This is a genomic window from Adhaeretor mobilis (genome assembly GCF_007741515.1).
GTDB lineage: Bacteria > Planctomycetota > Planctomycetia > Pirellulales > Lacipirellulaceae > Adhaeretor > Adhaeretor mobilis.
Genome location: NZ_CP036263.1, coordinates 2393529 through 2451199 on the forward strand (window position 1 = coordinate 2393529; position 57671 = coordinate 2451199).

General features: G+C 55.4%; 47 protein-coding genes, 1 tRNA gene and 1 other RNA gene (2 of these 49 cut by a window edge). 17 read left to right on the plus strand and 32 right to left on the minus strand.

The genetic code is table 11. The features are described from left to right. Positions 1-891: the 3' portion of a matrixin family metalloprotease gene (locus HG15A2_RS09420; RefSeq protein ID WP_145059918.1), read on the plus strand. The gene continues 324 nt to the left of window position 1, outside the view; only the last 891 of its 1215 coding nucleotides appear in the window; the start codon falls outside the window, past its left edge; the stop codon is at positions 889-891. 50 nt (positions 892-941) lie between these two features. Here HG15A2_RS09420 and HG15A2_RS09425 read toward each other — a convergent pair whose 3' ends face one another. The 6 genes from HG15A2_RS09425 to rnpB form a co-directional block, all read right to left on the minus strand. Continuing rightward, complete coding sequence (locus HG15A2_RS09425) at positions 942-4268, minus strand: DUF4332 domain-containing protein (protein ID WP_218932438.1); 3327 nt, start codon at positions 4266-4268, stop codon at positions 942-944. A gap of 436 nt (positions 4269-4704) precedes the next feature. After that, positions 4705-9234: a M56 family metallopeptidase gene (locus HG15A2_RS09430; RefSeq protein ID WP_145059920.1), complete on the minus strand. Its 4530-nt coding sequence runs from the start codon at positions 9232-9234 to the stop codon at positions 4705-4707. After that, complete coding sequence (locus HG15A2_RS09435) at positions 9231-9692, minus strand: BlaI/MecI/CopY family transcriptional regulator (RefSeq protein ID WP_145059921.1); 462 nt, start codon at positions 9690-9692, stop codon at positions 9231-9233. Before HG15A2_RS09435 ends, HG15A2_RS09430 begins: the two co-directional genes overlap by 4 nt. Positions 9693-10537: 845 nt before the next feature. Beyond that, positions 10538-11551, minus strand: coding sequence for a carbohydrate kinase family protein (locus tag HG15A2_RS09445; RefSeq protein ID WP_145059924.1), 1014 nt, complete (start codon positions 11549-11551; stop codon positions 10538-10540). After that, positions 11548-11937, minus strand: coding sequence for a hypothetical protein (locus HG15A2_RS09450; protein ID WP_145059926.1), 390 nt, complete (start codon positions 11935-11937; stop codon positions 11548-11550). The genes HG15A2_RS09445 and HG15A2_RS09450 overlap by 4 nt, the downstream gene beginning before the upstream one ends. Before the next feature lie 186 nt (positions 11938-12123). After that, an RNA gene (gene rnpB / locus HG15A2_RS09455) (RNase P RNA component class A) lies at positions 12124-12590 on the minus strand. 174 nt (positions 12591-12764) lie between these two features. Here rnpB and HG15A2_RS09460 point away from each other — a divergent pair. Together HG15A2_RS09460 and HG15A2_RS09465 are read left to right on the plus strand one after the other, a co-directional pair. Further along, positions 12765-13265, plus strand: a complete 501-nt coding sequence (locus HG15A2_RS09460) for a hypothetical protein (RefSeq protein WP_145059927.1) — start codon at positions 12765-12767, stop codon at positions 13263-13265. Between the two features lie 180 nt (positions 13266-13445). Then, entirely contained in the window at positions 13446-13733 is a 288-nt protein-coding gene (locus tag HG15A2_RS09465; RefSeq protein WP_145059928.1) for a hypothetical protein, read from the plus strand. Between the two features lie 304 nt (positions 13734-14037). Here HG15A2_RS09465 and HG15A2_RS09470 read toward each other — a convergent pair whose 3' ends face one another. Further along, the gene (locus HG15A2_RS09470) at positions 14038-15024 is read right to left on the minus strand and encodes a TIGR01212 family radical SAM protein (protein ID WP_145059930.1); all 987 of its coding nucleotides are present in this window, start codon (positions 15022-15024) and stop codon (positions 14038-14040) included. 201 nt (positions 15025-15225) lie between these two features. Here HG15A2_RS09470 and HG15A2_RS09475 point away from each other — a divergent pair, with 201 nt between their 5' ends. After that, complete coding sequence (locus HG15A2_RS09475; protein WP_145059931.1) at positions 15226-15714, plus strand: FHA domain-containing protein; 489 nt, start codon at positions 15226-15228, stop codon at positions 15712-15714. Positions 15715-15801: 87 nt separating this feature from the next. Beyond that, positions 15802-16923 (plus strand): ribosome small subunit-dependent GTPase A, encoded by a 1122-nt coding sequence (gene rsgA / locus HG15A2_RS09480; RefSeq protein ID WP_145059932.1) that lies wholly within the window; start codon positions 15802-15804, stop codon positions 16921-16923. A 35-nt stretch (positions 16924-16958) separates the two neighbouring features. Here the strand turns inward: rsgA and HG15A2_RS09485 are convergent, their stop codons facing one another. The 3 genes from HG15A2_RS09485 to HG15A2_RS09495 all read right to left on the minus strand — a co-directional run bounded on the left by HG15A2_RS09485 (position 16959) and on the right by HG15A2_RS09495 (position 21241). Continuing rightward, positions 16959-19454: a mechanosensitive ion channel domain-containing protein gene (locus HG15A2_RS09485; protein WP_145059934.1), complete on the minus strand. Its 2496-nt coding sequence runs from the start codon at positions 19452-19454 to the stop codon at positions 16959-16961. A 185-nt stretch (positions 19455-19639) separates the two neighbouring features. Beyond that, positions 19640-20704 (minus strand): M42 family metallopeptidase, encoded by a 1065-nt coding sequence (locus HG15A2_RS09490; RefSeq protein WP_145059935.1) that lies wholly within the window; start codon positions 20702-20704, stop codon positions 19640-19642. Positions 20705-20821: 117 nt separating this feature from the next. Further along, entirely contained in the window at positions 20822-21241 is a 420-nt protein-coding gene (locus HG15A2_RS09495; protein WP_145059936.1) for a VOC family protein, read from the minus strand. 599 nt (positions 21242-21840) lie between these two features. Between HG15A2_RS09495 and HG15A2_RS23905 the strand changes: the two genes are divergently transcribed. Continuing rightward, positions 21841-22005 (plus strand): hypothetical protein, encoded by a 165-nt coding sequence (locus HG15A2_RS23905; RefSeq protein ID WP_218932439.1) that lies wholly within the window; start codon positions 21841-21843, stop codon positions 22003-22005. Positions 22006-22065: 60 nt separating this feature from the next. Here HG15A2_RS23905 and HG15A2_RS09500 read toward each other — a convergent pair whose 3' ends face one another. The 12 genes from HG15A2_RS09500 to HG15A2_RS09555 form a co-directional block, all read right to left on the minus strand. Further along, positions 22066-22839: a TatD family hydrolase gene (locus HG15A2_RS09500; protein ID WP_145059937.1), complete on the minus strand. Its 774-nt coding sequence runs from the start codon at positions 22837-22839 to the stop codon at positions 22066-22068. 61 nt (positions 22840-22900) lie between these two features. Next, on the minus strand, positions 22901-23332 hold the full coding sequence (locus HG15A2_RS09505; protein ID WP_145059939.1) for a hypothetical protein: 432 nt from the start codon (positions 23330-23332) through the stop codon (positions 22901-22903). 51 nt (positions 23333-23383) lie between these two features. Beyond that, entirely contained in the window at positions 23384-25111 is a 1728-nt protein-coding gene (locus HG15A2_RS09510; protein ID WP_145059940.1) for an NADH-quinone oxidoreductase subunit N, read from the minus strand. After that, complete coding sequence (locus HG15A2_RS09515; RefSeq protein WP_145059941.1) at positions 25108-27012, minus strand: complex I subunit 4 family protein; 1905 nt, start codon at positions 27010-27012, stop codon at positions 25108-25110. Before HG15A2_RS09515 ends, HG15A2_RS09510 begins: the two co-directional genes overlap by 4 nt. Positions 27013-27086: 74 nt before the next feature. Beyond that, positions 27087-29585 (minus strand): NADH-quinone oxidoreductase subunit L, encoded by a 2499-nt coding sequence (gene nuoL, locus HG15A2_RS09520; protein ID WP_145059942.1) that lies wholly within the window; start codon positions 29583-29585, stop codon positions 27087-27089. A 48-nt stretch (positions 29586-29633) separates the two neighbouring features. Further along, positions 29634-29993 carry an NADH-quinone oxidoreductase subunit NuoK gene (gene nuoK / locus HG15A2_RS09525; RefSeq protein WP_218932440.1) on the minus strand — a complete coding sequence of 120 codons (360 nt, stop codon included), beginning with the start codon at positions 29991-29993 and terminating at the stop codon, positions 29634-29636. Between the two features lie 90 nt (positions 29994-30083). Beyond that, positions 30084-30692: an NADH-quinone oxidoreductase subunit J family protein gene (locus HG15A2_RS09530; RefSeq protein WP_218932441.1), complete on the minus strand. Its 609-nt coding sequence runs from the start codon at positions 30690-30692 to the stop codon at positions 30084-30086. A 2-nt stretch (positions 30693-30694) separates the two neighbouring features. Further along, the gene (nuoH, locus tag HG15A2_RS09535) at positions 30695-31984 is read right to left on the minus strand and encodes an NADH-quinone oxidoreductase subunit NuoH (protein WP_145059944.1); all 1290 of its coding nucleotides are present in this window, start codon (positions 31982-31984) and stop codon (positions 30695-30697) included. A 341-nt stretch (positions 31985-32325) separates the two neighbouring features. Beyond that, positions 32326-33531, minus strand: coding sequence for an NADH-quinone oxidoreductase subunit D (locus tag HG15A2_RS09540; RefSeq protein WP_145059945.1), 1206 nt, complete (start codon positions 33529-33531; stop codon positions 32326-32328). Between the two features lie 120 nt (positions 33532-33651). Continuing rightward, positions 33652-34182: an NADH-quinone oxidoreductase subunit C gene (locus tag HG15A2_RS09545; protein ID WP_145059947.1), complete on the minus strand. Its 531-nt coding sequence runs from the start codon at positions 34180-34182 to the stop codon at positions 33652-33654. Between the two features lie 61 nt (positions 34183-34243). Next, positions 34244-34930 (minus strand): NADH-quinone oxidoreductase subunit A, encoded by a 687-nt coding sequence (locus HG15A2_RS09550; RefSeq protein WP_145059948.1) that lies wholly within the window; start codon positions 34928-34930, stop codon positions 34244-34246. Beyond that, on the minus strand, positions 34930-35478 hold the full coding sequence (locus tag HG15A2_RS09555; RefSeq protein WP_145059949.1) for a 4Fe-4S binding protein: 549 nt from the start codon (positions 35476-35478) through the stop codon (positions 34930-34932). The genes HG15A2_RS09550 and HG15A2_RS09555 overlap by 1 nt, the downstream gene beginning before the upstream one ends. A gap of 881 nt (positions 35479-36359) precedes the next feature. Between HG15A2_RS09555 and csrA the strand changes: the two genes are divergently transcribed. From csrA to HG15A2_RS09595, 8 genes are all read left to right on the plus strand, one after another. Beyond that, positions 36360-36563 (plus strand): carbon storage regulator CsrA, encoded by a 204-nt coding sequence (gene csrA / locus HG15A2_RS09560; protein WP_145059950.1) that lies wholly within the window; start codon positions 36360-36362, stop codon positions 36561-36563. 300 nt (positions 36564-36863) lie between these two features. Further along, positions 36864-36936: transfer RNA gene (locus HG15A2_RS09565), tRNA-Glu, on the plus strand. Positions 36937-37039: 103 nt separating this feature from the next. Continuing rightward, positions 37040-38122, plus strand: a complete 1083-nt coding sequence (locus HG15A2_RS09570; protein ID WP_145059951.1) for a ferrochelatase — start codon at positions 37040-37042, stop codon at positions 38120-38122. Positions 38123-38307: 185 nt separating this feature from the next. Beyond that, positions 38308-38616: a hypothetical protein gene (locus HG15A2_RS09575; protein ID WP_145059953.1), complete on the plus strand. Its 309-nt coding sequence runs from the start codon at positions 38308-38310 to the stop codon at positions 38614-38616. Between the two features lie 95 nt (positions 38617-38711). Continuing rightward, positions 38712-39743 (plus strand): aldo/keto reductase, encoded by a 1032-nt coding sequence (locus tag HG15A2_RS09580; protein ID WP_246117925.1) that lies wholly within the window; start codon positions 38712-38714, stop codon positions 39741-39743. Positions 39744-39858: 115 nt separating this feature from the next. Further along, positions 39859-40794, plus strand: a complete 936-nt coding sequence (locus HG15A2_RS09585; protein ID WP_145059954.1) for an ABC transporter ATP-binding protein — start codon at positions 39859-39861, stop codon at positions 40792-40794. Between the two features lie 90 nt (positions 40795-40884). Further along, positions 40885-42495 carry a hypothetical protein gene (locus tag HG15A2_RS09590; RefSeq protein WP_145059955.1) on the plus strand — a complete coding sequence of 537 codons (1611 nt, stop codon included), beginning with the start codon at positions 40885-40887 and terminating at the stop codon, positions 42493-42495. Between the two features lie 39 nt (positions 42496-42534). After that, positions 42535-43143 (plus strand): pyroglutamyl-peptidase I, encoded by a 609-nt coding sequence (locus tag HG15A2_RS09595; protein WP_145059956.1) that lies wholly within the window; start codon positions 42535-42537, stop codon positions 43141-43143. Between the two features lie 6 nt (positions 43144-43149). Here HG15A2_RS09595 and HG15A2_RS25085 read toward each other — a convergent pair whose 3' ends face one another. From HG15A2_RS25085 to HG15A2_RS09630, 7 genes are all read right to left on the minus strand, one after another. After that, on the minus strand, positions 43150-43731 hold the full coding sequence (locus HG15A2_RS25085; RefSeq protein WP_145059957.1) for a thioredoxin family protein: 582 nt from the start codon (positions 43729-43731) through the stop codon (positions 43150-43152). Positions 43732-43866: 135 nt separating this feature from the next. Continuing rightward, on the minus strand, positions 43867-44466 hold the full coding sequence (locus HG15A2_RS09605) for a thioredoxin family protein (RefSeq protein ID WP_218932442.1): 600 nt from the start codon (positions 44464-44466) through the stop codon (positions 43867-43869). Positions 44467-44831: 365 nt separating this feature from the next. After that, positions 44832-45353 carry a PH domain-containing protein gene (locus tag HG15A2_RS09610; RefSeq protein WP_145059960.1) on the minus strand — a complete coding sequence of 174 codons (522 nt, stop codon included), beginning with the start codon at positions 45351-45353 and terminating at the stop codon, positions 44832-44834. A 76-nt stretch (positions 45354-45429) separates the two neighbouring features. Continuing rightward, positions 45430-46440, minus strand: coding sequence for a hypothetical protein (locus tag HG15A2_RS09615; protein ID WP_145059962.1), 1011 nt, complete (start codon positions 46438-46440; stop codon positions 45430-45432). 101 nt (positions 46441-46541) lie between these two features. Next, entirely contained in the window at positions 46542-47405 is an 864-nt protein-coding gene (locus tag HG15A2_RS09620) for a PEP-CTERM sorting domain-containing protein (protein ID WP_145059963.1), read from the minus strand. Positions 47406-47461: 56 nt separating this feature from the next. Beyond that, positions 47462-48244, minus strand: a complete 783-nt coding sequence (locus HG15A2_RS25260; RefSeq protein ID WP_145063995.1) for a DUF1559 family PulG-like putative transporter — start codon at positions 48242-48244, stop codon at positions 47462-47464. 741 nt (positions 48245-48985) lie between these two features. Then, on the minus strand, positions 48986-49459 hold the full coding sequence (locus HG15A2_RS09630) for a CBS domain-containing protein (protein ID WP_145059965.1): 474 nt from the start codon (positions 49457-49459) through the stop codon (positions 48986-48988). Between the two features lie 399 nt (positions 49460-49858). Between HG15A2_RS09630 and HG15A2_RS09635 the strand changes: the two genes are divergently transcribed. After that, entirely contained in the window at positions 49859-51598 is a 1740-nt protein-coding gene (locus tag HG15A2_RS09635; RefSeq protein ID WP_145059967.1) for a hypothetical protein, read from the plus strand. Positions 51599-51665: 67 nt separating this feature from the next. Here HG15A2_RS09635 and HG15A2_RS09640 read toward each other — a convergent pair whose 3' ends face one another. Then, positions 51666-52778, minus strand: a complete 1113-nt coding sequence (locus tag HG15A2_RS09640) for an aminopeptidase (protein ID WP_145059968.1) — start codon at positions 52776-52778, stop codon at positions 51666-51668. A 458-nt stretch (positions 52779-53236) separates the two neighbouring features. On the opposite strand from HG15A2_RS09640, the gene HG15A2_RS09645 reads away from it, so the two are divergent. Continuing rightward, on the plus strand, positions 53237-55210 hold the full coding sequence (locus HG15A2_RS09645; protein ID WP_145059969.1) for an acyl-CoA dehydrogenase family protein: 1974 nt from the start codon (positions 53237-53239) through the stop codon (positions 55208-55210). 44 nt (positions 55211-55254) lie between these two features. On the opposite strand, the gene mgrA is transcribed toward HG15A2_RS09645, so the two are convergent. Both mgrA and HG15A2_RS09655 read right to left on the minus strand, forming a co-directional pair. After that, positions 55255-56238 carry an L-glyceraldehyde 3-phosphate reductase gene (gene mgrA / locus HG15A2_RS09650; protein WP_145059971.1) on the minus strand — a complete coding sequence of 328 codons (984 nt, stop codon included), beginning with the start codon at positions 56236-56238 and terminating at the stop codon, positions 55255-55257. A gap of 112 nt (positions 56239-56350) precedes the next feature. Continuing rightward, positions 56351-56776 (minus strand): hypothetical protein, encoded by a 426-nt coding sequence (locus HG15A2_RS09655; RefSeq protein ID WP_145059973.1) that lies wholly within the window; start codon positions 56774-56776, stop codon positions 56351-56353. Positions 56777-56920: 144 nt separating this feature from the next. Between HG15A2_RS09655 and hemB the strand changes: the two genes are divergently transcribed. Further along, positions 56921-57671: the 5' portion of a porphobilinogen synthase gene (hemB, locus tag HG15A2_RS09660; protein ID WP_145059974.1), read on the plus strand. It continues 269 nt past the right edge of the window; 751 of the gene's 1020 nt are visible here — the first part of the coding sequence; it begins with the start codon at positions 56921-56923; its stop codon lies off the right edge, out of view.

Consider the following 57671-nt stretch of genomic DNA (forward strand, 5'->3'; position numbering starts at 1 on the left):
ACAGGGTCGGGAGTTGTCCTAACCGAGGGTGGTGTCGTCTCGGATGAGTATCGCATTTATGCTGGAGCGAGAAACATAGGTACACTTGGTATTGGAGGACCGGGCAGTTGGGCAAGATCTCTCGAAGGATCGGGTACTTTGTACGGCAATGAAATTGCTGAGTACAACGCAAAGAAAGATTCTTTTGAGCCAGTGGTATACACAAGAGGCGATCCGGAGAGCGAATTTGCAAGTTGGGGAGGACAGGCAACATTCGATACCAGTGCGAACTGGCACTACGACCACACCGTACCGCCTACTTCCAATTCTCAGAACGACTTCTTCTCCGTTGCCCTGCACGAACTTGGTCATGCACTCGGCATGGGAGCTTCCCCAGAGTGGAACGCTCTTGTAAGCAACGGATTCTTTACGGGAGCGGCCTCATATGTGGCTAACGATGGAGCAAGCCCGGCGGTTTCCGACGGTCATTGGACACCGAATACGCAGAGCACCGTCTACGGTACAAGCACACTGCAAGAAGCAGCCATGGACCCTAATATCACTACGGGGACGCGAAAACTCTGGACCGATCTAGACGCGGCCGGACTGACAGACATCGGTTGGAGCGTTGCGGCACCACCCACGCCTGGCGACTTCACCGGCAATGGCACTGTCAACGGTGCCGACCTCACCCAATGGCAAGGAGACTTCGGCCTCAACGCTTACAGCGATGCCAACAGCGATGGAAGCTCCAACGGCCTGGACTTCCTTATCTGGCAGCAGAACTTTGGAGCCGGCGAAGGTGCGACTCCCAATTTCACTGCCGTTCCAGAACCGACGACGCTTTCAATTTGCGTGCTCGCAGTGGTCGCCATTGTCTGCATGGCCCTGCCACGCAAGCGACAATCTTGAGAAGGCGAGTTTCTGTTGGGTGGGTCCTCGAACGCTCGACGCTAGCCTCTTCACGCGGCTTCTAACGGTCGCATGTGGCCGGCATAGTCGATCCACTCGGCGATCTTGTCCCGATTGGGTACCTTGCCATCACGCAAGATACGCTGGCCCGCTGTCGTGCGGCTGAAACTACGGATCTTGCGGAACAGCTCTTCCTCAGTCGCACCAGCAATCTGCTTTGGTTCGGTCAACCCACAACCTACAAGCAACTGGGCGCCGTAACCGCGCAGCTCGGGAATACAACACACCAAGCGTGCTTGATGCTGCCAAGTGGCGATGGTTTCCGCCTTGATGTGGCTCACGTCGAGCTCCTCAGCCGTTGAGGCAGCGTCCGCATGGAGCAAGTCGGCCACGCTGCGGATACCAACCGATGCTAAGCGTTCGGCTGTCTTGGGACCGATCGACGGCGCGTCGGCCACTTGGCTCGATCTTTCCAAGAGGAATCGCAACTCTTTGGCCGGGCGAGTGGTCCGCTTCCGGCTAGAGCTTGAACGCGTTGATTGACGCTCTCTACGCTCCCCTTTCTGGCTACTTTGTTCAGTACTTCGTTTGGAACGACGCTTGCCTTCTCGCTCACTTCGCGAACGTCGTGATTCCGAACGTTGGTTGTTCCAGCGCGACGTGTAACGCTCCCAATTGCTGCGACTGCTCCGTGAATTGCTTTGCCAATTGGATAAGCTTTCGCGCGAGTAGCGCCGCCGCAGCGCGGCATAGCGCCGCCCACGTTCGCTGGTGAGGAACCTTTCGATGAGCGTCGCAACCGCATCGATATCCATGCCACTCAACTCGGCCGGGCTGTCGATGTCGCAGGCGGAAAGGACCTGGGCATCGTCGAGCGCCACGCCAGCCACAAAGCACATGAGGCTCATATGCGATTGCCAAAGCCGTACTGTCTTCGCGGATACGTGCGGAAGATCGAGCTTGGCGGCAACCCAGTCACAATCGGCTTCTAGCAGTTGGGCAACCGTCTCGATTCCCAAGGCAGAGAATTTAGCTTGCGTATCTACGCCCAGGACGGGGAATTCCGTCAAGGAGGCATCCGTTTGCAAGTAGTAGATCTGCTGAGAATCGTCCGTCTGTGTCCACTCACTTCTGACTCGCAGCCGAGGGCCCGACTCAGCACTTAGGGTAGCCGGGTCGACTGACTCGCGAACGATGTGTCGCTCCAACTTGGTTTCAGTTTGCTCAGGTGTTTCAGTTCGCACGGGTCTAGCGACAACAGGCTCAGGTCGTGCGGATTCGCGTTTCTCAGAGAGCGAACGTACTGATACTCGTAGCGATTCGAAATGACGAACCGCGTCGCGATCGCCAGTAAACACCACGATTTGATTCCCTCCGCGAGCAAACTCGTCGAGCACGCTTGCCATTGCGATGGTGTCGGTGGACGATTGTCGCAAGAACGGCTCGTCCAATAGCAAAGGTAGGTGAGTGCCGTCTGCGCTATGCGAGGAGATCATGGCCAACACTATCGAAAGTGCCACCTGGTCGTGCTCCCCGGCGCTCAGTTCGCTCAACTGGCGAGTTTGGCCGGTGCGGCTAACTATGGTCGGCTGGCTACCATCGCGTGGCAAGCGGATCTGGTTAAGTCGTCCGTTGGTGAGTTGAGCCAAAACGTCCGAAGCACGCCAAACACCCGTACGATGGGTGGCAAAGTCAGCAGGGCGGCTCAACGTGTTTTTCAATTCTTCCTCACAGCGACGCAATTCTTCGCGGAGGGCATCGACGGACGTTCGGCCGAGGAGCGCTGCTCGTTCTTGTTGCAGAGCATCCCAGCGCTGTTGCAAGTCGGCTCGTTCGCGAGTGATGCGCTGCAGGCTACTCTCGACATCATCGCAACGTCGGCGCAATTCGTGACGCTCCGTCTCGGCAGTCTCCTCAAAGCGTCCCCGCTGGGAACTCCCCAGGAGCATGGCTTCGCTCTCGCTCAGGAACTCACGATGGTGCTCACACTGGCAGTGCTGCTCCACCGGCGACTGCGGCAGCAGCATCACTGGTTGACCAGCCAATTGCGCCTCGTGAGTTAGCTCTTGCCGTCGCTCTAAGAGATGTTCTAGCTGCTCGCTCAAATCGCTTTGCGAACGCGATAAGTGACGAGACTCAGCATGCAATTGACGACGTCTTGCGGCACGTTCTTGCTCGGTTAGTTGTCCGCACAGGGTATACATTTGCTGACGTAGTAACTCCGCTACCGGTGTGATCCGTGCGTGAGCTTCGGGAGCAATGCAGCGTCCCGGCTCATGTGCCCGTGCCAGCAGGGCCGTCTCCGCATCAAGGTCGTCCATCAGTCGTTCGAGCACGCTCAAGGTCACGCGTTGATCCGCAAGACTCGCCGCGTTGTCCGCGGTGCCGTCGGCATGCACGGTTGCCAGATCGCGTCGCACGACCGCTTCGCGCGATTGCAAGTCACTAAGCGTTGTCCGGCAGCGAGCGATTTCTGCATCGAGCTCCGCCAATTGTGCCTGATGCTCAGCCGAGTCGATTTGCGGCCCACGGCGCAGGGTCGCTTCCATAGAGAAGTAGCGCAGACGCGACTCAACAGTCGCCAGGTGACCGGCCAATCGCTGCAATTCGCCGCGTAGTTGATCTTCTTGGGTTTTCTTCTCACCCAGCACGCGATCCAACTCCGTCAGCTCGCGTTCAATTTCTGAGCTATCCCGACGTCCCTCACTAATTTGTTTTTCGATCTGCAGAGCCAACTCGTCGCGACGCACAACCAATTGGTCCACGAGGCGGCGGTCGATCTCTGTCGTGCGAGTGCCTGCCTGAGAGGTGGGCGTGTGGTCACGGCAAACGGTGTTTGCCGTCCTTGGGCCCGTTTCTCTGCGGTTGGTTTCAGTCCGATGTGCCTGGCTAAAGTCGCTTGCAAATTGACTACTCAGCAGCGGTTGAATGTGTGCACCATCGGCGAAGTCAATCGCATAGAGTTGCGAAAGTAACTGCGGAGAAAGCCCTGCGAGCAGATCGCTCATCGTACCCTGATCTACCGCGCCGCCTGTCTCAGCTGAGAGACTTAAACGCCCTTCTCGGGTTCCATCGTGTTCCCGGCGAAGTGTGAAGTTGCCCCGCTGGCTGGAAATGCTGAGCGAACCTTCGACCAATCCACTATTGAGCCCTGTAGAGTGGGTTTCATAAGCATCGCCGCGCACCTCTCGCCGGCCGGAGTAACGCGACCGAGCATCAGGGTCTTTCCCAAACAGCAGCGTGGCCGCCAAGTCGAACAACGCGCTCTTTCCCGAGCGCTGCGGCCCATGAATGGCCGTGAGCTGCGGCGAGAAATCGCCCAGTCGGTGGCTTTGCGTTTGAGACGAACCGAGGGCTTCGAGAGCGTTAATCTTCATCACATGCGTCCTTGCACAATTTGCGGGTGGCGCTGTCGCCAACATACCGAGTCCGCAGAGTACCCCAAACCGCCAGAACTACGCAAGATTGATTGCGGTGCTAGCTGCGGTGAGTCGAGAGACTAGCAGGAAACGTGAACGCACGAATCAAGCCAAATAGCCGTCGAGCTACGCCTCGACCGGAGCCCTTGAGGGGAATACCTTTGCTCGCTCTCTGCATTTTTCCCTTGCACACCGGCAGCTCGTTGAGCCGCGGCTATTGGGGTGAATCATCGGGTAGGCGCTGCTCGAGGGGTTTGCCGGAACGCTGGTGCGAGCAATTCCGATCCAAGATGGATCGGCTATAGCCGACCCATCTTGGGTCGGAACGGTGGAGCTTGGGTCGGAACGGTAGAATCCTGAGCAAACGCGGCCTGCGATTCCAGGAGAAGACACGCTACTTGAATGCCGGCTGCTCGCGCCAAAAAGGCTTGCCCGCCTTGTAGGCTTCCAACTGCTTCTCATAGTACGGATTCTTTCGTCCAAAAAGTTTGATCAATTTCTCCTGTGTTTTCACAGCCGCCTCGAAATTGCCCACTTCTACGAACGCCTTCGCCAGTCCACGCAAGGCATTCATATCGTTTTGGTCGATTGCCAAAGCCTTATTAAACGCCTCAACAGCAGCTTCTCCGTAGCTCTCGTAGCCCCGTTTGATGTGCTGCTGCATTGCTTGCATCGTTGCCTCGGAAAACACGTTGATCTTGGCATCCAAAGTTTCTCCTGGAGGCACTTCTAGCATACGATCCGTGCGATACGAATCGGAGGTGCTTCGGTACAAGTAAGTACGAGTGCTTGCTAAGCCCGCATCTATTGATCGCACAAAAACCATGACACTGAACTTTCCTGGCGGTGCGGGAACTTCAAACCGCCCGTCATTACTCAGGGATACGTTGCTTGCCGAGAAGCCTTGATAATTATCTTCCAATTGCAGAATGATGGTCACATCAACTACGTTGGGATCGAGCTTCGGTGGCTTACCCGTCTGGACATCGATCAACTGCCCGCGAACGGTTCCACCTAGGCCGATTTTGAGCGGCTCGACCTCCGTCGTCTTGCCTGCCTCGACTGCAATAGCGCCTCGCTTGTGGCCGATCCACTTGGCTTTGGCAATTTCGAGGGACTCGACTGCTGGTACGACGCTATATTCCCCAACGGGGACGTTTGCAAAGCGGTATCGCCCCTGATCGTCAGTCTTTGCGGTCGTAAGATAGGGAGAAAGGCGATTTTGAACTCGCGCTCTGCGATCTTCCCTTTTCGCCGGTGCCCCGTGCCACTCGCCTTGGATTCTGACAGGAATATTCTGCGCAGCCTCTCCATCGGCCAGTTGCACGACTTTACCAGTGACAACGCCGCCGCGCTTTAGTGTTGCGTCGTAGCTACCTGGAATGTCGCCCGCGATTTCATGCGTTAACGCATAGTCGGGATGCGTGACGATGATTTGCGAGCCGAACAGATCCACCTTCTTCTTGCGCGATTGCAAAGAACGTGGTGGTGCATCGTCAGCTAGAAAGTCTAGGTTCCCTCCAGTATCTTCATTTGCTTTCAACGCCGCCGCCATGTCGAAGCTCGGCAAGTTCTCGAAAGCGTATCGTCCTTGCTCGTCGGTCGTCGTCTTGTTGAATCCTGGTAGCTGGAAAGCCCTTGCCCAACTTCCGACAGAAACGGTTGCTCCGGGCACCGGCTTACGCTGTTCGTTGAGCACTCGCCCGCTGAGTTTCGCGGCTGGACCTATTGTCAGCTCTTGGCTCACGCCTTGTCGCGACAAATGAAATTCTCCGCTGCCCGTCACCTGGATCGCTAATCCCTTGCTCTCGACAACAATGACGTACATTCCACCCATCCTGGCGGGGAAATCCTGTTCCTGGAATCGTCGTTTCCATTCTTTCATTGCTTCGTCGGAGATGAAGTCAGAGAACGCAACAGCGCCGTCAGCATCGGTTTGCTTCGTAGAGAGTTTCTCTTGCGTCCCGTCCACTGAATCGTAGCGGTAGAGCGTTGCCTCAGCACCAACGACCGGCTCGCCTCTCTCGTCCTGGCAGGTCACGACGAAGCGGTTGGCGGTTTCTGAAGATTGCTCATAGGTTATTGTCTTCGCATTCGCATGAGGAACGAAGTCAAGGTTGCCGGGTCTGGTAGCGGCATTGTCTGGCTTTACTTTGTTGGACCTGTATTCGCTAGGCTCCTTTTCCAGTCGTGCCTTGTCAGCTCTTGCACCAGGCTGCCCATCGACATTAACTCGAAGCACAAGCGGGTTTTCACTAATGACTTTAGGTTCGTACTCGATGTCCTCGAAATCGTACTCGTCCGACCAATCACGGAAGCTGGCTTGCCAAACGGTCGGCGGAACGGTTTCAGGTACCAGTCCGCTAAACTTGCCGTCCTGGTTGGTGTGAACGCCTGCAAAGCTGTTCATCACCGCATCCCGTCCTGGAAACCCGGAAACGGACCAGCCAACGAGCGGCTTGCCAGTGCGATCAACTAGCTTTCCGGCAACCTTTACGGTGGGAACTAACTCTATCGGGGGTAATTCAAATTCTTCCACATTGCTTGGTACCTCGTGCCTATTTCCTTGAATCCCTCCAATGCGTTCCTCGTTAGGTTTCCACCACTCGACATGCTGATAGTCCCTGGGCGAACTGTGCAAAACCGTCTCGACATACCCTGGTAAAACATAAGCTTCGTAGCGCCCGTCTTTCTCGGTCTTCAAGTCAATCGATTGAGCAGTGCTTGATCGGCCACGCTTTGAGAGCCCAGACACGATGGCCAATCGAAAGCTCGGATAGCCCTCGCCAGTGTCGCCTTTACGAATTGTGCCGAAGACCCGCGTGCCACGAATGATTGGTAGGTTGATCGAATTCGTTTGATTTGCTTGAAGGTCATATTTTTCGAGAGACGCAGTAGCTTCCATTCTCCAAGGTTGCGCCAGGTCCAGTTCGGGAGTTACGCCTAGTCGCCCAGCGGCGATTGCAGGAACCTTGAAGTGCCCCTCGACATTAGGTATGACGGTAGCTAGCCCATAGGCACCTCCGAAGAACTCCCTTCCCTCGATTTCGGTTACTAATTCAAGAGTAGGCTGGTTGGGAGCTGCTTCTTCACTAGCGGTAATTCTTCCTTCTAATGTTCCTGCCTCGGGCACAGGGATTACGTGATGAGGTCCCTCCCTAGCCGTTTTCGCATTGAGGAAATAATTATTGTTGAACTTGACTGTCCCTATCTGAGGCGAGATAAGCTCAATTTCCTTGACGGACTCAGGTATCGTCGAATTGATCGTGGCGAGACCGTCGCTGTCAGTCGTTGCTGCGAACTCCTCGGACCAACTACTTGGAATCAGCCAAGCGACGCTTTCCGGTGGTTGGACTCGCTTAACTTTCACGCGAACTCCGTGCACTGGTTGCTTTTGTTCGTTGATTAATTGGAAGGTCGTTTGCTTTGCAGGGATGAGCGCTATTACCGTTTTGCTTTTTTCGAGACCAACTATCAGCCCCACACTATTTGGCCGCATAGGCGAGTAGCCCTCTGCATAGGCCCAAACGGTTCCCAACTCCCTGCGAATGGCCGGATCATAGGAGATCGAATACTCCCCCTTACCATTGGTGGTTGATCTACCCCGAAAATCGGGAGCAACATTCCAATTGTCATCCTCGTCAATGACAAGCCCGACTTTTGCTCCTTCAACAGGCTCGCCATGCTGGTCCACGATCCTGCCGTGTATCGTTGGTTCTGCTTTTTTGGTGGTAGCTTCGGCTGAGTTCGATTGAGCTGTCTCTGGTGGACTTGGCTTAGCATCGCTCGCCTCAACCGCCTTCTCAGCCACCGCTTCCTCAGCCACCACCTGCCCCGGTTCCACCGTCACCAGCGACAGCCCCACTGCCGCCAGACCAACCAGCCCCGCACACACCATGCGCCACCTGCGCGAGCACTCTCGCAGCACGGTCAGCTTTTCGTCGAGCAGCACCGCGATCCGTCGCGTGAGTTGCGATCGCGTTTCCCACAGGCCGACCGCTCCGGCGAGCCGGGGCGTCTTCGCCCCCGCTCGGGCTTTCTTCTCGCGGGCCAGCACGACTAACTGTTCTGCATACTCATGCCGATCAGTCGCCTCAGCGGCTGCCGCGTCTGCGAGGGTTTCTTGGTCGAGACGCATTTGCCGACGCAACACCCAGTACAACGGTTGCGGCCACAGAATGACCAATAGCCAACGACTAACAGCCAACAGCCACAAATCGCCACCGGTGACGTGGGCTAGTTCGTGGGCAAGAATCGCTATCTTGTGCTCGATGGGTTTTGCTTCCACTGAGCGGGGTAGCAGAATCGTCGGTTGGGCAAGTCCCAGAGCTACCGCGGTATCGATGTTGTCAGTCACACGCAGTATCGGAGCGTCTGATGCGCCGCCGATGTGCTGCAAAGTTTTCTGCAAGGTAGCTGAAGCCGCCTCGGATTCGCTACGCAACCGATGAGCGACAATCATCCCCCCGCCAAGCCACAGCACCACGAGCACCGAACCGGTGAGGTAAGCAATTCCAATCCACGTGGTCCAGTGAGTCGAATCGGCAGCAGCTTCAAGCTCTGGAAGTGACTGTGCAAGGTTTGGTTGGTGATTACCGGTCGAATTCAAGGTCGTCGGCATTTCCGACAAGCGAGAGTTGCGACCTAGAAAATCGGAATTCTCTGCGCTTAGCGGTTCAACAAGTTCCGCCAAGGGAGTTACAGCCGCTTGCGGCTTAGCCGGAGCTTCAAGCAGATTTACCACCGACCATCCTGGCAATGTACACAGCACTGCCAATAAGCCCAACGCCGCCAGCGTGGGTCGCACGATTGCCAAGCGTTGCGATGATTGCTTCAATATTCGAATTGTTACGAGTGCAGCGCACAGCATACCCAGAGCCAACAGGTGATAGTCCGCCAACCAAATCATGAAAGAATCGTTCATCGGGAACCTCCCTTGCGCTGGCTATTCGTGGTCTTGGTGGTCGCTTTCTTACTTCCTATTGCTGGCTTAGCAGTTCGCCTTGCCTCGGCGATCATTGCATCGAGTTCATCGAGCTCGTCGGCACTCAATTTGCGAGACTCCAACGCGTGGACGAGATACTCATCGACGGCACCATCGAAAACGCGCTCCAGAAAACCGCCGGCGAGTTGCCGGAAGGTGCGTTCCCGCTTGATCTTTGCACGATAGACGTGGGCTTTCCCCTCTTTGCGAAAAGCGACGAGTCCCTTTTGCTGCATCACCTGCAACAGAGAAAGCACCGTGGTGTAAGCGAGCCCGTCGGCGCCCGTGTTTCCTCCAGCATTCATCGCTTCAAAAATTTCGCGGACGGTCGCTTCTTCCCGCTCCCATAGGACTTTGAGCGCTTCGAGCTCACGCTCGGTCGGTTCAGTGGGGGGCATCGCAGTTCTCCTCAGCAGGAATTCGTTTCGACAGGCTAACTACGGGTCAACCCGTAGGTGCTCCGCTCATCCTACTGGTTGACCAGTAGATGTCAAGAAGAATGTTTGAGGCTTAGGACGATTCACAGGTGCTGTAGGGAATGTCGAGCGGAACTGCTGGAAACCCTGGCCAGCCTGGGCCGCGCCCGCCAACTCGAAGATGGCCGTTACCTAGCCGTGTAACGCACCGAGGTGTCGTAGGGTACTGCCGAGCTCCGCGAGGCATACCGAGAATTGCCAATTTGGTATGCCTCGCTCCACTCGTCAGTACCCTACGAAAGCACCCTACGGGAGGACACCAGCAGAAGTGGCCAAAAATCGTTGCTGAACCGCACTTTCGAATTCGCTAGAATGGCTCTCGTTCGACGGCGGCTTGGCGGCAGGCAGCGGCGGGCTGCGAAACGTTGAGGAACTCAATTTGAACAAGGCAGTTGGCGATCGATCGCTGCTTGTTTCCCGGGAATTGAGTACCCCATCGGAGTAGCAGTGATCGCGGAACGCAGCTTGCCCAGGCCGACGAAAGAGCGGAAGCGACGGATCGTGCCGCTACCCTCGAATGATGGACGTCCATCTTTGTTTTGATTCAGTAGCGTCGGCTGTGCGTACCAGTTCTTAAGGTGCCATCGGATTACGTACCGCCACCCAATCGTGTCGTGTAGAACCCAGGTGCGTACGTACCAGAGAATAGGGGTTCGGTGCGCCTCAGGGTACGCCTCGTGGAGCTCTACATACCCTACAAGCGGGGACGAACTCGCGGTGGGGTGACCCAAAAAGGGCAGGCCAACTAGTAGTAGGGATCGAGCCCCTCACTCCGGCAGCCCTGACTCGGGCAGCCCTGACTCGGGCAAGCCGCATAACTGGCACGCTGCGGCGTAGTCGCCGATGGCAGTGCTGGCTCCAAGTCCGGTAACGCACATGGCTCCCACGGCCGCTGCCAGCCGACCTGAACCCTCAAAAGAAAGGCCCCTTAGCAATCCAGTTAACAAACCGGCGAGAAAACTATCGCCGGCACCAGTCGTATCCACAACTTCACCCGGAGGAGCGATCGCAGCGATGTCCAGGAATTCATCGGAAGTAGGACTGAGTAGCGCGCCTTGCTCGCCGAGTTTCACGCCGAGCAGTCCCGTGGCGCCTGCGTCGCGGAATGCTTGGAGGATTTCACTCGGGTCGGTCAGTCCCGTTTGATGTCGCGCTTCACCAAGACTCGGAACGAATAGGTCGAGATGCGGAAGTACGGGCGCCAAGTCACTCAGACTTCCCCCATCACCGGCAGTGTCGAGTGCCGTTACGCAACCTGTTTCTCGTATCGCCTGCAGTACTTCGGGGAGGTCGTTCAGCAAATTAGGGAGGAGAGGAAAGTACCCCAACAGCATCGCACGGCTTCGCCCGAACAGGTCGATGTGATCGAGAAACGCGTGCTTGTTGAGCTTCTTCGGTGCGCCAACAGCGTGCAAAAAAGTTCGTTCGCCACCCTCATCGATCAGAACAACGGTTGTGCTGGTTGGTGCCGTTTCGTGAGTGAGCAAGTGCTGTGCATCGAGGCCTTCGCTCTCATACCGCTGGCGAATGATATCTGCCCAGTCATCGTTGCCGACATAAGTGAACGCGGCGGGTTTCATGCCCAAGCGTGCGAGTGCAACGCCAGAATTCGAAACAATACCGCCAGTGGCCAGTTGCATCGGATCGCTGCGCACCAAGCGTCCACCGCCAATAGGCTTGGAGAGATCCACCGGTCGAACCAATACATCCACCACGCAGGAGCCGCACACAATGCAGTCGAAATCACGCGCGCGGGTTTGCAGTAAGCGGTCATCGATCATGGTGCAATCTCGTAAGCTTCGCGTTCAAAAGGGTTGTCACGATAAGCGTCGCCGCCCCGCAAGCCAATGACCAACGAGCAAAGCAAGTAAGCCGGCACGAATAATGGGCCCCAGCGTTCGTACTGGCGAACGTGTACCAGTTCGTGTTCACGCACTGAGTCGAGATCGGCTCCGGTTTGTCCCACCACGACGTGCCCGAGGGTCATTGCACTGAACGAGGACCCGCCCGGCAAGTGAGTGAGAAACCAACGTAGAAAACGCCCATGAAACTCAATGATGCCCCGACGAGTTTGCACCCGGCCGCCACTCGCCAAAGCAATCACTCCCAGCGACAGGCCGAAAGCCGTCCAGGGAGAAGCCCAGATCCAACCGAGGGGACGCGGCATTGACTATGGGGAGGGTTGAGAGTTGCGAGGAGGAAAGCAGTCGGAGAGGGAGCACTTTAGGGGGGCTTGGGCGTCGGACCTCCGGCTTCAGACTTCAGAGCTCGTAGGTTGTCGGCAAAATACCTGAAGCCCGGAGTCTAAGTCCTGAAGCCGTCCACCAACACGTTTCGGTTTCTAACTCAAAAAAACCGCAGAGGGCCTGTAAGCCGGGTTCTGTACTCACACGCGAGGTGCAAGCGACGATCATTCCTCTACGACGACGATTGCTCGCACGCCTCTAGCAGCCCACCCGAGAGTCGTAACGAGCCGGACCGACTCTGCTCTCTGTTTGGCCTTGCGCCGGACGGGGTTTACCTAGCCAAGCGAGTCACCCCGCCTGCTGGTGCGCTCTTACCGCACCATTTCACCCTTACCTGTGAGGCTGTTGGCCGCTGGCTCTTGGCATCTGGCTCCTGTGTGAAGGGAACATTCCCCCCAACAACAAGCTAAAAGCCAAGAGCCAGCGGCCAACAGCCCCCATCGGCGGTATCTTTTCTGTGGCACTATCCCTGGTCTCACGATCGGTGGACGTTATCCACCGTCCTGTCCTATGGCGCCCGGACTTTCCTCCCGCCTGCAGTTGCCTGCAAACCGGCGATCGCCCAGCCCTCTGCGGTAAGAATATCGTACTCGCTAGAGCAGCACCGGGCGAGGCGTAGCTAGCCGGCGAGCTACGCCTCGCTCGGTGCCCAGGGAAAGATCAAATCCAAATCATTGACAGATACTGAACGTACGTATACCATTGGTGAAGTCGAGGAAAAGTATCTCTCAATAGGAGTATTACGGCCATGCCTTGTTACTTGTTCACCTATCACGCACATGGAAGCTGGCTCTCCGATACCTACCAGGCGTCAAGAGATGGCGTCTATCAGCGAGCGCTATTTGCTGATCAAGGTCGCGCTGAGCGGGGTCGAATCGCTCGAAGTCAGTCGCGGAGACCCATTCGGAGCACCGGGCTATTAGCTGCAGAGCAAAAGCTTGCGATCGAGGGACTCACGCGTGCGGCTCAGTTTCAGAATTGCGAAATTCATTATGTGGCGACTGATCGCACGCACGTTCATGTGTTGGTGAGCTGGCAAGGCGCATGCCATTGGAAGGATCAGCGAGCGAATATGAGAAAAGCTATCGTGGCAAACCTTCAGAAGATGCGCGGCCGAGAGACTTGGCTCTCTGAAGGCTCGTCGCGCAAGCGGATCAAAGACAAGCACCATTTCCAGCAACTCATGACGGAAACCCTGCCTAAACATCGTGGGCTGAAGTGGAGTACGCAGCGCGAGGTGCATGCATGATCGGTGCTTGAACAGTAGGACGATACTTTCCGCGCGAGGCGTAGCTCGCGGGCTACTGGTGTTAAAGACTTCGTTTGGCGTTTGATCTTAGCTAGCCCGCGAGCTACGCCTCGCGCGGCGCGCCTCGCTAAAAAGTTGCGTTTGGCAGTGATCGCCACAATCATTAGTGGAGTCTAAATCATGCCTTGCTACTTGTTCACCTATCACGCTCATGGAAGCTGGTTACCCGATCACCCTCGTGGTTTCGTCAAGCGTGGCAAGGGATATCTGCCAAGTGATCCGCAACTTGCAGAAAAGTATCGAGGAAATATGAAGGAATCAACGGTGGTTCTTAAGTCGCCAGAGCAGCGGCTCGTGATCAGCGCTGTACTGGAAGCAGTCAAGCACATCAATTGCCAACTGCACTACGTAGCCACAGATCAAACACACATTCACGCACTTGTCAGTTGGTCTGACAACACCGCTTAGCAGAAGCGACGCAACAGTCTTAAAAAACAATCACGATTAACTTGAAAGAACAGCAGGAGAGAAAGACCTGGCTCTCCGAAGGGGCGTCAAGGAAGCAGGTTAGTGAGCAAGAGCATTTCGATTACCTGATGACGATGTATTTGCCAAGACATCGTGGATTGAAGTGGAATGCGGATAGAGGGATTCACTCTTGAGAGGATTGTTGCGTTTTTCCGCGCGAGGCGTAGCTCGCGGGCTACTGACTCTTAGAGAATCGCAAGGTTTGAACCAACTAGCCCGCGAGCTACGCCTCGCGCGGATTATCTCAGTTCACATCGCCACTTGCAGAGTACGACCGCCCCTGCCACGTATTCCGGCGCTCAAACTCCGCCTCAATTGCGCACTTGACTGCTGGTTTATCGAGGCACCACTCGGGGCCAACGAAGTAGTCCGGCGGTGCGTCGCCGCTAGTCCGTTCGACAACCATCGTCGGAGGTAGCAACTCAAGAAAGTCGACGACTGTCTTCACGTAATCATCCTGTTCCATAAGCGTTACTTCGCCAGCGGCGACTTGTTCGGCGAGGCGAGTGTTTTTTACGCAGTAGAGGTTGTGGATTTTCACGGCGTCGAGGTTCACTCGGGCAAGCTCTTTGGCCGTGGCGAGCATGTCCTCGTGAGATTCACCGGGTAAGCCAAGCATGACATGGGCACACATCTCGAAGCCGCGCCCGCGACTTCGCTCCACAGCATCAAGAAACGAGGCATGATTCTCACCTCGGTTCATCCACTCCAGAGAGCGATCGTGCATGGTTTGCATGCCGTACTCGATAGAAAGATTTGTCCGTCCGGCGAACTCCTCTAGCAAGTCGAGCACGTCATCAGGGACACAGTCACTGCGGGTGCCAATCGCCATGCCGACGACTTGAGGGTGGGTTAAGGCATCTTCGTAAAGCCCGCGCAGGCGTTCAACTGGAGCGTAAGTATTTGTGGCGGGCTGGAAGTAGGCGATAAAAGACTTGCAGTTCTTGTATCGGTTTTTCATGCGATCAATGCTTTGCTCGATTTGTCCGTAGATACCCGCTCTTGGCAACCGGCGGCTGGGGCTGAAGCTGCGATTGTCGCAAAAGGTGCAACCTCCTTTGGCGACCGTGCCATCAACATTTGGGCAGGTAAATCCGGCGTCGAGGCTAACCTTTTGAACCCGCTCGCCGAACTGCCCCCGAAGGTAGTGATTGAGGGAATAATAACGCAGCCCGGCAGCCCGCCACGTCGGTTGGTCATGATTCGTCGTAAGCTGCTTTGTTGACGACACTTGTGCGAATGCTTAGAGTAGAGGTTGGCCAGACTGGAATTTATCTGCGGGTGCTCACAGTAGCGGTTGTGGGAGCATTTGTAATCATAGTTTCAGATCATACTTTTTGGGCGATAAATTTCCTAGCGAGTCGCTTCAAGCTTGTTATTGCTTGGATCTATTTTTCAGGGGCAAGGCTCAACCGCATGAGCGATCAGTATTATGAATAACATTTACGGTGAACTAGTTCCTAAGGGGGGCGGAGACCCTGTGCCCCTTCAAAAGAAACAACTTCTTATTGGCCGGCGAGAAAGCTGCGATATCGTGCTGCGCTTTGCCAACGTTTCGGCACATCATTGTCGCCTGATGATCAATGGGGGCTACTGGTACGTTCGAGATCAGAACAGCCGTAATGGTGTGAAGGTGAACGGCATTCGGGTCCAAGAAAAACGCGTTGATCCGGGCGATACGCTTTCCGTGGCGAAACACCACTACGAAATGAGCTACTCGCCTTCGGATCTTGGCGCTGTTGGCCCACCACCAGCTGATGACTTGCCGAACGAGATCCTGCAAGAGTCGCTCCTGTCTCGGGCCGGGTTGCAGTCGGATAAAACGGGCTCAGGCGACAAACGCAGCCAGCCGAGTTCCTCCCGTTACAATGTACTTGACGACGGTGCCGGACAGATCAAGACACCCGACGATCCGGTCTAGCATGTACAATCTTGATCGACCTGACCGCTGGAGTTCTCCTTGCCTGGGGGCAGCGTCGTTTAGAGCAGCGACTGTGAGTTCACTCTGATGGCGGGCAAGAAGAAAAAGGTCCGTGCTAACTTCCGCAAGAATCGAAATGTTCGCGTTCGCAAGAACGATTGGACGAGCGAGAAGGGCAAGACCGACGCGGAAGATGCCGCTAGTTCTCAAAGTGTCACCGGTAAGGGCGAGTTCACGCGCAAGCGGACCGTTGCCGGTGCGGAACTCGTTGAAGATGCCTCTGGCGAGGAAGTGCTGTTGCTGGATGTGGATCAAGAGGCGTGCAGCTTAGGCCGTGTGCTCCGAGTCCAAGGGTTGGTGAGTGTCGTCCAATTGGCCGACGGAACGCTGAGAAATTGTGCGACGCGACGCCTTCTGAAGACGCTCAGCACCGACCAACGGCATGTCGTCGCAGCCGGTGATCGAGTCTGGGTGCGGCCAGAGGGCGAGGATGAAGGCTTTATCGAGCGCGTCGAACCTCGCCGCGGTGTCATTAGTCGCACGAGCCGCGGTCGCCGGCATGTCATTGTGACTAATGTCGATCAGGTGCTCATCGTCGCGAGCGCTGCTGAACCTCGCGTGAAGCCGAACCTCATCGACCGCTATTTGATTGCCGCGGAGAAGTATGGCATCGAGCCGGTCATCTGCATCAATAAGATCGACCTGATAGATCCGGCTGAGTTGCAACCCTTAGTGGGAGTTTACGCGCAACTTGGGTATCGCGTGCTATTGATTTCAGCGACCACCGGCCAGGGAATGGAACGATTACGAGCAATACTCGCAGGCAGACAGTCGGCCGTCGCCGGACAATCGGGCGTGGGAAAGTCCAGTTTGCTCAACTCTCTTGAGCCGTCGCTAGGGCTGCGAGTGCAAACCGTAAGTACCGATAATGACAAAGGCCGGCACACCACGACAACGGCAGAAATGATTCCGCTGGCCAGCGGTGGTTACGTAGTCGATACGCCAGGCATTCGCCAATTTCAGCTTTGGGACGTTATCGAAGAAGAACTCGACGGCTTCTTCCGTGAGCTACGCCCTTACGTGAGCCAATGCCGCTACCCTGATTGCACTCACGACCACGAAGAACCGTGCGCCGTAAAAGACGCTGTGGCTGATGGCTACATCAACCTTCGCCGCTACGAAAGCTATCTGCAGATGCTCCAGAGCTAAGGTTGCAACCTGGCCTGAGGATCACGAGTCGTCCTCTAGCCTGTCTCCTTTGAATCCTTTGCCTCTTTGGCTTCCTTCGCATCCTTTTTCTCTTTAGCAATCTTCGCCTGGCTCGCTTTCACTTGGGCCGGTGTGATGCCCGTGGGTATAGTCGCCTTACTATCGGGTGAACCAATTGAGGGCTTCTCAGGCTCTGGTTCGGGATCCACAACTTCTGGCATCATGCGAACTTCTAGAGGTCGCCGCGTATCAAGGTGCATATCGCGTTGCGGGAAGGCGATCGTGATTCCCGCTTCGCGGAAGAACTGATCGATCATGAAACGCACGTCGCTTTCGATACGCATTCGCTCGGAGAGTGTGCGGACAACGATAAAGAAATGCAGTTCAAAGAGTAAAGCGCTATCACCAAAACCTGTGAACCAAACGAAGGGCTCAGGTTTCTTACGAATGATGCCGTGCTTCTCGGCTGCTTGCTTGAGCCATCGAGCAACTTCACGCGTAGGCGAACCGTAAGCCACGCCGATCTCGACTTTGCAGCGAATCGTCGAATCTGAGAGCGTCCAGTTTTGAACATTGTTCTCTAGGAACGAACTATTGGGTACGATCATTTCTTGATTCATCTGGGTGCGAATCCGTGTACTCCGCATCCCGATGCTTTCCACAACACCTGTCAGCCCAAGCAATTCCACCAAGTCGCCCACGCGCACCGGTTGCTCGACGAGCAAGATGACACCGCTAATGAAGTTGTTGAGAATATTTTGGCTACCAAAACCGAGGCCAATCGCTGCTGCACCAGCCAGGAAAGTAAATACGGTGAGTGGAATCTGCACAAAATTTAATGCCATCAATGCAGATGTGAGTACAAAGGCATAAAAGGCAAGCGATTGCAGAGCTGCTGCTGCCCCCTCGTGGACGCCAAATCTGGGTAGCAAGCTTCCACAGAGCCAATTGCTCAGACGTTTAGAGACCCAAATGCCAATGACCAGTAGGAAAATGCCCTTGATGAGTGTGCTTATTCGAATCGCCTTGGCGCCTTCCCCGGGGGACTCAAGCAGGATGTAGTTCCATACGCTAAGCAGGCCATCCCAAGCGCTGGACAGCCACTCGTCGAGATGGAAGTTTAGTCGTTGATCATCGATTTCATCAGTAAACTGCGTTGCCAGTCGCTGGATGGAGTCCACGCTCGCGTTGTGGTCGCTGATTGCGTCGATGTGCGAACGCAGGGTTTTTTGACTGGCTTGAAGCCAAGGTAGTGTTCCTGCGGTCTGGGCCTCTTCCGACTGAGTTGCACGTTGAACCTCGACGAGCTGCTTGCGAAGTGCTTGAAGTCGTGGTTCAAGTGATTGCTTCTCCGCGTCTAGATCTTGTTGCAGGGCCTCCGAGGTTTCTTCCCAATCCTTAAGGTCTTTGCGTGTATAGGCGTGAGTGGCGATATTGTATCGACCTGTCCACATCTCTTTCGACATTCGAGCCCAAGTGAGCTGCTTGCTGAGCAGAGCCACTCGGTTGATGATGGATTGGGATTCGCGATGGTGAGCTTCGACCTCTGCTTCGAGAGCCTTGTCTTTCCCGCCTGTACGTTTGAACTCTCGATCTGCATCTGCAGCTTGATCGGCCAACCGCTGGGCTAGTTGCTCAAGGTTTTGCATTTCAAGCGTGTTGCGTTCAATCTGCTTGTCAAACTCATCAAGGCGAGTTTGCAAATCTTCCTCTGAAAAAACGGTATTCGGCTCTACTATCGACAACTTCTCTTCTAGCTGTGCAAGCTTCACCCGAGCAATGGAGTTAGAAAGCTTGTCATTCCTGAGCTCTTTCAGCCGAAGTTCAATACGTGCTTGGGCAATTTGAACTTCTAGTTCGGCGAGCTTCAACGCCAAGTTCAGGTCGGACTTTGCCGTAACCTCCTTGTTACTATCGATGGCTTCTTTGGCATTGATACGAGCGGTCTCTTTTTCCTTTGCGACTTCCTTAGCGCGTGATAGATTCTCTCTTGCTGCTTCGGTGAGGTTCTCAGAAGCCTCAACTTGTTCGGTTTGCGTTTGCACCGACTCCGACAGGCTCTCAAGGACTAGAAACGAGTAGGGGGGCGTTTCCTCCAGGCCCTCGGTCTTCACCTTCTCAAGCTCTGCAGAGACGCTGGCTTCTTCTGCTTTGAGCTGCTCGGTCCGTTCAGTAACAGCACTTTGTTGCGCGATTAAGTCGTTGAGTTGCTTGAGGAGTTCTAGCTCTCGACTCGATTTGCTGCTCTTGGGTTTCTCGTTGTCAGGTAATTTTGCATCCGCGGCTTGCTCCGTCTGCTTGTCATCGAGCTCTTTTTGAGCGACACGGATCCGCTCGTCTACCTGAGTCCGCTTCTCATCCCAAGAAGCCTCGCCCGCTGGCAATGCCGTTGTCGGAGGTTCGGCTTGATTTCCTAATTGCCAAGGAGCGCGCAGAGTTGGGCCACTAGACGTTTCCTGTGCGCATGAATCACTCCCCAGCAGGAGAGCCGTTGCAAAAAAACAGAAAAGAGAGAAGCGTGAGCAGCTCATAATTCGTTGGGGCGATCAGATAGAATCGCGTTCCAAGAGTCAGGGTGGGCGCGCGCGAATCGTGATTTTCGCGCATCGCCACTAAAGGCACGCGGAAAATAGGAAGACGACGCAAGAGCGTCAAGGCTCGTGCGCCGTCTCAGAAAGTGCTTGCAGCGGAGTTCGATTTACCGCCGATGCCAGGCCTAGCCAGGTATGAAAGCGCTGGCGTCAGCTGGCAGATTTGCTGCGAAGCGTGCTAGCAATTCCGCGGATTGATCGAGATCTTCTAGCGAAATCATCTCAACCGCGCTGTGCATGTAGCGATTTGGAATGCTCACCAGCCCGGCAGCTACGCCCGCGCGGCTGCGTTGAATTGCATTTGCGTCGGTCCCCGTGCCGCGACCGATGGCTCCCCACTGGCACTGGATTTCACCTTCTTCGGCAACGGTTCGCAGGCGGTCAACCACTTTGTGATTCATATTCGGGCCTCGATAGATAACCGGTCCGCCCCCCAGGCGAACATCGCCTTCCTGCGTCTTGTCAATCGAAGGGCAGTCCGTTGCGTGAGTCACATCGACGGCGATTCCCACCTGAGGGTCGATTCCAAAGGCACTGGTCGTCGCACCACGTAGTCCGATTTCCTCTTGTACGGTGGCAACGGCATAGAGCGAGACTTCTAGGCCCATCTTCTTCGCCCGCCGCAATGCTTCGAAACAAACCCACAAGCCGGTCTTGTCGTCCATGCCTGGGGAGTTGGCTAAACCGTTGCGCATTTCCTGGTAGCCAAGTTCCAGCGTCACTGGGTCACCAATGTTGACCAATTCGGCTGCCTCATCACGATCCTTGGCGCCGATATCCAGCCAAAGTTCCTTGGTCTTCACAACTTGCTTGCGCTCTTCGGGTTCAAGCAGATGAATGGCTTTGCGTGCAATGACCGCAGGAATCGGCCCGCTAGGCGCATGGATGGTCATGCGCTGACCAATCAACTGCTGCGGGTCCCAACCGCCTATCGTGTTCGTATAGATGAAGCCCTCCTCACTGATGTAGGTCACGAGTAGGCCGATTTGATCGGCATGGCCGGCATACATGACCCGCATCGGAGCACCAGGATTACAGCAGGCGATCACATTGCCATGTAAGTCGGTGGTGACTTCGTCGGCAAACTCTCCCGCGTACTCGCGGACCAATGCCTGGACGGGCTCTTCGTAGCCTGAAGGACTAGGCGTCTCAAGGATCGATTGGAAAAACTGTTTGGCTGCGGTTTCCATGAATGTCTCTTCTGGGAATGTTTAAATAAACGAGTGTTCGGCCGGTCCGACATTTTCGCCGAAGCGAGGTAGTTTGACCACCCACAATTAACGCGAGCGCCGTCGCAACGATGGTTGCTAAGAGTCGGGAAACATCGTGAGTGGTTCGGGCCACTCTCCCAACTCCAGTACATTTCCATCAAGATCGCGGAAGAACACCTGTCGGTAGCTGTAGTCTGGCAACACTCGCTCGACAAATGCGACGGCATGCTCAGTTAGTTGCTCAATGGCTTGATCGTAGTCAGCCGTTTGCATCGCAATGTGAGATGTACGCGTGTTAATTGGCTGGTTCAGTGCGGGAGAATGGTCGGAGTCGTGGATCAGGTGAATCATCAGCCCCGTCTCGCGATTGAGCAACCAGCTGCCCCGGAATGAGAAATTAGCGCGAGAAGTTTGCTCGAAGCCCAGCACATCGCAATAGAACTCCGATGCTCGCTCGGGATCAATAGTAGGTAGAGCTAGGTGGTTAAGTGGACCAACCGAAAGAGGGGCGGGCATGGCGGAGTGAATGGGGCGAGGTAGGAGTTTTGGATGGAAACGCGAATTACCAGCGTGCTAGCAGGGGAGCTGCGGCTTGCGTAGATTCTACCGATTTCGCAAAAGCGGTACGAGCCATTTGGTCGATAACTCTGATGATATTCGAGCGTTTGAACAAATACGATTCGTCGAGCGACGACCTTTCCGGGGGGAAATGATGAGAAACTCTGCTGCGCGCTATGCGCTTCTTCTGCAATTGAGCCTTGCCCTGTGCTGTCTGTCCAATGTGGGCTGTTGCCTGATGGGTTCCAGCGGCTCGTCATGCTGCGACGACTGCACGGCGACTTGTGGAGTACCTGAAGCGAGTTGCGGCTGCGAAGACTTCCCCACTTGTGGTTGTCCAGAGTCCGCGGGCTGCGGTTGCGCCGACGTAGATTGTGACGCCACTTGCGGTTGCCCGGGGCCGTCCTGCGGCTGTCCCGACGCCTCATGTGGCTGCCCGAGCGATTGTGGTGGAGGAATTGGCTGCGGCAGTTCTTGCTCCAAGAAGTGTTGCCCACTATTAAATTGTCCTCTGCTGAAGGGCCTCTTTGGCTGCGGCGGATGTGCCGGGTGCAGCAATGAACTCTACTGGAGCGAATGGCACAACGACCCTCCTTGCGACTGCGAGCCATGCGATTGCTACGGCAACTACACCGGGCAAGGCGGAGGGTACTATCGGGCACCTTATCAGCGACGGAACGGCGTTGCCGCGAACGCTACTCAGCGAGCTGCGAGTGATCTAGAGCATCGCCCTCAGGAGGTTGCCGGTATCCCTTCGCCACCTGTCTTCTAACGCCCGTCTCCTAACAAAGGCCGAACAAACCACAGGCGTTTGATGTGGTCGCAGCTGCCAGTTCTTTCAATGGTATGCCGCGTGCTTTGGCGATACACTCAGCCGTGTGTTTCACCCGAGCTGGCTCGTTGGGGCGCTTACCCCGCAGTGGCTCCGGAGAAAGGTAAGGGCAGTCGGTTTCAACGAGCAGTCGATCTAGCGGAACCGATGCAGCACAATCTCGCAAGTCTTGCGACTTCTTGAACGTGACCATGCCGGCAAAGCTAATGTGCATGCCCATGGCAACGCATTCGGCAGCCATGTCTGCGCTACCGGTGAAGGAGTGCATGATCCCTTTGAGTGGTCCCCGCTGGTAAGCTTCACGAAGCATGACGAGGATGTCTTCGTCGCAGTCTCGCATATGAACGACGAACGGCAGTTGGTGCTGTTCGGCCAGTCGCATGTGGCGATCAAAGTAGTCCTGCTGCATGTCGAAAGGCGAATCGTCCCAGTGGCGGTCGAGCCCCGTTTCCCCAATGGCGACTACGCCGGGTACCTTGGCGAGTTTCTCGATTTCCTGCCAATCGTCTGCTTTTGCCTCAGCGACGTAGTTCGGCTGGATGCCCACGACGGCAAGCACTTCGTCGTATTGGTTAGCTAGATGTACGCACTGCTGACTGGTTTCGACAGAGACTCCGACGGCAGCCATGCGCGTGACCCCTGCTTCGCGTGCTCGAGCGACAACCTCATCTCGATTGTCGTCAAAATCCTTTTGATTCAGATGCGTGTGCGTATCAAAAAGCATTGAGCGACGCGGATAGTAGGAGGATACAGTGCCCAAGAGACAGCGGACACACAGCAGAAAACTAGCTGGCGGCCGACGTTGGCAGCAATTCGCGCAATAGATCCAGATGGCCCTTCGCCATGCCGAGCGATTCTTCAGCAACTGCTTTGGCGGCAGGAGAGGTACTCAGTTGCTGTACCAATGAGTCGATGATCTCAACGTCCTGCTCTTGGTAGTTAACGGCGGCGTTCAGGAGAAAGTCGATGTTGAGATCGTGCAGGTCGGTGAATTCCATAGGGAAGTCGCCCGTGCGAGTCCAGCCGTTTGATTCCTGCAGCATGTGACTAATTCGATCGGCAATGGCGTCCTGATCTGCCACGATCGTCAAGATGGTTTCCATAATCTCTTCGCGACCGCGTGGTACGTAAGGGCGAGACCATTGCAAGTACTGCGGAAACGATCGGCACTGGATGGCCAACAGTCGGTTCAGGGAAGTGATAGATTCGGGAGTCATTCTTTGAGAGTTGCGTTTTCCAAGCGAGCCGTAGTTACGGAAATTGATTTTCTAGAACAGATTGTCAGCAGCTTGTTTTGCCCAGGCGGCAATACCGTTGGGCAGCAAGCCGAAGATTAGGACTGGTAGGGTGATCACCAACACATAGGCCCATGGAAAGAAGCCGATAGCAACCGGGCGACTGGTGTCGGGCTCAGAGTCTATGCAGATGGTCTTCGCTACACGTAGGTAGTACACCAGGGAAATGGCGGTATTCAAAGCGGCAGTGACTAACACGGCGATAAGCAAGGGACCACCCGCGGCAAGCAATGCTTGCAGGACACGTAGCTTCGGCCAAAAACCGGCCAGCGGTGGTAATCCAACAAGGCTGAATAGAATGACTGTCATGCAGACGGCTAGCCAAGGAGCCTTGTTGATGAGTCCTGCGTAATCGCTGATCTCTTCGCTTTGCATGGAGTTGCGCAGGAATGCAATGATCGCGAAAGCTCCGAGATTCATGAACAAGTAGATAGCCACGTAAAACAGCATCGCAGATACGGCATCGCTTGCTTCGGCGGTACTGTGACCAGCCAATGAGACGGCTGCTGCCACGGGCATCATCATGAAGCCGGCGTGAGCAATGGTGCTATACGCGAGCATTCTCTTTATGTTTGTTTGGCCGTACGCTGCTAGGTTTCCGAACGTGCAAGTCACGATAGCAATTAGCGCGACGACTGTGACAAAGAACTTACGAATGGGAGTGAGCGGTGAACTAATCTCGCCCGGTGCTTCCTCGCCAAGCTCATCGGCGACTCCATCGGCAACCAAACGAATCGTTGGGGGAGTGGCTTGCTCTGCAGCTGAAGCGATTGCCGTCACTTCAGTGCGGTTTTCCACGGCAGCGAGTTCGGCCTCGGGTGAATAGCCTAGTCCCAAACCAACGCGAAGTAGTAGTGCCAACGCAGCAGCCTTGGATGCTACAGAGAGGAAGCCATCGACCTCAGCCGAGGCGCCTTCAAACACATCGGGGCACCAGAAATGAAACGGTATCGCGGACAGCTTGAATGCGAGGCCCACGCCCATCATGAGTCCGCCGAGGACTAGCACGATGAGCGGCTCAACTCCCTCGCCAGCAGCGAGACTGGCGGGAATGTCCATCTCTACCAAACGTTGCGCCATCGTAGGAATATGTGCCGAGCCGAGCACTCCGGAAAGCAGGCTGATGCCATAGAGCATAACGCCGGCGGTACCTGCACCGTAGATGCAATACTTAAGAGCCGCTTCGCTACTACGCTGGCGACCCTTCACTATGCCGGCCAGGACGTAGGAGGGCACGCTGGCCATCTCTATCCCAAGGAACAGCGTAAGCATGTGATTCGAAGAAGCCATCAAGCACATGCCAACGATCGAACCGAACACAAGGCTGTAATAATCTTGCCCGTCTTCACGATCAGCAATGCCAGTGAGCCGCGAGAGCACCACGAATAGTACCGCGAAGCTCATCAGGAAGACCTTCATGTACGCCGTGACGGAATCGTAGACGAGCATCCCGGTGAATAGCTCTTGTCGTTCTAGGTTGGCCCAAGTGGAGAGCCCTTCCAGCGGTAGCGACGACCACAGAGCAACGACGGACCCGACCAATGCCAGCAAAAACGGAGGCACCTTGTCCAGCAGCGGCAAGACACGAAAGAGCAGCATCACGACAATCGTGACGCACAGTACCAATTCCGGCTTGAACAGCGGAAGGCTGGTGTTAACGGTGTCGCTTACTAGCGAGTTGATAATGGATTGCAGATTCACTGCGCGGGCTCTGTCGATGAAAACTTGAGTGTAGTATTGGGCAGAACATCAGAACCAAAGATGCCGTCAGGCAGTCGGGGCTGCGCTCTGGCGATTGCCACTTCTTCGGTGCCTTCGAGTTCCTGACGGGCCTTTTCTTGCTCTTCAAACCCTTCGGTCAATTCAGCCAGTCTTTCGACTTGGCGATCGACACTCGGTTGCATGTAGTCAAGCAGGACGCGTGGATAAACGCCGAGCACGATCGCAAGTGCCAACAGCGGGGAAGCAATGGCTAACTCTCGCATGGTGATCGGTACGAGTGCTTCGGGGTGCGGGCCTTTGTACTCAGCACCCAAGTAAACTCGTTGGATCGCCCACAGGATGTAGCCGGCCGTGAGGATCACTACTGAGGCGGAAATGATTGCGAGCACGTAGCTGTATTTCCAAACCGAGAGGACGACCAACACTTCGCCGATGAACCCGCACAGTCCAGGCAAGCCCAAACCAGCGAAAAAGATGCCGACAGCAAGGCCGCTGTAGACGGGCATTTTTGCGAACAGTCCGCCGAACTCTTCCAAGTTGCGGTGATGCACGCGGTCGTATACGACGCCGACCATAAAGAACATACCGGCGGAGCTAATGCCGTGAGCGATCATTTGGAACATGGCTCCGTTAACGCCCATTTCCCAATACTCGGGATTGTAGCCGTTCGAGCCGAAGGCACTCCACACGGCAAAGCCAAGCACCACGTAGCCCATGTGGCTAACGGAACTGTAGGCCACCATGCGTTTGAAGTCTTTCTGTGCGAGTGCGGCAAATGCACCCCATACCATGCTCACCACACCTAGCAGGCAGACGAAGTAAGCCAGATCGTATCCCGCGTGAGGGCAGATCGGGTAGCAGATTCGGAGGATGCCATAGCCACCCAGCTTGAGCAGAATGCCGGCAAGGATCATGGAGATCGGTGTGGGAGCTTCGACGTGAGCGTCTGGCAACCAAGTGTGGAATGGTACGCCAGGTACTTTGATCACAAAGCCGACGAACAACATGAGGAACGCCCACCAGCCGACCGTCTGCCCGAAGAGTGCTGTCCCTTGGAATTGCGAAGTATTCTGGCCGATCTGCTGCAAAGCCAGGATGTTGAATGTGTGTAATTGTCTGCGTGTCGATTCATCCGCATTGGACTCGTTGGCAGAATTGACCGCGGCGTATTCCTTTGCTAGGTCGGAGTCTCCTGCAAGCCACTCGTCCATTGCAGACTGGGCATCGCCCTCTTCAGCAAAGCTGATAATTCCGGTATTGGCGAGTTGGGTGGCGTTCAACTCGGTAAGATCGCTGTTGAAGTACAGCATCAAGATTGCGATCAGCATGAGCACACTACCGAAGAGTGTGTATAGGAAGAACTTGATGGCGGCATACTCGCGTCGCGGTCCGCCCCAGACGCCGATGAGGAAGTACATCGGTAGCAGCATAACTTCCCAGAACACGTAGAACAGGAAGAAGTCGAGCGACACAAAGCAGCCGAGGATGCCCGTTTCCAGCAGCAAGAACAGGATGCAATAGGCCTTCACATGCTTGTTGATCGGCCAGCTAGCACCCATGGCGAGTACGCAAAGGAATGTCGTGAGCACGACCAACGGGAAGCTGATGCCGTCGATGCCCATCATGTATTGAATGCCGAAGGAGGGAATCCAGTCCAAGGCAAACAGGTTTTGCATCTCTGCAACGCCCATCTCGAAGTCGATCCCTGCGCCTTGGCGAAAGAGACCAAGCGAGAGAATGAACGTGAACATCGTAACGCCCAGCGTGGCAAACTTGAGGACTTCCTCTTTACCTCGCGGGAAAAAGGCCAGCACCAACGCGGCAACCGCCGGCAGGAAGACCAGGAAGCTCAGATAAACTTTAGGTTCGCTAAGTGACATGATGACGCGTTTAGCTGTTTAGTGACTGGATTTTTGGTGACTGGCAATTGGAGGGCCTGTTTGGGCCTGACTAGTTAACTACCAGCGATGACGATTGTAAAGAATGCGGACACGAACAGTACCAACGCTCCTACGACGATGAATAAAATATATTGACGCAGACTACCGGTTTGCAGTTTCTTGAGCATCAGGCCGAAGTCCCAAGTGCCCCGAGCAAAGGCATTCACCGACCCATCGACGACGGTGCGATCGAACACAGCATCAACCACACGAGCGCCACCCTTGGCAGTCGCTGCTGTGCCGTGCAGGAAGGTATCGATAACTCCACGATCAAAGCTGGAAGCCAGTTTGGCAATCATCATGGTCGGCACCACAAAGATCGCCCAATACAGCTCGTCGAACCACCATTTGTTCCACAGGAAGCTGTGAATCGGCCTAAAGCTTTGCTTGATTTCTGATGGGTTGAGTAAGTTCCATAGGTAGATGATCGTGGCGAGTAGCAAACCAGCCGCAGCGGTACCAAATGCTGCCAAGCCTGCGGGAATGTAATAATTATGGGCGTCGTGCTCGCTGGGGATGGTCAGGTTTTCGAGGAGCACACCTTGGCTAGCAGCCAGCGTGCCTACGGGGCGAGCTTGCTGCAGCATGTTCGACACGCCTACGTCGGTAGATGGGATATTCCAGCCGACGGCCACTGCGAATACGGCCAAGATGATCAGCGGGGTTGTCATCGTACTAGGGGATTCGTGGGCATGATCGTAACGCTGCTTGTTACGCGGCTCGCCTGCGAACGTCATGTACCAGAGGCGGAACATGTAAAACGCCGTGATCATTGCACCCAGGACAGGAGCAATGAGCAAGACAATGTGGACGGGGTTTTTGTCTGCAAAGCTCCACGCATGCTCGATGATACTGTCCTTGGAGTAGTAACCGCTAAGCCCCATCCCCACCAAGGGCACTCCAGCCCCAATAATTGCCAGGCAACCAATCAGCATTGTGTAGGCGGTGATCGGCATTTTCTTGCGCAATCCGCCCATTTCGGTCATGTCGTTCGTGTGCACGGCATGGATCACTGAGCCGGAACCCATGAACAACAGCCCCTTAAAGAAGGCATGCGTAATCAGATGGAACATTCCGGCCATCCAGCCGCCCAGACCCAACGAGAGCATCATGTAGCCGAGTTGGCTCACGGTCGAATAAGCGAGGACACGTTTGATATCTGTTGCGGTAATCGCAATCGTGGCTGCGATGAACAGCGTGATGGCTCCAACGTAAGCAATTACTAGCAGCGCTTCTGGCGTGAATACGGGATAGAACCGCCCGGTGAGATAAACACCCGCGGCAACCATCGTGGCAGAGTGAACCAGCGCGGAAACAGGCGTGGGGCCTTCCATCGCGTCTGGCAGCCAAACGTGTAGTGGGAATTGGGCACTCTTGCCAATGCAGCCGCAGAATACTCCGACCCCGGCTATCAGTAGCAACCAAGAGCCGGCCTTGGAATCACTTTCACTCGAACCATCAGCTTCCACCCAAGCGAGTCGCTCACCGTCTTTGACAATCTGTTCGGTGGGCACGAGGTGGTGGTCGTTCTCGGCAGTGCGAAGTTGCGTGAACAGGCCCGGGTCGGCGATTTCGCCAGACTCGGTCACGAGCGTCTTGCCCGACTCATCCTGCATATCGCCAAAGGCAAACGTGCCGACACTGGCCCAGAGGGCCATCATGCCGATGAGCATGCCGAAGTCGCCCACGCGGTTAACGATGAACGCTTTGTTGGCAGCGGTACTCGCACTGTGGCGTTCGATGTAAAAGCCAATCAGGAAGTAGGAGCAAATGCCCACGAGCTCCCAGAACACAAACACCATCGCAAGATTGCCAGCGATCACGATGCCAAGCATGCTGAAACAGAAGAGCGATAGATACTGGAAGAACCGCCAGTAACGTCCAGGCCGTTTCAGATGGGCACCGTTGGAGAGCGTAACTTCGTGGTCGGTGAAGTCGTGTAGCTCGTCATGCATGTAGCCCATGGCGTATACGTGAACGCATGTCGCAATAAGCGTGACCATGCAGAACATGACGACGGTTAGCGTATCGATGTAATAGCTCAGCACGAGCTTGAGCGAGCCGAACGAGGCAAGCGTGTAGTACTCGCCGGTGTAATATGGGGGCGGATCGTTGTTGGAGTGAGCTGAGTGGTCTTCCTCGTGGCTATCTTCAGCGACTAGTGCGTAGCTGGCCAGTTGGTAGGGCGAGCTACCGACCGAGGCTGCTTCCTTCTCGTGCTCGTGCGGATCGGCTTCGTGGTCATTTTGGTGAGCATCACCCTCTTCATGATGTTCAGTGCCGTGGGAAGCACCGTGGCTGACAGCTTCGACCGGGTGACTTGGTAGCCACACACCAAACAGGGCGATCATGCTGAGCAGGCAACTCGTGCCTATCGACAACGTCGCGACGTGACCAGCCAACTTGCCGTGCGGGCCCATGTGTTTGCCGAAGAACACGATCACCACGAACGACGCCAGTGGAATCAACCAGGCGGCGGTGAGCAACGACGGCAGTAGTGAAGCTGGGTCCATAGTTCTTTGATGGGAGCAAGTGCCCCAGATTACTTAACCTTGAGGTGGTTAACCTTGGAGTTGCTTGGCACGGTCCACATCGACCGAGTCGTGGTTGTTGTAAAAGTTCAGCACAATTGCCAACGCGACGGCTGCTTCTGCAGCAGCAAGCACGATAACAAACAGGGCGATCAACTGCCCATCAAGGCCCAATGTGTTCGCATCGTTGCGAAGGTACTTGCTGCCGAAAGCGATAAAGTTGATGTTCGCGCCGTTAAGAACCAATTCGATGCCCATCAGCACGCCCAAGGCGTTGCGTTTTGTGGCCATGCAAAGGGCACCACACACAAACATGACGGCACCGACCACCATGAAGTGGGCGACTCCGATTGGTTCATTCAGTAAGTGGGCGAGGGGAAGTTGAAGCATGGTTTATCTAGTATCAAATGCTCTATTTCTTAGCGGGCGAATTGTTCTAATGGGTTTGCTTGCCAGATTTAAATTGGCATGACGTCTAGGCTATTTTGGTAGGGCTGCACCGGGTTCGACGTGGGAGGTTCGTTCGGCGGCAGTGCCTCGTGATATTTTCGCACGAGCCAAATAAGCGGCCCCGACGAGTACGACTAGCAAATGTACGGACACAATTTCAAAGAATAGTAAGTAGCCGTGCTCGCCACCTTCGTCTGTGCGCGCTCCAAGCAGCCCCATGGCCAGCGGGGCGACAGTAGGCTCGACTTGGAGTTGCTCAGCCGCGGCGCGATCGATGCCACGCCACGCGGGGACGCTGAAAGCCACCCAACAGAGCGTAACCAGCAAAGCGCCACCGGCAAGGAATCCAAAAATCCAATCACCGGCCATGGTTTTCATTTCTACAAAGCGTTCTTGCGAGGTGAGCATGACGCCAAAGATGAGCAGCACAAGTGTGCCGCCCACGTAAATCATGAGTTGCATCGCGCCGACGAAATCTGCACCAGCGAGGAAAAACAGCCCCGAGGTCGCAGACAGCGACATGATCAAGTAGAACGCCATGCGCACGATATTCGTTGCTAGGAGCACGGCTACGGCGAAACCGCAAGCGAGCAGTCCGAACAACAGGAAGAAGAATGAGGGCCAGTAGATTGCGTCCACGATTAGTTTCCTCCTCGTAGGGCGACCGTTTTGACTACTGCTTCTGCGGTGCGTGACTCGACTGTCTCGTCGAGGTTCTCACTCTGCTCAGCACCTTCAATGTCTTGTTCGAGTAGAGCCTTCTCCTGCTCAGCCTTTGCTTTTTCCAATTCCCAGCCTTCGCTCACGGCGTAGGTTGCGGCGGGGCGATCTGATAAGCCGAAGAAGTTGCGATGGGGGAGGTTGTATTGCCAAAGGACCGCGCCCAAGAACATGGTGGCGGCGATGGGTGTGCAGTATTTGAGGCAGGTGGCCATGACTTGGTCGATGCGTAGGCGGGGCAGCGTCCAGCGAATCCACATCATCACGCAGACGCCGAAGGTTGCTTTGCCTATTAGGTTGGCGGCACCGATCAGGCTTCCCAGGTACCAGGAAAGCGTACCGACTTCGCCGGTTAGGCCGAGCCATTCTGTGACAGGCAGCGGGCCATTCCAGCCACCGAGGAACAGGATGGCGGCGAGCAGACTCACCGAGAACATCGAGCCATACTCTGCCATGAAGAAGAAACTCCACCGCAAGCCGGAGTATTCGGTGTGGAAACCGGCGACCAACTCGCTCTCTGCTTCAGCAAGGTCGAACGGGGCGCGATTCACGCTGGCCAGGGCGCAGGTAAAATAGACCCAGAAAGCAATGAAGGTGAATGGATCGTTGAAGACGAGCCAATTCGTGAATAGCCCTGCCTGCATGTCGCCGATGTAGACGAGGTCCAGTGAACCAACCAGCAGGACAGGTACGACAGCGCACATGCCAATAGGAACTTCGTAGCTAACCACTTGGGCCGCTTCACGCATGGCACCGAACAGCGACCACTTGGACGCTGACGAGTAACCAGCGAGGATCGTGCCGAACACTTCCAAGCCAAGCACTGCAAGGACAAAGAAAATACCCGAGTTCACTCGCAACGCAGCAAACGGATGGTCACCGCCTGCAAAAGGAATCGCCAAGTAGGCGGCGATGGCCGCACAGAAGCTCACGTAAGGAGCAATCTTAAAGAGCAGGCCGTCTGCCCCGGCGGGCATTAGGTCTTCTTTCGTTATGAGTTTCAATCCATCGGCGAGCGTTTGCAGCCAACCGAACTTACCGCCGACGCGTGTTGGGCCGAGGCGATCTTGGATGCGGCCAGAAATCTTGCGTTCCAGCCAGATAAAGACCAGGGCACCGACCGCCACGATGTTGATAATCAGGGCAATGTGCACGAGCGCGGCAAGGACATAGCCGAGCAGGCTATCACTAGCCAAATAGCCTACGGACATTCCGATCCAGGATAGCAACCAATTCAGGCAGCCAATCAGCCAGTTCAGAACAATGATTATTATTTGTGCCACAGCCTAATATCTTTCGCGAATTCGCTGATTTCTATTCTTCGCTGCTCGCTATGTGTGAGAAGTTCTTGCTGAAACAGCTCTGAACAACACCTCAACTACACTGCTGAGAAACGCTTCCTTGGGGTATGGGACGGCAAGCCGGAGGCCGTGCTATCATGCCCGAATTAAGATTGTGAAATATGGCACAAAGTCCAAAAGGTGTATAGGGTTGCCCGCGGAAAACGCCTTATAAACACGTGAGGTGGCGGTTCAAATCCGGCATGCTCGCGCTAACGGTCAATCTCGCCCATGACGACATCGAGCGAGCCCACAATGGCAGGCACATCGGCAAGGAGGCAACCACGACTGAGCTCAGCTGTAACCGAAAGGTTGCAGAAGCAGCTACTACGGGCCCGTACTCGCCAAGGGATCGCGCTGCCGTCGCTTACCAAGTAGAAGCCCATCTGGCCACGTGGTGCTTCGGTCTCAAGATAGACCTCGCCCTTAGGCAGTTTCGTGTTGAGCTTCATGGGTTCGCCATAATCGCCCTCGGCGGTGCGGTAGCGTTCGATTGCTTGGCGTACGAGGTCGATCGACTGGATGACTTCGAGCATCCTCACATAAAAACGATGCCAGCAATCGCCCAGGACTGCTTCTTGCGGTATTGCCGGGTAGGAATGGTCCTTAGGGTAGTGGCCGTCCTGCTCGGCGATCACTTCGAAGGCGTACCCATCGTACATGGCGGTGTAAATTTCTTCGCCATCGCGACGCAAATCGTGACTTACACCGCTGCCGCGAAGCACGGGGCCGCTCGTGCCGTAGTTGATTGCCATCTCGGGCGACATAATGCCGATGCCGGCTGTGCGTTTGATGAAAATGGAGTTCGTCGTGAGTAAGGCGTGGTACTCAGCGATGAGCGGCTCGAACTGATCGAGAAAATCTTCGCATTTCTCCACCCAGCCTACAGGCAAGTCAGCCGTTGCACCGCCGGGGGTGAGGTAGCTGTAGGTGAGGCGAGCACCGCAGGCTTCCTCGAACAGGTCGAGGATTTTCTCTCGCTCACGGAAGGCGTAGAGGAACGGGCTGAAGCTGCCCAGGTCGAGCCCGTAAGCGCCCATGCCGACCAAGTGGCTGGCGATGCGACCCATCTCGGAAATAACCACGCGCAAATGGCGGCCCTTTTCGGGTGGCTCGTATTTCATCAGCTTCTCGACGGTGAGCGCCCAGCCGAGATTCATGTTCATGCCCGCGAGATAATCCATGCGGTCGGTGTAGGGAATCCACTGACGCGGTGTGAGATTCTCGCCGATCTTCTCTGCGCAGCGGTGGAGATATCCCAGGTGAGGGGTAACTTCCGAGACGATCTCGCCATCGGTACGCAACACCAGCCTCAACACGCCGTGCGTGCTGGGATGCTGCGGTCCCATGTTCACCAACATTTCGTCGGTGCGGACGTCGAATTCAATGACTCTGGGGTCGTCGACTGTAGTTGACATGCAATTCGAAAGTAGGAGTGTTGGGTAGTTCTCTTGAGCAGGAGAAAACAGAGTGAACTGAGTAAGCTTCAGGTCCTGGCTCTGCTATCTCTTGTTCGATCTTAACTGTTGCTTGCCAATTTAGCGGCCACGGATGCCGTGATATTCCAGCGGCATCTCGTAGTCTTTACGTAGTGGATGGCCGACCCAATCTTCGGGGCACAGGATGCGTCGTAGATTGGGGTGATCTGTGAAATGTACGCCGCAGAGGTCGTAGGCTTCGCGTTCGTGCCAGTCGGCGGTGCTCCACAGGCCTGCCACGCTGGGCAACTCGGGGATTTCGCCGGGGGTGTCGTCTTTCCAGCGGGGCAACATGACTTTCAGTACGAGACTGTGTTTGTGCTGCATGCTGAAGAGGTGATACACCACTTCGGTATGCGGTTCCCAGTCCGCCTTCGCGGCCTTTTTCTCATCGGTGTGCAGATAATCAACCGCGGTGACGCTGTTGAGATAGTCGAACGCAAGACTTGGCTCGTCGCGCAGGTGCTGGCAAACGTCCAGCAGTCCGTCTGGTGAGACCTCAATCCAAGGATCGACGTTCTCAAAGTTGGAGCCAGTGATGTGGTCGCCAAACTTCTGTTTGAGTTGGTCGACAAATGCTTGTCCGCTCATGCTGCTGCGCTTAGAAAAAAGTTTGTGTAGCTGGGCAAGCGCCAGCTTGATGGGTTTGATTTTAGGCGGAGAGAATCGAACCAGCGGTACGCGCCGCCCGATCGGTGGATTGGGTGGGCGGAGCACGCTCGACGACTTGCCCCTTTTGGCTTTCGGTGGAGTGGACCCAGTTGAGGTCGCCCCGTTTCCAGACGTACGCAAAGCCGACCATAAGCACGGCAAAGAACACGCTGATATCGAAGATCGAGGCCTTCGCTAAGGTTTGGGCCGAATCTCGAACTGCCGCTCGTGCTTCGCCGACTGTGCCGGGGACGACGCCAAGTTCCTTCGAGCGTTCGGCGCTCAGAGCAGGTAGCTCTGGTGATCGGAGCCCCAATTCTTCCAGTCGAATAGTGGCCTGCGGGGAAAGCTTGTCGTCTGCGCCGCCTGGATCTAAGTCGGCCATGACCACGGGCATATTCGGAGAGGAGAGTTGCGTTGCCTTTCCGTAGACGCTCGCCCACGGAAAGAAGAAAGCGACTTCCACATCGAAAATGATGAACAGCAGAGCGATCACGTAAAAACGGAGATCGAACTGTACGAAGCTCGAACCAATGGTCGGCTCGCCGCACTCGTAGATTTCTAACTTTTCCTCGTTGGGCAGATTGGGTCGCAAGAAGCGCCCCACAAGCAGGTTCACAAACAGGAAAATTCCAGCGACGGCTGCGAACAGACCTAAGTACGCGACGATGGCGGTAGGCGTGGCCATTATTGGTTCGGGCCTCCATGCACGGGCTCGGTAATAACTTTTGATTGAGCAACAGCCGTCGGGTTGATTGCCGAGCGACCCCAGGCGACATCCAAGGGGAGTCGTGAGAAATCGACGATGCAGCCATCGCGGCTGTAGCAGCTCAGGTCGTGGCTAGCACCCATGAAAATACAATCCACTGGGCAAGGCTCGACGCACAACGCACAGAACATGCACTTCGTGTAATCGATCGTGTAGCCAGTGATCTTGAAGCCTTTGCCGCCCTCTACCTTCTCTTTGCCAATGTAGATGCAATCGACTGGGCAAGCTTTCGCACACTGATCGCAAGAAATGCAGGTAGTGAGATCAAATCGGTGAAACCCACGGTAGCGCGCCGCGACAGGCACAGGCAATTCGGGGTATTCAAATTGTTCGGTGAAGGTTTTGCGATCGGGGCGATAGGTTTTTACCGCCGTTCGCAACGTGATGAACATGCCGTGACCGACGGTATAAATAGCTTCGAGGACATTACCCAACCAAGGGAAGACACGTTTGACAGTTGCAATCATCGGCTTCAATTCACCACTTAAATCGAAGTGCTAGGTTCCGCTGGTTAGCAGAGCAGGGCACAACGATTGCGACAGTTTCAGTACTGCTTGACAGCCCAACGGCAAGAAAGGGACTGGATCTCCTCCACGGTTGTAGGCGGAGAACCCTCAAGCACAAGATAAGCTCGGATTATAGAACGGCGCGCTAGCACCGCAACCGGCAACCGGTTTGCGAAGTTCATTTTGCAAGGTTGATCCTGGACATCTTGAGATTGTTCGTTCGAGAATTCCGATCAGGCAAACGCTCGCTTCTGTGCATCCAGTCCAATCGCACTCTCAGATTCGCATTTGTGCAATTCACTTTCTAGACGGTCGTTGTGAAATCAGCGGGAGCTGTCCTGTATTGCAGCGAGTGTGGTATTGGAAAGCGTCAAGTGTATCGCCCCAAGAACTACGAAATGATGATTAGTGTCGTGTGTACAAGCTGCTTCCCGAGGTCCCCATCCATTAAAAGCCGAAAATCGCTGGAAATTTCGGGATTATGAAGCAAGCCGCACCCTTAGCGCCCCGTCCAGCGACATAAAGCGTTTTGTAGTAGTGATTTAGTGGTCATCGCCATGCCTCAATTTGTCGATTCTGTGTGCTAACAGCTAGCAAATATGCGGAAAGCCACCATGTTCGTGCCGTTATTCTGCGACTTCCCGGGGTCCAATAGGCCAAGAATCAGGAGCTATTTCTTGACTCTGGTACTATGTCACGTAGAGTGAAACAAGGGGCTAAGTGCGTGGCACGCCATCACTTAGCGATTTTTGGGTTGCTGCACTGGCAGGAGGCCAATCTTAGGACAGGCGACTGACGTGCCTATGGAATCGTCAGCTAGGAAATATGAGAAGGAATCGATCATGCTAGTTCTATCCCGCAAGAAGAACGAGAGTATCGTCATCAACGATGACATTACGATCGTTGTTGTGGAAATTCGCGGTGACAAGGTTCGCCTTGGGATCGAGGCTCCTAAAGAAGTGCCCGTGCACCGCAACGAAGTTTACGAAGCGATCCGTCGCTCGGCTGAAGCAGCCAGTGAGTCGGCAGAACCCAATCCCTCTTAGCCTGGGCTGATAGACAATGAGAACACTGCGCTGAGATCCAGGTTTCTCGCATAAATCAAAAAGCATTTTCAGGCCGCACCTAATGCGGCCTGTTTTCGTTTTTGTGGACCTTTTCTGGCATCCGAACCTCACTTTTTATGAGGTTTCGTTGACTGGTGGGCGATGAATAGAGAGGTCACTAGAGGAGTTGTATCGCAATCGCTTACCGAAGCCGCCTTGACGATTCAGCGAAACTCGCCACAATTCCTGTCTTGTAGCTTGGCGAAGCGAATCACTTGCGCCACACTAAGCTACTGCCGCGGCCCCTTCGTCTAGCGGTCTAGGACTCCGGCCTTTCACGCCGGCAACACGGGTTCAAGTCCCGTAGGGGTCACTTTTCGATACAATCAATGGCCAAGCCTTGATGATCAACGCAGACGGATTGCGGTTGGTTCTCAGGGTTTGGCCATTTTTTGTTTTTGGGAATTCTTAAGACTATGTCCACCAGCGAGCAACCTGCAAACGAACAAGCCGAAATACATCAAGAAACGGGCTACGACGCGGTTCTTATCGTGTCCTTCGGAGGTCCTGAGGGCCCCGACGAAGTCTTGCCGTTCTTGGAGAACGTCCTGCGAGGGAAAAACGTCCCTCACGAGCGGATGCTTGAAGTGGCTGAGCACTATCAACACTTCGGCGGTGTGAGTCCTATCAACGAGCAGAATCGTCAGCTAATTGCTGCGCTGGAAGCGGAACTAGCCGAACACGGACCGCACCTGAGAGTTTACTGGGGCAATCGCAATTGGAATCCTCTGCTGGCGGATACCTTGCGGAAAATGCGTGACGATGGTGTGCAGCGTGCGATTGCCTTCTTCACCAGCTCCTTCAGTTCCTACTCGGGCTGTCGGCAATATCGTGAAGACATCATGCGTGCTCAAGAAGAAGTTGGTGAAGGGACTCCGCAGGTGGACAAGCTGCGTGTGTTTTTCAACCATCCGGGCTTCATCGAGCCGTTAGTCGAGTCAGTCAAAGAACATCGTAAGCAGATCTCACCGGAAGCCAGGGACGATTCTCTGCTTATGTTCACGGCGCACAGCATCCCACTGAGCATGGCGCAGAACTGTCGATACGAGGCGCAACTGCAAGAGGCTTGTCGACTTGTAGCTGAGCAATCTGGGCACAGTCGTTGGGAATTGGTCTACCAAAGTCGCAGTGGTCCCCCTCAACAACCTTGGCTCGAGCCTGACGTTTGTGATCGTATCACTGCATTGCATGAGGCAGATAAATTGAGCGACCTCATGATTCTGCCGATCGGGTTTATTTCCGATCACATGGAAGTGCTGTTCGATCTTGACACGGAGGCAGCTGAGCTTTGTGAAGAACTTGGTGTGTGCATGCAGCGACTTCCCACCGTTGGCACCCATCCCCGCTTTATTCGGATGATTCGCGAGTTGATTGAAGAACGCGTAAATGAAGACCCACAGCGACAAGCACTCGGAGATTTGGGCCCAAGCCACGACGTGTGTCCAGTGGACTGCTGCCTTTATACGCCCAAGCCGCCACTGCCAGCAAACGCCTCCTGAGTCACTTAATCGCTACAATCAACGTAACCTTCAGTCATTTCAGGGGTTTCGATGACGGGTGGCTCTCTCTGCCCCGGGACTTTTCCCTGAAAGCTAGTTAAGATAGACGGTGGCTGGGCTAAGTCCGCCGAAGTTAGGCGGTGGCCTTCACGATTCAAACTAGAACAATTTGAGGAGTAGTAAAAATGAAGATTTCGAAATTGATGTTAGCCTTGTGCCTGGGTACGTTCACGTTCGCAGGTTGCAGCGAAGCGACAGTTGATAGCATGAAGAAAGATGCAGACAACGCTGCTGAGAAGATGGAAGAGGGAGTCGAAAACGCCAAAGAGGGCGCTGCTGACTTGGTAGAAGATGCCAAAGAAGCCGCTGATAACCTAGGCGACGACATCGAAGCTGGCACAGACAAGGCCGTTGAGAAGGGCAAGGAATTGATGAAGGAAGGTGCCGATAAGATGGAGGAAGGCGCCGAAAAGCTCAAAGAAGCCGCTGAATAGTTGGCCTCGGCAATCGCTGCCGAAGGATCGACTTATGAACGAGAATGGCCGCGGAGACGGGTGACGCCCGACTTCGCGGCCATTATGCTTTTGGTATGAACAAACCTACAGAAGCAGCGCCGTCCGAGCTAATGAAAGTCGACACCCCGGAACTTCGCCCCCTGGGCGGATCGGGAGTCGAAATCACTCCTGTCTCCCTGGGATGCTGGCCGATAGCCGGAGTGAGCACTCTGGGAGTGAACGACAAGGATAGTTTGGCAACTGTTCAGCAAGCACTCGCCTCGGGAATCAATCATCTCGATACGGCCTACTGCTATGGCGCGGCAGGTGAAAGTGAAAACCTGATACGCAAGGCGTTGAATCTTTCGTCAGGGAGCGATCGCGGCAACCTCACCATCGCCACCAAGGGTGGCATCCACTACGACGCTAGTGGCAGCCAAGCACAGGACGCCCGTCCAAAGACCTTGCTGAGCGAGTGTGATGAGAGTCTCCAGCGACTGGGTGTTGATCAAGTTGAACTCTACTACCTGCACTCGCCCGACCCGGAAGTACCCATCGAAGAATCGGCCGGTGCGATTGCTGAGTTAGTAGAGTCAGGCAAATCTCGCAGCGCAGGTGCCTCGAATTGTACGCTCGATGAGCTGCAAGCTTTTCATGCTGTGTGCCCACTGTCCGCGGTGCAACTGCCGTACAATATGTTGCAACGCGACATCGAGAAAAAAACACTCCCTTGGTGCCAAGAAAACAACATCGCCGTGGCTGTCTACTGGCCCCTGATGAAAGGCCTGCTCGCCGGCAAGTTGCCGGAGGACGGTCAACTGTCTGAGGGCGATTCGCGATTGAAGTATCCGATGTACCAGGGCGAAGAACTGGAAAAGAACCAGGCGTTCCTGCGACAGCTCCGTGAAATCGCTGAGGATGCTGACAAGACGGTTGCCCAACTAGTAGTGAACTGGACGATGCGCCAGGCGGGCATTACTACCGTGCTGTGTGGCGCAAAACGAGCTTGGCAGATCGAAGAAACCGCTGGCGCGATGGGGTGGAGCCTCACTGAGAAGCAGGAGTCGGACATTGCCGAAGCCTTGGAAGCCCGTGGTCTGGCAGAGGCGAAGCGGCGGTTTGAGTGAGACAGTTTTTGTGCACCTTGGTTGACCCTATGGGAATCGATAACAGAATCTAACTGCCCCCTGCCCACTCTTAGTACGGGGTCGGGACGACCCAGCTCGCTAGAAATTACTCCCTATGATTCAAGTCGAGCACCTGCGGATGGAGTATGGCGACAAGGTCGCGATCGAGAACCTTTCGCTTGAGGTGGAGCAAGGCGAGGTGTTCGGGCTGATAGGGCCGAACGGGGCCGGCAAAACGACTCTTATTCGTGTACTCGCTACGCTCTTGGAACCGACCTTCGGCAACGTGCGAGTCGCCGGGATCGATGTGCTGGCCGATCCGCTGTCCGCTCATCCCCGCATGGCGTACATGTCCGACTTCTTCAGCTTGTATGAAAATATGCTGGTGTGGGAATATCTGGACCACTTCGCTCGCTGCTACGGCGTGGAAGCCGATCGTAGGGAGCGTCTCATTGACGAAGCTTTAGAACTCGTCTCCCTTGAAGTCCGTCGCGATGCTGAGATCTCCGAGTTGTCGCGTGGCATGCGTCAACGGATTTGCTTTGCGAAGAGCTTGCTGCATGAGCCACAGGTGCTCTTGCTCGACGAACCTGCTTCCGGGCTCGACCCGGCAGGGCGGGTTGAGTTTCGCGAGATGATCAAGAGCCTGCACGCCATGGGACGCACGGTGCTAATCTCAAGCCATATTCTTACGGAGATGACCGAGTTTTGCACCTCGATCGGCATCCTGGAACAGGGGCAGCTGCTCGCCAGCGGCAAGGTGGGAGACATTCTCAGCCAATTAAAGTCCGGCTTGCAGCTGAAGATTGAAACGGTCGCTGGGGACGGTAACGTCCAGCGGCTGATGGACTTGCTTGACGCATGGGATCAAACGGAGCAGCTTGTCGTGGAGGACTCTCGCATTTGCTGCACCTGGCGGGGCGAGCGTCTCGAATTGCCAGCGCTACATCGCGCGATCGTCGAGGCAAACATTCCGCTCATCTCTTTGGCGGCGCAAGAGGACGATTTGGAGGATATTTACATGCGAATCTCAGGACACAAGACGAGCTAGGAAGGAAGTTGGAGTCGTATGGGCGAACTAGCGTAGGGACTGAATTCCTCTGCCGCTGAGACGTTTGCCGGAATGACACGGAACAATGCCATGCTTGATTTTTGGAACAACCCGATGGTCGTCACGGCGCTGCGATTGAAGTTTCGCAAGGGCTCGCCCGGGCTGTGGTGCGTTGCGTTAGTGCTGGCATTGCTATGCTTGGCGGCGATTCTGGCCCACAATGCTGACGGCCTCTCGGTTCCGCTGGGACGTATGTTTTTTGTGTGCATGGTAGGCGGAGTGACGGCATTGTGTGGCATCATTAGCCTGTCCACCGTCAGCGCTTCCATACGATCAGAAGTTACCGAACGAACGCTGGACTTTCAGCGTATCGTATCGCTTTCGCCCTGGCAGATTTTTCTTGGGAAAGCCATTGGGGAGCCGACGGTTGGTTACTTCCTGATTCTTTCGACCGTCCCGTTCGCCGTGGTGAGCTGGTACTTCGGCGCGGCATCGGGACTAGCAACTTGCTTGTTCTACGTGAATATGCTCACGTTCGCGTTCATGTGCGCGGCGATCGGGACTCTGCACAGCTTGAAGGATCCAGGACAGTCAAAAGTAAGACCGGGGCAGTCGGGCAGTGGAGTGGGTTGGGTAATCTTCGTGATGATCTTCATGGTTCCGAACATGATGGCCAACGGGGCAATGTCGTCCAACAGTTGGGGGGCGGTACCGCTGGGATTGTTTACACCTGCCCTCGGGCTCTATCACTTATTTCACGGCAATGTATGGCGAGCTGTGGTGCCCTTTTGGGAGCTGGAGATTCCTGCTCTGCTCGTGGCACCGCCGTTCCAAGTGGCGGTGGCACTGCTGTCGATTCGACTCATGGCGCGCCGGTTGGAAAGGCCCAATCGCCCGTTGCTGAGCAAGCCGATTGCCTACGGCCTGTTGGCGTGCTTCGACCTGCTTCTAGCGGGAGTCGCTATGCACGAGCGCGTAGCAAGCCAAGCTGCCAACGATGTATTGTGGCACTTCGCGATAGGGCACCTGCTATTCTCATTTGTGCTCATACTCATGACCACTCCCAGACAAGAAATGTTGCGAAGACGAGTCTGGCGAGTACAAGCTCGTCGGGCAAGTGGCAAAGAACTTCTCTACGCAGATCGAACCCCAATCAATGCGATGCTGCTCGTAGTGGCGTTCGTCGGCTGTCTGGTCGCTATGCTGGGGATTGTGGCACCTGCGGCAATTTGGCCTACGACGTTGGGCCCCCCCATCAGCTGGGAAGCCCTGGTAGAAATGGTCGCGATCGCAACGCTTGTCATCCTGAGCTACGGGCAATTGATCCAGATGTTTGGGGCCTTGGTCTCCTCCGGCGGCATCGCCTGGGGGGCAGTGATTTGCCTAGCTGCTGTAATTGTACCCTTCTTGGGTGCGATTATTTGGACCGAATCGGGGCTGGCGTTCCAAGACTCGGGACTCGCAGATGCCGTCTTCTCCCTGAGTCCTATGTCGTATGTCGTTAGCAAGCTCGATGATGTACGTCGGCTTGATTTGCAGTGGCCGTTCTTGGTTGCCATCAGCGTTATCTACTACCTGTTTTCTTCCCGTATCCTTGGGCAATGGCAAAGTGCCCAGCGGCGTCAGGTGCTTGCCAAGCTCACCCAAATGGGCGTATTGGCCAATAAAGCTGAGCTGGAATCGATCGCTACGCCAGACTGACGTTTCCATTTCCGGCACGTCGAGGTCATACTAGCACCCATGACGAGAATCCTACTCACCGCATTTGACGCTTACGAATCCTGGACTGAGAACGCCAGCTGGCTGCTTGTGCAGCGATTGCTTCGCGACTTGCCGTCTCATGCTCAGGTTACGACAAGACTCTATCCGGTCGAATTCAGCACGATGCGAGAGCGGCTGGCGAAGGACTTGCAGGACAATTACGATGTGGTCCTCATGCTGGGGCAGGCACCCGGGTACGGTGGCATTGAGTTCGAAGCCATCGGGCTGAACATCGCGCTGCCGCATGGCACGCATCGCGACGAGGCGGGGCTGCTGGCTGAGGATGGCCCGGTGGCGTATCGCAGCGAGTTACCTCTGGGCGATTGGGCTCGCGACTTGCGTCAGCAGGGCGTACCCGCGCAAGTTTCGTTTCACGCGGGTTCGTTCCTTTGCAATGCGGCACTCTATTTGGCGCACTATTACATCGAGAAATTCAGCCTGCCAACAGAAGCAGCCTTCATTCATGTGCCGCTGGACGTTAGCCAAGTAGCCGGAGAAGTGAAGCCGCCTGCTTCGTTGCCCGTGGAAATATCTGCCGCGGCAATTGGCTGGGTCGTTGAGACGCTTGGTGCTCGGACAATTGCTTAGGTGGCATCACCGAGCCGAAGTCTGCCTCGGCTGCGCCCGCGCTGCCTGTTGCTTGGATGGCGATTGTGCAGTTTGCAATTTCGGCACAATTTGCGGCGCCACCCGGTCGGCGAACTCGTTGGGTGGAACGTAGCCTTGTATCGCCTCGAGTACCTTGCCTTGCGGAGAGATTACCAAGGTTGTCGGAAAAGATTGAATACGCATTTGCTTCAAGAGGCTTGGGTATTTTTCAGCATGAGCAAGTACAGTTTCTGAGTTCTCGATGAGGAGCCGCTGAATACCGGGATGGCGGTAGGTCTGCAAAAGCATTTTTTTGCAGTAATGGCACTGGTCGGATGTAAACATAATGACCAGCGGACGTTGTCGCTTTAGGGCAGTTTTCCAGGCATGATCGACACTCGCGTGGTTGAAGATTTGTGGTGCCTTGGCTGGTGGAGGCTGCGAGGGGCGGAGAGTCGCCACTGATTGAGCTCTATTTTGTTGAATGGGAACCCGGGCCTGAGGCGTAGCTGCTGCAATGGCACCTGGGATGAATCCCATTGCCGCAGACAGAAGGGAAAAGCAGAGTGTCTTGCGATCACAAGTCATGGTCGATCCTCAAAGAGGTGGCAGGGAGCTCACGGTAGAGCGTTGTCTGCACTCTTCATCGACCTAACGGCCCCAATTCAGTGTGAATCGCACTACAGTAAGGCCGACATGTCAAGAAATCCAAAGCCGCTAGCCCTACTTGCGTTCTGTCTTTGCCGCTTCGGCCAGTTTGCTTTTCTTGGCGGCGCTGGCGAGGCTTGTGTGGATGCGGGTGGTGAACGCGTTGGGCTCGACATAGCCTTCGATCTTTGCGACCACTTTGTTGCCAGGAGTGACGACAATCGTTGTCGGGTACCACTTGATGTTCAGCTTCTTGACCAGTTCGGGCTGTGCGTGGCGATCGACGTAAACTGTCTCAAAAGAACCCGCCACGAGCTGGGTGATGTGCTTTTGCTTGTAGGTGCCTTCGATCATTTTTACGCAGTAGGGGCATTGCTGCGAAGTTGCGAAGATAAGAATTGGGCGGCCGGTCTTTTGGGCTGCCGTCCACGCGGCTGGGTAGCGAGTGAAGCGAAACACGCCGTGTTGTAAAGGGCGCGCCTTGCATCGACCATCGCTGATCGCTGCTGGAACAACCGTCGGCTTGGACTCAGCTGCAGCCGCTTGAGAGGGTGCTACCGCTGGAGCTTTCCCGTCAGGTGTCGCCTGAGTCGTTGCAGGCTCTTCAGCTGTGGCGGTGGTGACTGCCACAGAAATGACTAAACCGGCAAGCCCACTTCTGACGAAAACATTCATTCGACTACTCTCCAACACCAAGCGATCTGACCTCTTGCAGAGTCCAGTGCCTCCGCTAAGGAGAGTATCGTCCGCTGCGCGGGTGCTTGGCGGCATCCTTTTTGCTAGCCCAACTTAGCTGGCTGGATTCGCGCGATTTGCCCCTTCGGAAGTATCTCCCTAGGCCGCAAGGTCGAATAAATTTGCGGTTTTCTGAGTGGCATGGGTAGCTTACTGCCCTTGCTTGACAGGGAGCCGACCTAGCGACGAGACTTCGCAGCTCGTTGCCTGGGGTAGGTCTTAACGTGCGCCGTAAACGCGTAGATTTCGACAAGCTAAGGGAGATTCCAAGGGTAGCAAGCTACCCATGCCACCCTGACATGCGATCAGACGGCCGCGCCCATCTCGCGAGCCTTCTGCACGCCTACGAAAGCTTGACGAGATTTGAGGCATGTGTGACGAAAGGGCTTTGGGTTGGGCACGCCAGAGAGGCGGAAGGTTTCAATCTCCCCGTTCTTAAACACCAGATCGCCCGCAGGGTACCACTCTTGCCCTGGTAGGACATCCAACTCGATGGAATCAAAACGGTCTAGCGAAACGCTTTGCTCTTCCGCACCCGTGTAAGGGCGCTCCACAATCACGCGCCGATTGGTCAGGCGATAGCGGAGGCAAAGTGGCGAACCGGGCAAGAGGGTCAGGAAGTAGGGCGGCAGGATGAAGGGAATCGACACGAGCGCCATCAAACGGCCCAAGGTGAAGGGAATCCCGAACAGCGTGATGCCCAGCTTATTGGCGAATCGGCGCCCCCACCAACGTCCCACGCCAAACGCCCCCAATGTGGGCCAGGTGGTCATGACAGTCGCTTCACGTTCGGTAGCGGGGACAACCCCGGCGATGGCTTGGGACATTATTGAAAGGCAAAAGGGGAGAGTCGAAAGGGGACATACCTAAGCATGGGAATCTAGCAAATCGTATAATTTACGGCTAGTGGCTGGATCGACGGCGACCTCTCACAAGTAAGAGAATCCCTAGTGCGGCGGCCAAGCTGGTGGAAGTTGGTTCAGGTACGACCGTAAGGCTGGGCGTGGCGGTAAATGCTCCACTGAAGCTGGGCAGGCTTGAGCCGTACTGCAGATTCCAGACTTGGAGGTCGTCCGAGTCAATTATGTCGTCGTAGTTCGCGTCACCGGCAAGTTGGAGAGCGGCAGGGTTACTCTCACCCAGGCCGCGCTGCCAAGTCAGAAAATCGTTGCCATCGACAACCAAATCCCCATCGAAGTCGGCGCTGAAGTCGGGTGCGAGCTCGTCGAGATTTGCATCAGACCATTGTTGAGCTGATGTCAAAGCGGCGGTCGTCGAGCCGGGAGTTCCAAATAAGAAGTAGAAGGGTTTCGACCGATCGAGGCCTTCCATCCGGGCTCGAATCGAGAACAAATAGATACCATCTTGGGGATCTACACCAAGATCGCCATCACCATCGTCGAGGAAGAAGAAGCGGTGCCGATGGATCGAGCCGATGGAATCGGTGTCTTGGATGACTCCGCCCTGAATGAGTTGGTTTGACCCATCGGCAGCGATAAAGCCTGATTTCGACTGCAAGGAGAGCGCATAAGTTGGAGCTGGCAAAGCGCCGAATTGTACGTTGCCCGTGCCGTCCCAGAAAAAAAGGTTGGCTGCGGTACCGTCAATCTTGAGTGGCAAGAAGTCCCAGCTTAGGTCTGTATTGGCAGGAAGTGCTTCCGCTCCGTCGGGTAGATCGGGCGAGCCGGTGCCCAGTGCGTTCCAACCTGGATCGTTAACGGCGAAATCGCTATCGAAAACTTGGGAGTAAATGCGTGCTCCCAGGGTCCATTGTCCCGTGTCGAAATCGGCATCGCCGCTAGTCAGTCGATCGCCAACGTCTTGGATCAATATATCTGTATGTTGCGCGAGGCATAAATGCGCATTTGTTACCAAGCAGCAAACGACAATCGCCTGGAGTCGATATGAAATCATCTGTTTCCTTTGCTCTAGGGGATCAAGCAAGTCAAGAAAGCAGCCTCACCCGGTGCGGGCGAGGCTGCATCTTGAGATTGACTCCCTAGCTCGTCATTTGTCTACGAGCGTTGCTTACGGCCAGCGAGAAGCATTCCAAACGCCGCCAGGCTCAGCAGTGCTGTGCTTGGTTCGGGAATAGCGAACGTCTCTTCTACAAATTCCACGGCCTCTTCGTAGAAGGCGAACTCCTTGGTGACGCCGCCTCCGAAATCGACGACTGCATCGGTCGTGAGACCCTCCTCAAGTGCTTCCAGGGCCTCTTCGACTGCTTCTTCGTCATCCTCATCGACGATCAATGCGTCAGCCAGTAGCACCGAGTAGAAGGGGTCAGAGGTTGCTAGGCCATCGACATCGACCGTGGGGGAGACTAGATAGACACCGTCGGCAGGCAGTCCTGAGGAGGCATCCAGTTGATAGACTGGGTGCCCGTCCATGTCACCGTTGGGCCCGGTGGTCTCAAAATTCGTGGCCGGCGAGTATGAAAAAGTCGTTCCCGCAGGTGCTGGGGTAAAGTTTACGCTGCCTTGTCCGTCCCAATAGAAGAGTGTGCTGGTAGCACCGCCAATTGAGAAAGAAGAAGCGCTGACACTGACCCCGGCATTGCCTGGAAGGGCACTGGCACCGAGGGCGGCCAGTTCAGCTGCGTCGCTTGTGCCATTGAGTGCAAAGAAACCGGGTTCCTCGGACTCGTAATCGGCTGGTGTTGGTGGCTCGAAGCCTGGCACCATGATCGTTTCGAACACAATCGTTTCGAGATCGAACGACTCATCAGGGTTGCCAATATCCGAAGCGGCACCGATGGCGACCTGGCCACCCACGTTGGTAACTAACACATCGCTATGCTGGGCAAAAAGTGTTGCCGGGTTAATAGAGGAACCGATCAATGAGATCGACAGTGCAAGGGTAAAGAAGAACTTATTCATGGTGAAATATCCAATTATTTAAGAGTCATGATAGTAAGAATAAACCGTCGCAATATTTACTGCGGCGGGATAGCAAAGTTATTCCCCGCGACGCACCAATCGGCGATTTCGTCGCTAGGAATCGCTCGTACGTGGCCGTCTGCATAGAGGTAGTTGGCGGTCGTCCCTTGATGACGATTCACTGCAACCTCAGCCTTTACAGCCTTAAACACGGCATTCGCCGTGCCGTTGTTGCTGAGATTCGATTCGCTGAACCACTTGTCTGATTCCACATGGTCGAAAGTGGTAGCAGCAATGAGCCCCGTCACTTCGAACATGACCATCGTCGTATGAGTCGATGGCAAATCGTACAAGCTTCTGATGAACCCCTCGCTGGGGTCGATCACCACACCGTTTGGCAAGGTGACCGGCGGCTCTGGCTCAGCCAGGTAGCCGTTCATCGCGTAGCTCGAACCGGGGAAATTGGGTGTTTTGGCCTTCTCTTGTAGCTCGATATCTTCCGGGCAGAATCGCATCTCATCCACGTTTTCCAACCACGGGGCGAGCGTGTAGATCCACGACTCACTTCGTTGGTGTTGGTGGGTGGTAAGCGGGAAGTCACCAGAGTGAACACCCGCATACTGATGAATTGCCAGCCCGATCTGTCGCATGCCGTTTGCGCACTGCGCTCTACGAGCAGCAGCACGTGCCGCCTGCACAGCAGGAAGCAGTAAGCCGATCAAAACGCCGATAATGGCAATGACCACCAATAATTCAACTAAAGTAAAGGCCGCACGCGATGAGTTCTTCACGCCTGCGCAACCGGGCACGCTGCAACAGCGCGCACTGGGAGTGAGCATGGGAAGCTCCCTGGAAAAAATTGTGAGCAAAGAAAACCAACCTCAGACGGTTGGTGGCCCACGTGCAAGAGAGAAGCTTACGAAAAGCTGTGGGGTGGGAAGCTCGTCGATTTGACGCTCCCCGGGCAGGAATGCAACCTGTGCAATGTCGCTAGAATGTGCGAGTGGGGATTGAGCTTGGGCTAGAAAGGCGCAGATTGGGCAGCTAGATGGTTCTGCAGCCAAGGAGGGGTGCGGCCGAGATCGCTTACCTTCGTGAGAAACTACTCCGGTGCGCCCTGTAGTCGGCACTGTGGCGTGCTCGTGCTCATGGCAGCAAGGACAGCTCGCTGCGGTTGCCAAGTCGCCAGGATCCTGGGGCCCAGTTTCATAAGCGTCAGCTTCACAAGTTCCGGAAACGCAGTGCTCGCAGTCGAAAACCGTGTGCAGACTGTACCTAAACACGCCCGTCGTGCCGTAGGTCAGCAATACCAAGCCGGTAAGGCTCAGTTGCAAAAAGCTCCAGAAGTGACGGCGGGGGCGCATTCTACTGCGGCTATCGGACAGCGGTTGTGGGCTACGAAACGATCCTGCATCGTACGCAGGCAGCATAACCGTGTCCAGCGAAATGCCGCGGGTTTGCCGGAATATCACGCTAGAATCTGGGCAATTCCTTCGAGAGTTTACAGAGCAAGTGCTGCTCTGTCCGCTCGCAAGGACCAAAATTCGCAGCAAATACGAACGAATACCCCTTCGCGAACCCTACGACACGGGCGCTTCGTTTCGTTCTCGCAAGGCGCTCAAATACAGGATCGTACTATCCGAGGCTCGTGGAGGAGCTGTCTTCACAAGCTTCATCGCGGCATGTAGCACGTCGCGGCGGCTGATTTGGCCAATGAGTTTTCCCTGGTCGAGAACGGGTAGCCGGCGATAGGGTGTCAGCAAGAACACCTGTGCGATGGTTAGCAACTGCGCGTTCGGCTCGATGGTCTGCGCTTCGCAATCCATGAAGGCTTCCACACTTGCTGAGGGCAACCCATCGTAAGCGGCATCGAGCAGGAAATGCATGCAGCACTTCTCGCTGAATACGCCCATGAAATTTCCTTCCGGGCCGACGACCGGCGCGCCGGAAATACGATTCTTCAGTAAGAGCTGTACGGCCTTGAGCACGTCCATCTCTGGTTTCAGCGTTACGAGCTTCTTGACCATGAAGTCGCGAGCAGTGAGTTGACCCATATTACTTGCCCTTATAGAAAAGCCACCGGGTAAAGTATCGAGAAGAGTTGGGAATGGGACCTACCATGGTGATATTCCCTATGAGGCAAGTCTATCATGCCAACGGGCGGCGGCGAAGCAGATTCGGGGCTTGTGAAAAGATTCACACGGTTTGCTTGTGAAAGTTTTCACGAGGTTTCGGGAAGCTTCTGAGCCTTCTAGCTTCCCTAATCGTGAATCTCAACAAGAGCCGCGAGCCAACGGCTCGCCGGGGCCCGGAGATGGTGGGTGATTTGCTAGAGCTTCCCGGCAGCCCGCTGGGCCGCGGCTAGTGTAGATTGAGTGAATTCAGGCTGAGCTTCGACTGATAAGAATAGATCCCTTAACCGGCACAAACTATCAAGTAGCTGAACACTTCCTGTGGATGCTCACCAACTTCTCAACGCCCTCAGCGCCTCGTTCTTTGCCTTATTAGGCATTTGGGCGGCCGTGGTACGCCGGCACTGGTTTCTGCGTTTTGGCGTGGTATGCGTTTGCCTGCTGTCGGCACTGTTCATCCCTGCGTACGAAGCGGTGATTGAGTTCGGTCTGCTGGTCGGCGTGATCGTGGCCGGGGTTTGGTTGGCAAGAGGTCGCAAGAACTGGCGGCCGCAATTGTCGCTGGAGACGGCGCTGCTCATCACGGTGGTCGTCGCCGTCGTGGCTGCCGTGGTGGCGAAGCTGCCGGAGCTGAGCTATCACGATTTCGCTTGGATGACGGTCAACGGTCTGGCCCCGGCGCTGCTGGCGCTGGGGTGCTTGTGGTTGGTGTTCGGGCGGGCGAAGTTGCGAACGCGGTTGCTGTTCGTCGGGCTTGGGTTTGTGCCGTTTATGGCGTTTTATCATTTCTTGCGAGGAGTAGAGGAATTGATTTCCTCATGGTACTTGTGGAACGGACCGCCCTGGTCCTGGGAGAATTACTACTCTGGGCACAAGGTTGTGCGATGGCTACAAAGGAATTTGCCGACGATTGGCACTTCGACAACCATTATTCTTGCCGTGCTAATTGCCGCGCGCGGCAGCGGATGGTTTACGAGTGATGATGAGGGCGATCCGGCAGTCAGGCGGGCCGGTCAGCTCGTATCACGTGCCATATTGGCTGCAATAATGGTGGGAGTGATCCTCCCGCTGACCTATGTTTTTTACTGTTTACTGAACCCGCCAACATTTCCAATAGCACAAGTGCCCCCGTCGAACGGCTACGACGACTTCTTCGCGGCTGGGGAGTTAGTAAACGAGCAGAGCCAAGTGCTATTTAGCAACTGGCAGAGCACCAGCACAAAGCAAAGGCGTGAACTAGTTCTTGGTTGGCAGTCCACGATAGAAAGGATCGAAGCGGGGCTGGAGAAACAGTGTGTTTGGCCTTTGCAACCAGGAGCGAGTCTGCAAACAGAGAAGGCGCAGCAGACGATAGAATTCCTACGACGTGACGGTGTTGTACTCGCGTGTGCCACGGAATTCGAAGTCAGTTCCGGTGACCCCACGCGTGCTCTTGAACTCGTGTTGACCTATTACCACTTTGGGCAAGTTGTTGATTTTACGTTCCTCTACGGCGTCGTCGGCTATGATCCCACAATACTGCTCTCGCAAGTGAACCTACTGCTTCCCAGTCTGGATGCGGCCTCCTGTCGCACCCTGGCAAAGCATATTCGCAAATACCGTTTGGGCGATGAAGACTCGCTCCGCCAAGTTCTCCAGACGAAACGCATTCGAAATTCAAACCGCAATTGGCAGTCCCACTTGTACGAGTTACTCAACGAGTGGTCTGGCGTGGACGTTGTACATTGGGAGGAACGACACTTCCGCAATTGGACGGCACACACCCGTTTGCTTGCGATCCAAGCTTTGCTACAAGCTTATTGGTTAGAGAGCAACTCGTTGCCCGAGTCGCTGCATGAACTGGAACCAAGAAACTTGTCAGAAGTTCGACTCGATCCCTTTTCAGGTGAGCCCTTTCAGTACGCTACCAATCTCGACCGGAGAACGTATAAGTTGTCGAGCGTCGGACGAGATGGGAAAGCCGACGTTAAAGCACCGAATGAAAAAGGGTACTCTCTGGGTTCTAGCGACGACATTGAAATCACCGGGCCGGCCAAACTTAAAGATCGACCGAAGCGTTAGCCGTGCTTCGTCCGGACGCTATGCCAACGCGACAGCGGGACGTTGACGGTTAACAACCTCTGCCTGGTTACAGCCCTTCATTAAGTCCTTGCAGGTCCTTGGGCACAAAGTGGCCATCTTTACGGAGTAGCTCGTCGTCGAAATAGATTTCGCCGCCGCCGTAGTCCACGCGCTGGATGAGTACGAGATCCCAATGGATTTGGCTGTTGTTGCCGTTATTGGCCTCTTCGTACGCTTGCCCAGGCGTAAGGTGGAAGCTGCCGCCGATTTTTTCGTCGAACAGTGTGTCGAGCATCGGATGGCGCACGCGGTTGTTTGTCCCCATAGACCACTCGCCGCAGTAACGGGCACCCTCGTCGGAATCGAGAATCGCGTTGAGGCGTTCGGTATCGCTACTTTCAGCACGGACGATTTGCCCGTCTTTGAATTCAAACTCAATGTCGCTAAACACGGTGCCTTGGTAGCGTGACTGCGTATTGAACTTGATCACCCCGTTGATGCTGTCTCGCACGGGTGCGGTGAACACTTCTCCATCGGGGATGTTGCGATCGCCATTGCAGGGGATCACCGGGATGTCTTTGATTGAGAAAGTGAGCTCGGTTCCGGGTGACACAATTCGCACCTTATCGGCCGCTTCCATACGTTTGACTAGCGGCTCTTGCGCACGGCCCATGGCGGCGTAGTCGGCCGTGCAGACATCAAAGTAAAAGTCTTCGAAGGCCGCGCTGCTCATATTCGCCGCTTGCGCGAACGAGTCGGTCGGGTAGCGCAATACGACCCACTTGGTGTCCGGCACACGGATGCTGCCGTGCACGGGCTTCCACCAATGCTTCTGGAACAGGTCCATGCGCTCGTGTGGCACATCGGCAAACTGGCTGCTATTGGCCGCGCCGCGAATGCCGACATACGCTTGGCAGGCGTTCATGCGGGCACCTTCGAATTCGGCATTGGCCTTCATGCTTTCGTCGGTAGCCGTCTGGTAGAGCGATCGCAGCACGGCATTTTGTTTCGTGGTGACTAGCGGAATCGCACCGCGTTCGGAGGCACCTTCCACGAGGGCGCACACGAGATTCGGCTCTGGGAGGTCGAATGCTTCGATGAGAATCTTCTCGCCCTTCTTGATTTCACAGCTGTGGTCGAGCAGCAGGTTGGCGAGCTTGGTGATGCGAGGGTCGTGCATTTAAGAGTCGATAGTCTAGGGTTTAGGATTTAGAGACGAGAGGAAATGTGTCGAATGATTCACCCGTGCTCACATTGCAGTGTCCAGCTTCTTCTGGATCGCTTCGGGAAAGGGCGTTCGAGCAGTTGACTGATGGAAATCCTATAGATTCAGGCGAATTGCTTGAGTTCATTTTTACAAACCCCCTGTCTTGCAAGCTCTCGAGTCTCTTTGACATGTCCTGCGAGTAACACAATCGTGGGAGCGCTAAAGAGTAGTGCAAATAAAGCGAGCCAAGGCAGTATGTTTATACGTTTATGCGTCTAACCTCTTCGGGCTAACAGGAAATCGCTAAATAATCTTAAAGTCAACGCAGTCGACAAACAACGACCAAGTGGTAAAGGCGCGGTATAATTGAGAGAAAGCTCTCCAAGGCAGCGGTTTTGAACGCGTCGTTGCCCGCACACGAAGGATCTGAAATGGCTACTGAAACCACACCACCAACAGACACGGACAACGAAGCCTCTTTTGCGGAAACCGCCTTGAAGTTGGGCGGGAAGAGCGATGACGAGGCGCGTCGCACGGGGGCGATCGACAAGGCGGACGATCAGGTCGAGTCGCTCTTTGCTCCTCAGTACCAGACGGTGAACAGTCCTGCGCATCGTGCTGTGTGGGAACGGGGAGTGCCGGTTGAACTGTTTGCTAGTGTCGATCCGGAGACGCCGGCTGACATTCGCAAAGTGATGGACGATTCGTTGGCCGTGGTGCGGCGGCATCGCGACGCGAAGACAGTACTGGACGACAAGGGCAAAATCACCGAGGAGGTGATGCAGGAATTGGCAGCTGTCGGCTACTGGGGCTTGCTGGTCGATAAGGAACATGGCGGCAGCGGGACGCCCTTCGCTTCCTTTGCGCCGTTTATCACCGAGATGGCCATGCTCGATCCGACGATCGCGGGTCTCGCCTCGGTGCATGGCTGTATTGGCGCGGTTGATCCCGTGCGCACGTTCGGCACCGACGAGCAGAAGCAGCGTTTCTTGCCCGATTTGGGGAATGGTAATCGCCTGAGTGCATTTGCATTGACCGAGCCGTGTGCCGGAAGCGACCTGACGGCACTGCGCACGACGGCTGTGCTTGAGGGCGACGAGTTTGTGGTCAACGGCGAAAAACTGTTTATCACCAACGTTGTGCCCGGCCGAACCATTGGCCTGGTGTGCCTGGTTGAAAACAAGCCGGCCGTGCTAATTGTAGATCTACCGAAGAAAGAGAATGCAAACTTTCAGCTTCGCAAGTACGGCCTGTGGGCACTCAAGCATACGTACAACCAGGGCATCATCTTCAACGACTTTCGCGTCCCCAAGGAAAACTTGCTTACGCCGACCAAGGGTGATGGGTTGACGATTGCCTACCACGGACTGAACCTGGGGCGTGTTTCGCTTTGTGCGAATGCCGCAGGCACCATGCGAATCATGCTGGCGAGTATGATCCCTTGGGCGAATTTTCGCGTGACCTACAGTGCGGCTATTGCGAAACGCGAACTTGTGCAACGCCGCATGGGTGAAATGGCTGGGCTCATTGTCGCCTGCGACGCGCTCACTGCTTGGTGTGCGGGGCTTATCGACCAAGGTTATCGCGGTGAAATGGAATGCGTGATCGCCAAGATTTTCGGCAGCGAAGCGCAGAAGCACGCTGCTATCGAACTGTTCATGAAAACCCACGGCGGTCGCTCGTTCCTGCATGGGCATTTGCTGGGTGACAATGTGCATGAATACCTCGCACCATGCATTTACGAGGGCGAAGGCGAGATGCTCGCGATGGCGTTCTTCAAATCATTGGTCAAAGACCATGGGAAGACGTACTTCGAGCCGGTTGGCAAAGTGCTGGCCGCCCATGGAATTAAGAAGCCTAATCCGTTCAACCCAGCTCACGCTTGGGCACTCAAGGGAGTGGCACTGCCGTATTTGAAATGGTTGGTCGGTCGCAAGCTGCTGCCTACCGCCAAAAGCGAACTACCAGCAATGTCGGGTGAGCTGCGCAGCTATGCTGAGTTTGCCTGCACGAACATGCAGAAGATGTCGGTCGAGATTTCCGACACGATGATGAAGTTCCAGTTGTCGCTGGCTGATCGCCAATGCCGCATGGCTGAGTTGAGCCAGCGCTGCCAAGACTTGATCACGATGTTGTGCACAAGTTTGTACGGTAGCCGCCACCCCGACGAGATCGTGCGCCAGGCGGCCGAAGTCATGTGCGAGCAGTTCCAGCAGAAGTACACCGGTCGGCGACACTCGAATCGCTACTACAAGAAAGTCACCCAGCTTGGCGGCGCGATTGCCGACGGGGCATTCAAGAGCATCGCGGGGCTCGACCCAGATGAGATTTTGATGCCGTATGAGCAGGCGAGTACGGCTGAGCAGGCGGACTCGCCGGAACATGTGGGTGGGCGGGCGAACTAGTAGCGGCGCTCACGGCGAGCAAGCTCGTCGGCTAACGGGGCCGCTTAGTCAAGAACCGACTCGATAGTACCGATTTCATCCTCGCTGAATTCGAGCTTGTCCAAGCAATCGAGATTTTGATCGAGCTGTTCTACGCTGCTGGCACCAATCAGCACCGTGGTCACCTGCGACTTCCGCAGCACCCAGGCGAGAGCCATTTGGGCGAGCGACTGACCGCGCTCGCCGGCAAGTGCGTTGAGTGAGCGAATTCTCTCCAAAGTCTCCTCGGTGAGCTGATTCTCCTGCAAAAAGCCGTGCTCTTTGGCGATGCGAGAATCTTCGGGGATGCCATTGAGATAGCGATCGGTGAGCAGTCCCTGTGCTAACGGCGAGAAGGGGATACAGCCCGCGCCCACCTCTTCCAGGGTTTCCAGCAGCCCATCCTCCTCCACCCAGCGGTCGAACATGGAGTACCGCGGCTGGTGGATTAATAGCGGACAACCCATTTCCTTGAGCAACTTGGCCGCTTCACGAGTTTCTGCCGCTTTGTAGTTAGAGATTCCGGCGTACAGCGCTTTGCCCTGCTTTACAGCTGTGGCGACGGCACCCATGGTTTCTTCGAGTGGCGTCTCGGGATCGGGGCGGTGCGAGTAAAAGATGTCCACATAGTCGAGGCCCAGGCGTTCGAGGCTTTGGTCGAGGCTCGCCAGCAAATACTTGCGCGATCCCCAATCACCGTAGGGACCTTCCCACATGTGATAGCCAGCTTTGGTGCTAATGATCAGCTCATCGCGATGCGTGCCCAAGTCCGCGGCGAGCAGGTTCCCGAAGTTCTCTTCCGCTGAGCCGGGTGGTGGGCCGTAGTTATTCGCTAGGTCGAAATGCGTGACGCCACGATCGAACGCGCTCCACACGATCTCGCGAGCAACACTTTGCTCGTCCACTCCACCAAAGTTATGCCACAGACCAAGAGACACCGCAGGCAGCTTGAGGCCGCTTCGTCCGCAACGGTTGTATTGCATCGAATCGTAGCGAGTTCCAGAAGGCATAAGAGAGTTTTCTGTTTTCAGTTGTTAGTATTCAGTGCGAACATCGCCATCAAGAAATAGCCGTGAGCTAGGAACTCGCCGGTGCGAAAACGTAATCGCGTGAATCCTTCTTTCAACCTTCAAGCTCCTTGACCATCGCCTGTACCCGTTTACGCAACTCTTCGCTGTTGAGGCCTCTCTTCTCGGCCTCTGCGAGCATGCGCCTCTGTTGGGCGGACGGCAAACGGGCTACCGTGGCGTGGGCGCTCCAGGACAGATTGGGACGGCGGTTCTCGGGAGGCACTCTTCTGGCGATAGAAGCGTAACGGCTGACCATCTCGGTCGAGAGCGTATCGCCGCAGACTTCGCCGAATTCCTCGCCGAACATGTCTTCGCCGGCGTTGATCATATCGCCAATCCACCAAGGGCTAGCTCGCTGGCACCACAGGGCAAATTGCAGGGGTCCACGCCATTCTTCGAGCTCAGGCTTGCCGCGCATTCTGACCGCGGCCGGCTTAAAATGAAACGGACCGAGTTGGATTTGCGGTTCGTCAGGCATGGGAAGTGTCAGTTAAAAGGAAACGGCACCGAGGTTCCCATAGATTTTAGGTCGCCGGCATTGGATAATGGAAGTGTACTTTAGGAGTCCTTTGCGGAACGCCAACGGACATTTGAGAAAAGTCAAACGTAAGTAGTAGTGAGCATGTCGAGCGATCAAGACAGACTGAGCAGTTCCTTCCCGACAACACGTATGCGCCGAGTGCGACGACATAAGTGGTCTCGTCAGCTAGTGAGTGAGCAGCAGCTCTCGGCCAGCGATCTCATCTGGCCACTGTTTATTCGCGAGGGTGAGAGTCAGCGGGAATCAATCCCCTCTATGCCGGGTGTTGAGCGGATATCGATTGATTTGCTTGTCGAAGCCGTCGGCGAAGCGGTTGATCTGGGCCTCCCTGCTGTCGCATTGTTCCCAGCGACCGATCCTGCCTTGAAGACTCCCGAGTGCGAAGAGGCGATCAACCCCGGAAATCTTGTGTGCCGCGCGGTGCGTGCCGTGAAGCAGGCTCATGGAGATTCGATCGGTGTCGTCTGCGATGTGGCGCTCGATCCCTATTCCAGTCACGGGCAGGATGGGCTCGTGCGCGATGACTATGTGGTGAACGACGAGACTCTCGAAATGCTGTGCAAACAGTCGCTCGTGCAAGCCGAAGCAGGGTGCGACGTGATTGCTCCCAGCGACATGATGGATGGCCGCGTGGGTGCGATTCGCAAGGCGTTAGACGAACGCGGCTTTCTCGACGTACAGATCATGTCGTACGCTGCGAAGTATGCGTCAGCCTTCTACGGACCCTTCCGCGACGCGGTCGGTTCTAGCGGTAATCTGGGTGGCGGCGACAAGCATACTTACCAAATGGATCCTGCCAATGGCGATGAGGCACTCCGCGAAGTGGCCCTCG

Excerpts from the sequence above, each read along its gene's own strand:
- HG15A2_RS09425 (WP_218932438.1), bottom strand. The coding sequence starts at position 4,268 with ATGAAGATTAACGCTCTCGAAGCCCTCGGTTCGTCTCAAACGCAAAGC.
- HG15A2_RS09430 (WP_145059920.1), bottom strand. The coding sequence starts at position 9,234 with ATGAACGATTCTTTCATGATTTGGTTGGCGGACTATCACCTGTTGGCT.
- HG15A2_RS09435 (WP_145059921.1), bottom strand. The coding sequence starts at position 9,692 with ATGCCCCCCACTGAACCGACCGAGCGTGAGCTCGAAGCGCTCAAAGTC.
- HG15A2_RS09445 (WP_145059924.1), bottom strand. The coding sequence starts at position 11,551 with ATGATCGATGACCGCTTACTGCAAACCCGCGCGCGTGATTTCGACTGC.
- HG15A2_RS09450 (WP_145059926.1), bottom strand. The coding sequence starts at position 11,937 with ATGCCGCGTCCCCTCGGTTGGATCTGGGCTTCTCCCTGGACGGCTTTC.
- HG15A2_RS09460 (WP_145059927.1), top strand. The coding sequence starts at position 12,765 with ATGCCTTGTTACTTGTTCACCTATCACGCACATGGAAGCTGGCTCTCC.
- HG15A2_RS09465 (WP_145059928.1), top strand. The coding sequence starts at position 13,446 with ATGCCTTGCTACTTGTTCACCTATCACGCTCATGGAAGCTGGTTACCC.
- HG15A2_RS09475 (WP_145059931.1), top strand. The coding sequence starts at position 15,226 with ATGAATAACATTTACGGTGAACTAGTTCCTAAGGGGGGCGGAGACCCT.
- rsgA (WP_145059932.1), top strand. The coding sequence starts at position 15,802 with ATGGCGGGCAAGAAGAAAAAGGTCCGTGCTAACTTCCGCAAGAATCGA.
- HG15A2_RS09485 (WP_145059934.1), bottom strand. The coding sequence starts at position 19,454 with ATGAGCTGCTCACGCTTCTCTCTTTTCTGTTTTTTTGCAACGGCTCTC.
- HG15A2_RS09490 (WP_145059935.1), bottom strand. The coding sequence starts at position 20,704 with ATGGAAACCGCAGCCAAACAGTTTTTCCAATCGATCCTTGAGACGCCT.
- HG15A2_RS09495 (WP_145059936.1), bottom strand. The coding sequence starts at position 21,241 with ATGCCCGCCCCTCTTTCGGTTGGTCCACTTAACCACCTAGCTCTACCT.
- HG15A2_RS23905 (WP_218932439.1), top strand. The coding sequence starts at position 21,841 with ATGAACTCTACTGGAGCGAATGGCACAACGACCCTCCTTGCGACTGCG.
- HG15A2_RS09500 (WP_145059937.1), bottom strand. The coding sequence starts at position 22,839 with ATGCTTTTTGATACGCACACGCATCTGAATCAAAAGGATTTTGACGAC.
- HG15A2_RS09505 (WP_145059939.1), bottom strand. The coding sequence starts at position 23,332 with ATGACTCCCGAATCTATCACTTCCCTGAACCGACTGTTGGCCATCCAG.
- HG15A2_RS09515 (WP_145059941.1), bottom strand. The coding sequence starts at position 27,012 with ATGTCACTTAGCGAACCTAAAGTTTATCTGAGCTTCCTGGTCTTCCTG.
- nuoL (WP_145059942.1), bottom strand. The coding sequence starts at position 29,585 with ATGGACCCAGCTTCACTACTGCCGTCGTTGCTCACCGCCGCCTGGTTG.
- nuoK (WP_218932440.1), bottom strand. The coding sequence starts at position 29,993 with ATGCTTCAACTTCCCCTCGCCCACTTACTGAATGAACCAATCGGAGTC.
- nuoH (WP_145059944.1), bottom strand. The coding sequence starts at position 31,984 with ATGTCCGTAGGCTATTTGGCTAGTGATAGCCTGCTCGGCTATGTCCTT.
- HG15A2_RS09540 (WP_145059945.1), bottom strand. The coding sequence starts at position 33,531 with ATGTCAACTACAGTCGACGACCCCAGAGTCATTGAATTCGACGTCCGC.
- HG15A2_RS09545 (WP_145059947.1), bottom strand. The coding sequence starts at position 34,182 with ATGAGCGGACAAGCATTTGTCGACCAACTCAAACAGAAGTTTGGCGAC.
- HG15A2_RS09550 (WP_145059948.1), bottom strand. The coding sequence starts at position 34,930 with ATGGCCACGCCTACCGCCATCGTCGCGTACTTAGGTCTGTTCGCAGCC.
- HG15A2_RS09555 (WP_145059949.1), bottom strand. The coding sequence starts at position 35,478 with ATGATTGCAACTGTCAAACGTGTCTTCCCTTGGTTGGGTAATGTCCTC.
- csrA (WP_145059950.1), top strand. The coding sequence starts at position 36,360 with ATGCTAGTTCTATCCCGCAAGAAGAACGAGAGTATCGTCATCAACGAT.
- HG15A2_RS09570 (WP_145059951.1), top strand. The coding sequence starts at position 37,040 with ATGTCCACCAGCGAGCAACCTGCAAACGAACAAGCCGAAATACATCAA.
- HG15A2_RS09575 (WP_145059953.1), top strand. The coding sequence starts at position 38,308 with ATGAAGATTTCGAAATTGATGTTAGCCTTGTGCCTGGGTACGTTCACG.
- HG15A2_RS09580 (WP_246117925.1), top strand. The coding sequence starts at position 38,712 with ATGAACAAACCTACAGAAGCAGCGCCGTCCGAGCTAATGAAAGTCGAC.
- HG15A2_RS09585 (WP_145059954.1), top strand. The coding sequence starts at position 39,859 with ATGATTCAAGTCGAGCACCTGCGGATGGAGTATGGCGACAAGGTCGCG.
- HG15A2_RS09590 (WP_145059955.1), top strand. The coding sequence starts at position 40,885 with ATGCTTGATTTTTGGAACAACCCGATGGTCGTCACGGCGCTGCGATTG.
- HG15A2_RS09595 (WP_145059956.1), top strand. The coding sequence starts at position 42,535 with ATGACGAGAATCCTACTCACCGCATTTGACGCTTACGAATCCTGGACT.
- HG15A2_RS25085 (WP_145059957.1), bottom strand. The coding sequence starts at position 43,731 with ATGACTTGTGATCGCAAGACACTCTGCTTTTCCCTTCTGTCTGCGGCA.
- HG15A2_RS09605 (WP_218932442.1), bottom strand. The coding sequence starts at position 44,466 with ATGAATGTTTTCGTCAGAAGTGGGCTTGCCGGTTTAGTCATTTCTGTG.
- HG15A2_RS09610 (WP_145059960.1), bottom strand. The coding sequence starts at position 45,353 with ATGTCCCAAGCCATCGCCGGGGTTGTCCCCGCTACCGAACGTGAAGCG.
- HG15A2_RS09615 (WP_145059962.1), bottom strand. The coding sequence starts at position 46,440 with ATGATTTCATATCGACTCCAGGCGATTGTCGTTTGCTGCTTGGTAACA.
- HG15A2_RS09620 (WP_145059963.1), bottom strand. The coding sequence starts at position 47,405 with ATGAATAAGTTCTTCTTTACCCTTGCACTGTCGATCTCATTGATCGGT.
- HG15A2_RS25260 (WP_145063995.1), bottom strand. The coding sequence starts at position 48,244 with ATGCTCACTCCCAGTGCGCGCTGTTGCAGCGTGCCCGGTTGCGCAGGC.
- HG15A2_RS09630 (WP_145059965.1), bottom strand. The coding sequence starts at position 49,459 with ATGGGTCAACTCACTGCTCGCGACTTCATGGTCAAGAAGCTCGTAACG.
- HG15A2_RS09640 (WP_145059968.1), bottom strand. The coding sequence starts at position 52,778 with ATGCACGACCCTCGCATCACCAAGCTCGCCAACCTGCTGCTCGACCAC.
- HG15A2_RS09645 (WP_145059969.1), top strand. The coding sequence starts at position 53,237 with ATGGCTACTGAAACCACACCACCAACAGACACGGACAACGAAGCCTCT.
- mgrA (WP_145059971.1), bottom strand. The coding sequence starts at position 56,238 with ATGCCTTCTGGAACTCGCTACGATTCGATGCAATACAACCGTTGCGGA.
- HG15A2_RS09655 (WP_145059973.1), bottom strand. The coding sequence starts at position 56,776 with ATGCCTGACGAACCGCAAATCCAACTCGGTCCGTTTCATTTTAAGCCG.